The organism is Azohydromonas sediminis (assembly GCF_003574675.1).
In the GTDB taxonomy this organism is placed as follows: Bacteria; Pseudomonadota; Gammaproteobacteria; order Burkholderiales; family Burkholderiaceae_C; genus Calidifontimicrobium; species Calidifontimicrobium sediminis.
Genome location: NZ_QOAZ01000010.1, coordinates 1 through 55,117 on the forward strand (window position 1 = coordinate 1; position 55,117 = coordinate 55,117).

General features: G+C 73.7%; 55 protein-coding genes (1 of these 55 cut by a window edge). 22 read left to right on the top strand and 33 right to left on the bottom strand.

All coding sequences use genetic code 11. From position 1 onward, the window contains the following. Nucleotides 1-377: transposase (locus tag DRV96_RS07455; RefSeq protein ID WP_473199545.1), on the bottom strand; the 377-nt coding region annotated here is incomplete at its 3' end. A gap of 111 nt (nt 378-488) precedes the next feature. Here DRV96_RS07455 and DRV96_RS18705 point away from each other — a divergent pair. The 4 genes from DRV96_RS18705 to DRV96_RS07470 all read left to right on the top strand — a co-directional run bounded on the left by DRV96_RS18705 (nt 489) and on the right by DRV96_RS07470 (nt 7,025). Next, on the top strand, nt 489-620 hold the full coding sequence (locus DRV96_RS18705; protein WP_259371657.1) for a hypothetical protein: 132 nt from the start codon (nt 489-491) through the stop codon (nt 618-620). Between the two features lie 200 nt (nt 621-820). Beyond that, nucleotides 821-1,915 carry a redox-regulated ATPase YchF gene (gene ychF / locus DRV96_RS07460; RefSeq protein WP_119289475.1) on the top strand — a complete coding sequence of 365 codons (1,095 nt, stop codon included), beginning with the start codon at nt 821-823 and terminating at the stop codon, nt 1,913-1,915. Nucleotides 1,916-2,003: 88 nt separating this feature from the next. Continuing rightward, nucleotides 2,004-3,761 (top strand): PHA/PHB synthase family protein, encoded by a 1,758-nt coding sequence (locus DRV96_RS07465; RefSeq protein WP_119289477.1) that lies wholly within the window; start codon nt 2,004-2,006, stop codon nt 3,759-3,761. Nucleotides 3,762-3,809: 48 nt separating this feature from the next. Then, nucleotides 3,810-7,025 (top strand): CHASE domain-containing protein, encoded by a 3,216-nt coding sequence (locus DRV96_RS07470; RefSeq protein ID WP_235823316.1) that lies wholly within the window; start codon nt 3,810-3,812, stop codon nt 7,023-7,025. A gap of 45 nt (nt 7,026-7,070) precedes the next feature. On the opposite strand, the gene DRV96_RS07475 is transcribed toward DRV96_RS07470, so the two are convergent. From DRV96_RS07475 to DRV96_RS07540, 14 genes are all read right to left on the bottom strand, one after another. After that, on the bottom strand, nt 7,071-8,783 hold the full coding sequence (locus DRV96_RS07475) for a cation acetate symporter (RefSeq protein WP_119289482.1): 1,713 nt from the start codon (nt 8,781-8,783) through the stop codon (nt 7,071-7,073). Next, a complete protein-coding gene (locus tag DRV96_RS07480; RefSeq protein ID WP_119289485.1) occupies nt 8,780-9,088 on the bottom strand; it encodes a DUF485 domain-containing protein in 309 nt (102 codons plus the stop codon). Before DRV96_RS07480 ends, DRV96_RS07475 begins: the two co-directional genes overlap by 4 nt. A 178-nt stretch (nt 9,089-9,266) precedes the next feature. Continuing rightward, on the bottom strand, nt 9,267-9,911 hold the full coding sequence (locus DRV96_RS07485; RefSeq protein WP_119289487.1) for a 2-hydroxychromene-2-carboxylate isomerase: 645 nt from the start codon (nt 9,909-9,911) through the stop codon (nt 9,267-9,269). Further along, nucleotides 9,908-10,141 carry a DUF1289 domain-containing protein gene (locus tag DRV96_RS07490; protein ID WP_119289489.1) on the bottom strand — a complete coding sequence of 78 codons (234 nt, stop codon included), beginning with the start codon at nt 10,139-10,141 and terminating at the stop codon, nt 9,908-9,910. The genes DRV96_RS07485 and DRV96_RS07490 overlap by 4 nt, the downstream gene beginning before the upstream one ends. Further along, nucleotides 10,138-10,647 (bottom strand): YbaK/EbsC family protein, encoded by a 510-nt coding sequence (locus tag DRV96_RS07495; protein WP_119289491.1) that lies wholly within the window; start codon nt 10,645-10,647, stop codon nt 10,138-10,140. Before DRV96_RS07495 ends, DRV96_RS07490 begins: the two co-directional genes overlap by 4 nt. Then, complete coding sequence (locus DRV96_RS07500; protein ID WP_119289493.1) at nt 10,644-11,564, bottom strand: hydroxymethylglutaryl-CoA lyase; 921 nt, start codon at nt 11,562-11,564, stop codon at nt 10,644-10,646. Before DRV96_RS07500 ends, DRV96_RS07495 begins: the two co-directional genes overlap by 4 nt. Nucleotides 11,565-11,609: 45 nt before the next feature. Further along, nucleotides 11,610-13,649: an acetyl/propionyl/methylcrotonyl-CoA carboxylase subunit alpha gene (locus DRV96_RS07505; RefSeq protein WP_119289495.1), complete on the bottom strand. Its 2,040-nt coding sequence runs from the start codon at nt 13,647-13,649 to the stop codon at nt 11,610-11,612. Between the two features lies 1 nt (nt 13,650). Beyond that, entirely contained in the window at nt 13,651-14,271 is a 621-nt protein-coding gene (locus DRV96_RS07510) for a DUF4126 domain-containing protein (RefSeq protein WP_119289498.1), read from the bottom strand. A gap of 19 nt (nt 14,272-14,290) precedes the next feature. Further along, a complete protein-coding gene (locus DRV96_RS07515; protein WP_119289501.1) occupies nt 14,291-15,076 on the bottom strand; it encodes an enoyl-CoA hydratase/isomerase family protein in 786 nt (261 codons plus the stop codon). Next, the gene (locus tag DRV96_RS07520) at nt 15,073-15,588 is read right to left on the bottom strand and encodes a DinB family protein (RefSeq protein ID WP_119289503.1); all 516 of its coding nucleotides are present in this window, start codon (nt 15,586-15,588) and stop codon (nt 15,073-15,075) included. The genes DRV96_RS07515 and DRV96_RS07520 overlap by 4 nt, the downstream gene beginning before the upstream one ends. Nucleotides 15,589-15,595: 7 nt before the next feature. Continuing rightward, entirely contained in the window at nt 15,596-17,203 is a 1,608-nt protein-coding gene (locus tag DRV96_RS07525; RefSeq protein ID WP_119289505.1) for a carboxyl transferase domain-containing protein, read from the bottom strand. A 58-nt stretch (nt 17,204-17,261) separates the two neighbouring features. Then, the gene (locus DRV96_RS07530; protein WP_119289507.1) at nt 17,262-18,131 is read right to left on the bottom strand and encodes a Rossmann-like domain-containing protein; all 870 of its coding nucleotides are present in this window, start codon (nt 18,129-18,131) and stop codon (nt 17,262-17,264) included. A gap of 31 nt (nt 18,132-18,162) precedes the next feature. After that, a complete protein-coding gene (locus DRV96_RS07535) occupies nt 18,163-18,576 on the bottom strand; it encodes a rhodanese-like domain-containing protein (protein WP_119289509.1) in 414 nt (137 codons plus the stop codon). A gap of 29 nt (nt 18,577-18,605) precedes the next feature. Continuing rightward, nucleotides 18,606-19,226: a 2-hydroxychromene-2-carboxylate isomerase gene (locus DRV96_RS07540; protein WP_119289668.1), complete on the bottom strand. Its 621-nt coding sequence runs from the start codon at nt 19,224-19,226 to the stop codon at nt 18,606-18,608. A gap of 62 nt (nt 19,227-19,288) precedes the next feature. Between DRV96_RS07540 and DRV96_RS07545 the strand changes: the two genes are divergently transcribed. Further along, a complete protein-coding gene (locus DRV96_RS07545; protein WP_235823317.1) occupies nt 19,289-19,996 on the top strand; it encodes an energy-coupling factor ABC transporter permease in 708 nt (235 codons plus the stop codon). 40 nt (nt 19,997-20,036) lie between these two features. Here the strand turns inward: DRV96_RS07545 and DRV96_RS07550 are convergent, their stop codons facing one another. Beyond that, nucleotides 20,037-20,999, bottom strand: a complete 963-nt coding sequence (locus DRV96_RS07550) for a Bug family tripartite tricarboxylate transporter substrate binding protein (RefSeq protein ID WP_119289514.1) — start codon at nt 20,997-20,999, stop codon at nt 20,037-20,039. A gap of 62 nt (nt 21,000-21,061) precedes the next feature. Between DRV96_RS07550 and DRV96_RS07555 the strand changes: the two genes are divergently transcribed. Both DRV96_RS07555 and DRV96_RS07560 read left to right on the top strand, forming a co-directional pair. After that, the gene (locus DRV96_RS07555; protein WP_235823318.1) at nt 21,062-22,693 is read left to right on the top strand and encodes an FAD-dependent monooxygenase; all 1,632 of its coding nucleotides are present in this window, start codon (nt 21,062-21,064) and stop codon (nt 22,691-22,693) included. Then, a complete protein-coding gene (locus DRV96_RS07560) occupies nt 22,690-23,451 on the top strand; it encodes a class II aldolase/adducin family protein (protein ID WP_119289518.1) in 762 nt (253 codons plus the stop codon). Before DRV96_RS07555 ends, DRV96_RS07560 begins: the two co-directional genes overlap by 4 nt. A gap of 12 nt (nt 23,452-23,463) precedes the next feature. Here DRV96_RS07560 and DRV96_RS07565 read toward each other — a convergent pair whose 3' ends face one another. The 8 genes from DRV96_RS07565 to DRV96_RS07600 form a co-directional block, all read right to left on the bottom strand. Further along, on the bottom strand, nt 23,464-24,741 hold the full coding sequence (locus DRV96_RS07565) for a cation:proton antiporter (protein WP_119289521.1): 1,278 nt from the start codon (nt 24,739-24,741) through the stop codon (nt 23,464-23,466). A 62-nt stretch (nt 24,742-24,803) separates the two neighbouring features. Further along, nucleotides 24,804-25,568, bottom strand: coding sequence for a fumarylacetoacetate hydrolase family protein (locus DRV96_RS07570; RefSeq protein ID WP_119289523.1), 765 nt, complete (start codon nt 25,566-25,568; stop codon nt 24,804-24,806). A 22-nt stretch (nt 25,569-25,590) separates the two neighbouring features. Continuing rightward, on the bottom strand, nt 25,591-27,060 hold the full coding sequence (locus DRV96_RS07575) for a TrkH family potassium uptake protein (protein ID WP_119289525.1): 1,470 nt from the start codon (nt 27,058-27,060) through the stop codon (nt 25,591-25,593). Further along, nucleotides 27,060-28,460, bottom strand: coding sequence for a Trk system potassium transporter TrkA (gene trkA, locus DRV96_RS07580; protein ID WP_119289527.1), 1,401 nt, complete (start codon nt 28,458-28,460; stop codon nt 27,060-27,062). The genes DRV96_RS07575 and trkA overlap by 1 nt, the downstream gene beginning before the upstream one ends. Further along, the gene (locus DRV96_RS07585) at nt 28,457-29,959 is read right to left on the bottom strand and encodes a GTPase domain-containing protein (RefSeq protein ID WP_119289529.1); all 1,503 of its coding nucleotides are present in this window, start codon (nt 29,957-29,959) and stop codon (nt 28,457-28,459) included. Before DRV96_RS07585 ends, trkA begins: the two co-directional genes overlap by 4 nt. Next, nucleotides 29,956-31,455 (bottom strand): DUF2868 domain-containing protein, encoded by a 1,500-nt coding sequence (locus DRV96_RS07590; RefSeq protein WP_119289531.1) that lies wholly within the window; start codon nt 31,453-31,455, stop codon nt 29,956-29,958. The genes DRV96_RS07585 and DRV96_RS07590 overlap by 4 nt, the downstream gene beginning before the upstream one ends. 30 nt (nt 31,456-31,485) lie before the next feature. After that, complete coding sequence (locus tag DRV96_RS07595; RefSeq protein ID WP_119289533.1) at nt 31,486-31,908, bottom strand: DUF1810 domain-containing protein; 423 nt, start codon at nt 31,906-31,908, stop codon at nt 31,486-31,488. Further along, nucleotides 31,901-32,389, bottom strand: coding sequence for a tellurite resistance TerB family protein (locus DRV96_RS07600; RefSeq protein WP_119289535.1), 489 nt, complete (start codon nt 32,387-32,389; stop codon nt 31,901-31,903). The genes DRV96_RS07595 and DRV96_RS07600 overlap by 8 nt, the downstream gene beginning before the upstream one ends. 122 nt (nt 32,390-32,511) lie before the next feature. Here DRV96_RS07600 and DRV96_RS07605 point away from each other — a divergent pair, with 122 nt between their 5' ends. The 5 genes from DRV96_RS07605 to DRV96_RS07625 all read left to right on the top strand — a co-directional run bounded on the left by DRV96_RS07605 (nt 32,512) and on the right by DRV96_RS07625 (nt 37,794). Continuing rightward, on the top strand, nt 32,512-33,630 hold the full coding sequence (locus tag DRV96_RS07605) for an FAD-dependent monooxygenase (RefSeq protein ID WP_119289537.1): 1,119 nt from the start codon (nt 32,512-32,514) through the stop codon (nt 33,628-33,630). Between the two features lie 11 nt (nt 33,631-33,641). Beyond that, complete coding sequence (locus tag DRV96_RS07610) at nt 33,642-34,367, top strand: DsbC family protein (protein WP_119289539.1); 726 nt, start codon at nt 33,642-33,644, stop codon at nt 34,365-34,367. A gap of 66 nt (nt 34,368-34,433) precedes the next feature. Next, complete coding sequence (locus tag DRV96_RS07615; protein ID WP_119289541.1) at nt 34,434-34,892, top strand: DUF3429 domain-containing protein; 459 nt, start codon at nt 34,434-34,436, stop codon at nt 34,890-34,892. After that, complete coding sequence (locus DRV96_RS07620; RefSeq protein ID WP_235823319.1) at nt 34,889-36,640, top strand: M61 family metallopeptidase; 1,752 nt, start codon at nt 34,889-34,891, stop codon at nt 36,638-36,640. Before DRV96_RS07615 ends, DRV96_RS07620 begins: the two co-directional genes overlap by 4 nt. Continuing rightward, nucleotides 36,625-37,794 (top strand): DUF3108 domain-containing protein, encoded by a 1,170-nt coding sequence (locus DRV96_RS07625; protein WP_162910979.1) that lies wholly within the window; start codon nt 36,625-36,627, stop codon nt 37,792-37,794. Before DRV96_RS07620 ends, DRV96_RS07625 begins: the two co-directional genes overlap by 16 nt. 21 nt (nt 37,795-37,815) lie before the next feature. Here DRV96_RS07625 and DRV96_RS07630 read toward each other — a convergent pair whose 3' ends face one another. After that, nucleotides 37,816-38,313: a hypothetical protein gene (locus DRV96_RS07630; RefSeq protein ID WP_119289546.1), complete on the bottom strand. Its 498-nt coding sequence runs from the start codon at nt 38,311-38,313 to the stop codon at nt 37,816-37,818. Between the two features lie 108 nt (nt 38,314-38,421). On the opposite strand from DRV96_RS07630, the gene DRV96_RS07635 reads away from it, so the two are divergent. After that, the gene (locus DRV96_RS07635) at nt 38,422-39,210 is read left to right on the top strand and encodes an enoyl-CoA hydratase (protein ID WP_119289548.1); all 789 of its coding nucleotides are present in this window, start codon (nt 38,422-38,424) and stop codon (nt 39,208-39,210) included. Here the strand turns inward: DRV96_RS07635 and DRV96_RS07640 are convergent. The 3 genes from DRV96_RS07640 to lysS all read right to left on the bottom strand — a co-directional run bounded on the left by DRV96_RS07640 (nt 39,201) and on the right by lysS (nt 41,784). Then, entirely contained in the window at nt 39,201-39,473 is a 273-nt protein-coding gene (locus DRV96_RS07640; RefSeq protein WP_119289550.1) for a hypothetical protein, read from the bottom strand. The genes DRV96_RS07635 and DRV96_RS07640 overlap by 10 nt on opposite strands. A gap of 196 nt (nt 39,474-39,669) precedes the next feature. Further along, on the bottom strand, nt 39,670-40,218 hold the full coding sequence (locus DRV96_RS07645; protein WP_119289552.1) for a PNPOx family protein: 549 nt from the start codon (nt 40,216-40,218) through the stop codon (nt 39,670-39,672). Between the two features lie 27 nt (nt 40,219-40,245). Beyond that, nucleotides 40,246-41,784, bottom strand: coding sequence for a lysine--tRNA ligase (gene lysS, locus DRV96_RS07650; RefSeq protein WP_119289554.1), 1,539 nt, complete (start codon nt 41,782-41,784; stop codon nt 40,246-40,248). A gap of 103 nt (nt 41,785-41,887) precedes the next feature. On the opposite strand from lysS, the gene DRV96_RS07655 reads away from it, so the two are divergent. Genes DRV96_RS07655 through DRV96_RS07695 form a run of 9 tightly spaced genes read left to right on the top strand, consistent with a single transcriptional unit; the run spans nt 41,888 to nt 51,659 of the window. After that, nucleotides 41,888-43,174 (top strand): MATE family efflux transporter, encoded by a 1,287-nt coding sequence (locus DRV96_RS07655; RefSeq protein WP_119289556.1) that lies wholly within the window; start codon nt 41,888-41,890, stop codon nt 43,172-43,174. Beyond that, nucleotides 43,171-43,752, top strand: coding sequence for an acyltransferase (locus tag DRV96_RS07660; RefSeq protein ID WP_235823320.1), 582 nt, complete (start codon nt 43,171-43,173; stop codon nt 43,750-43,752). Before DRV96_RS07655 ends, DRV96_RS07660 begins: the two co-directional genes overlap by 4 nt. Continuing rightward, complete coding sequence (locus DRV96_RS07665) at nt 43,749-44,831, top strand: glycosyltransferase (protein ID WP_235823321.1); 1,083 nt, start codon at nt 43,749-43,751, stop codon at nt 44,829-44,831. The genes DRV96_RS07660 and DRV96_RS07665 overlap by 4 nt, the downstream gene beginning before the upstream one ends. Further along, nucleotides 44,828-45,850, top strand: coding sequence for a glycosyltransferase family 2 protein (locus DRV96_RS07670; RefSeq protein WP_119289558.1), 1,023 nt, complete (start codon nt 44,828-44,830; stop codon nt 45,848-45,850). The genes DRV96_RS07665 and DRV96_RS07670 overlap by 4 nt, the downstream gene beginning before the upstream one ends. Beyond that, nucleotides 45,847-46,554: a class I SAM-dependent methyltransferase gene (locus tag DRV96_RS07675; RefSeq protein WP_119289560.1), complete on the top strand. Its 708-nt coding sequence runs from the start codon at nt 45,847-45,849 to the stop codon at nt 46,552-46,554. Before DRV96_RS07670 ends, DRV96_RS07675 begins: the two co-directional genes overlap by 4 nt. A 54-nt stretch (nt 46,555-46,608) precedes the next feature. Next, a complete protein-coding gene (locus tag DRV96_RS07680) occupies nt 46,609-47,958 on the top strand; it encodes a UDP-glucose dehydrogenase family protein (RefSeq protein WP_119289562.1) in 1,350 nt (449 codons plus the stop codon). 13 nt (nt 47,959-47,971) lie between these two features. Continuing rightward, nucleotides 47,972-49,138: a DegT/DnrJ/EryC1/StrS family aminotransferase gene (locus DRV96_RS07685; RefSeq protein ID WP_235823322.1), complete on the top strand. Its 1,167-nt coding sequence runs from the start codon at nt 47,972-47,974 to the stop codon at nt 49,136-49,138. A 21-nt stretch (nt 49,139-49,159) separates the two neighbouring features. Next, nucleotides 49,160-49,759, top strand: coding sequence for a sugar transferase (locus DRV96_RS07690; RefSeq protein ID WP_119289565.1), 600 nt, complete (start codon nt 49,160-49,162; stop codon nt 49,757-49,759). A gap of 10 nt (nt 49,760-49,769) precedes the next feature. Beyond that, nucleotides 49,770-51,659, top strand: a complete 1,890-nt coding sequence (locus tag DRV96_RS07695; protein WP_119289567.1) for a polysaccharide biosynthesis protein — start codon at nt 49,770-49,772, stop codon at nt 51,657-51,659. A gap of 19 nt (nt 51,660-51,678) precedes the next feature. Here DRV96_RS07695 and DRV96_RS07700 read toward each other — a convergent pair whose 3' ends face one another. The 5 genes in view from DRV96_RS07700 to DRV96_RS07720 are tightly spaced (at most 19 nt apart) and all read right to left on the bottom strand, a layout consistent with a single transcriptional unit that may run on beyond the window. Then, on the bottom strand, nt 51,679-51,888 hold the full coding sequence (locus tag DRV96_RS07700; RefSeq protein ID WP_119289569.1) for a hypothetical protein: 210 nt from the start codon (nt 51,886-51,888) through the stop codon (nt 51,679-51,681). Next, nucleotides 51,885-53,015, bottom strand: coding sequence for an acyl-CoA dehydrogenase family protein (locus DRV96_RS07705; RefSeq protein WP_119289571.1), 1,131 nt, complete (start codon nt 53,013-53,015; stop codon nt 51,885-51,887). The genes DRV96_RS07700 and DRV96_RS07705 overlap by 4 nt, the downstream gene beginning before the upstream one ends. A 16-nt stretch (nt 53,016-53,031) precedes the next feature. Next, the gene (locus tag DRV96_RS07710) at nt 53,032-53,697 is read right to left on the bottom strand and encodes an SDR family oxidoreductase (protein ID WP_119289573.1); all 666 of its coding nucleotides are present in this window, start codon (nt 53,695-53,697) and stop codon (nt 53,032-53,034) included. Between the two features lie 19 nt (nt 53,698-53,716). Then, nucleotides 53,717-54,178 carry a MaoC family dehydratase gene (locus DRV96_RS07715; RefSeq protein ID WP_119289575.1) on the bottom strand — a complete coding sequence of 154 codons (462 nt, stop codon included), beginning with the start codon at nt 54,176-54,178 and terminating at the stop codon, nt 53,717-53,719. Nucleotides 54,179-54,195: 17 nt separating this feature from the next. Further along, a protein-coding gene (locus DRV96_RS07720; protein ID WP_119289577.1) for an acetyl-CoA C-acyltransferase crosses the window boundary here: on the bottom strand, nt 54,196-55,117 show its 3' portion. The gene runs 257 nt beyond the window's last position; 922 of the gene's 1,179 nt are visible here — the last part of the coding sequence; its start codon lies off the right edge, out of view; it ends in the stop codon at nt 54,196-54,198.

The window sequence follows — 55,117 nt, forward strand, 5'->3', positions numbered from 1 at the left end:
AGCCGCGCCAGCTCGCGCCCGCTGCCCACGCCTTCGAGCGTGGCGTACAGCCACAGCGCAAACAGGATGCGCGGGTCGATCGCCGCGCGTCCGGCATTGCTGCCGCGCGCCTTGATCGCATCGGTCAGCCGGCTCAGGTCCTGCCGCTCGACGTAGCCCCATACCAGCCGCGCTCGGTGGTCCTCGCCCAGCAGCGACTCCAGGTCCGATGCCCGCAGTTCGATCTGCTTGCGGTTGGGCTGCAGCAGCCGCGGCGGCTGCGCGCGCAGCGCAACGGCTCGCGCTTGCGCGGCGGCCTGCGCTGCTTGCTCATCGACGGGCGCCAAGTCCTCGAACAAAACCCCGGCCACGCTGTCTTGGTGCGTCGGATCGCTCATGCCCAACAGCAAGCCAGAGACATGCCAGCACGAGGGCAGCGGACGAAAAACTCTCACGCTCTCAGCCTGCTCGATCGCCTGGGCCCGGGGCGCAGCGCGGCCGTCGGCGTGATGACGCCGCTGCTCGCGCTGGCGGTGTCGGTCGCGTTCGAGGGCTACCGCCCCGATGCGCTGACCTTCGCCGGCGCGGCGCTCGCCGTGGCCGGCAACGTGCTGATGCTGCGCGGCAGGACCGGCGGCTGACCTGGCCGCTTTGGCACCGGCGTCAGGCCGCGGGCCGCCGCGCGGGGGGCAGCAGGCGGCGCACGACGACACCGCCGCCGAGGACCTTCGTCAGCGGCGTCAGCGTCGCGCGCTCGCTCATCGGCATCTCGCGTCGGCGCAGTGTGGGGCCGCCACCTACAATTCCGGCCCCTGCGAACGTCCGCGAAAGCCCCCGCCCCATGAGCCTCAAATGCGGCATCGTCGGCTTGCCCAACGTCGGCAAGTCGACCCTGTTCAACGCGCTGACGAAAGCCGGCATCGCGGCCGAGAACTACCCCTTCTGCACGATCGAGCCCAACGTCGGCGTCGTCGAGGTGCCCGACCCGCGCCTCGCGCAGCTCGCCGCGATCGTCAAGCCCGAGCGCGTCGTGCCGGCGATCGTCGAGTTCGTCGACATCGCGGGGCTCGTGGCCGGTGCGAGCAAGGGCGAGGGCCTGGGCAACCAGTTCCTCAGCCACATCCGCGAGACCGATGCGATCGTCAACGTCGTGCGCTGCTTCGACGACCCGAACGTGGTCCACGTCGCCGGGCGCGTCGATCCGGTCGCCGACATCGAGGTCATCCAGACCGAGCTGTGCCTCGCGGACCTGGCCACCGTCGAGAAGGCGCTGGCGCGCTACACCAAGGTCGCCAGGGCCGGCGGCGACAAGGAGGCGCAGCGCCTGGTCGACGTGCTGAAGAAGTGCGAGGTGGCGCTCAACGAGGCCAAGCCGGTGCGCTCGATCGACTTCAGCAAGGAAGAGCTCGCGGTGCTCAAGCCGCTGTGCCTGATCACCGCGAAGCCGGCGATGTTCGTCGGCAACGTCGCCGAGGACGGCTTCGAGCACAACCCGTACCTCGACCGCCTGCGCGAATTCGCCGCGAAGCAGAACGCGCCGGTGGTGGCGATCTGCGCGAAGACCGAGGCCGAGCTCGCCGATATGAGCGACGAGGACCGCGCGATGTTCCTCGCCGAGATGGGGCAGGACGAGCCGGGGCTGAACCGGCTGATCCGCGCCGCGTACAAGCTGCTCGGTCTGCAGACCTACTTCACCGCCGGCGTCAAGGAAGTGCGCGCGTGGACGATTCCCGTCGGCGCGACCGCGCCGCAGGCCGCCGGTGTGATCCACAGCGACTTCGAGCGCGGCTTCATCCGCGCACAGACGATCGCCTTCGACGACTTCATCGCCTACGGCGGCGAGCAAGGCGCCAAGGACGCCGGCAAGATGCGCTCGGAGGGCAAGGACTACGTCGTCAAGGACGGCGACGTGATGAACTTCCTGTTCAACGTCTGACGTGGCGCAACGCGAGGTGGCACCGCGCCGCGCCGCGGTGCCCCAACGGGGCGAGAATGCACGAACCCCGGCCACCGGGACGCCGCCGATGACCGAGTCCGCCCCGTCCACCGCACAGGGCGGCGAGTCGCCCACCGAGCGCCTCGACCGCCTGCTGCACGCCGCCGCCGCGCCCTGGCTCGGCAACCTGTCGCCGATCTCGCTGTCGCTCGCGTGGGCCGACTGGGCGTGGCACCTCGGCGTGTCGCCCGGCCGGCAGATGGCGCTCGCCGCGCGTGCGGCGCAGCTGGGCATCGACACGTGGCGCTTCGCGGCCGGCCTCGACGGCGAGCACCCGGTGGGCGCGGCCGACGACGACCCGCGCTTTCGCGACCCGGCCTGGACGCAGTGGCCGTTCTCGGTGTGGCGCGAGGGCTTCCGCAACGCCGAGACGTTCTGGCGCGAGGCCTCGCGCCTGCCCGGCATGACGGCGCACCACGCCGACCTGACGGCCTTCTTCGCCCGCCAGTGGCTCGGCATGCTGACGCCGGCCAACTTCCTGCCGACGAATCCCGTCGTGCTGCGCGACGCGATCGCCTCCGGCGGCGCGCACCTGGCCAAGGGGGCGCGCCACTGGCTCGAGGACGTCACCGGCGTGCGCTGGCCGGGCACCGACGAGCCGGCGCACTTCGAGGTCGGCCGCGACGTCGCCGTCACGCCCGGCCAGGTCGTCTGGCGCAACCGGCTGATCGAGCTGATCCGCTACGACGCTGCGACGCCGCGCGTGCACCCCGAGCCGCTGCTCGTGATCCCGTCGTGGATCATGAAGTACTACATCCTCGACCTGTCGCCGCACAACTCGATGGTGCGCTGGCTCGTCGGCCAGGGCCACACGGTGTACATGCTGTCGTGGCGCAACCCCGAGGCGGCCGACCGCGACCTGTCGATGGACGACTACCTGCGCCTGGGCGTGTTCGACGCGCTGCGCGCCGTCGGTCGCATCGAGGGCACTGCGACGCCGGTGCACGCGATGGGCTACTGCCTCGGCGGCACGCTGCTCGCGATCGCGGTGGCCGCGCTCGCGCGGCGCGAGCGCCCGGTGGGCACCGACGACCTGCCGCCGCTGGCGACGATGACGCTGCTGGCCGCGCAGACCGACTTCGCCGAGCCCGGCGAGCTCGGCCTGTTCATCGACGAGAGCCAGATCCGCCTGCTCGACGACATCATGAAAGAGCAGGGCTACCTCAGCGGCGAGCAGATGGCCGGCTCGTTCCAGTTCCTGCACTCGCGCGAGCTGGTGTGGACGCGGCGCATGCGCGAGTACCTGATGGGCGAGCGCGAGCAGCCCAGCGACCTGATGGCGTGGAACGCCGACCACACGCGCATGCCGGCGCGCATGCACCACGAATACCTCGTCTCGCTGTACCTGCGCAACGAGCTGGCGACCAACCGCTACCGCGTCGACGGCCGCCCGGTGTCGCTCAACGACGTGACGCTGCCGGTCTTCGCCGTCGGCACGCAGCGCGACCACGTCTCGCCGTGGCGCTCGGTGTACCAGCTGCACCGCCTGACCGACGCCGAGGTCACGTTCGTGCTGACCACCGGCGGCCACAACGCCGGCATCGTCAGCGAGCCCGGCCATCCGGGACGTCGGTACCAGATCGCCACGCGCCCGGCGCACGGCGCGTGGACCGACCCGCAGGCGTGGGAGGCCGCGGCACCGGTCGTCGACGGCTCGTGGTGGCCGGCGTGGCAGCGCTGGCTCGCGGCGCACTCGTCGCCGCCGCGCCGGCCGCGGCCGGTGCCGGCGGCGATGGTGCTCGGCCCGGCGCCAGGCACCTACGTCTTCGTGCGGCACCGCCACTGACGCCGGACTCGCCGCACCACGCGCTTCGGTGCTAGCCTGCAACCCGACGTGAGTGCGACGCCGACGCCCCCCGCCGCCGACACGGCGACCCGTGCCCCGTCGCCGGTGGCCGTGGTGCTCGTCGTGGTGGCCACCGCGCTGGGCTACGCCGCCGTCGGGCTGGTCGCGCTGCAGCTCGCGATCCCACCGACCTACGCCGCACCGCTGTACCCCTCGGCCGGCATCGCACTGGCCGCCGCACTGACCTTCGGCCGCGCCGCGGTGCCCGGCGTGTGGCTCGGCTCGTTCACCGTCAACGTCTACGCCGCGTCGCTGCGCGGCGCGCTGACGCCCGAGGCGCTCGTGCTGCCGGCACTGCTGGGCATCGGCGCCGCGCTGCAGGCCGAGGTCGGCCGTGCGCTCGTCGCGCGCTGGTGCGGCCAGCCAGCGACGCTGTCGGAGCCGCGCGACGTCGCGCGCTTCTACCTGCTCGCGGTGCCGCTGTCGTGCCTGACGAGTGCGACGCTGGCCACGGCGTCCTTCATCGCGCTCGCCGTCGTGCCACCGGCCGGCGCGCCGTTCCTGTGGTGGACCTGGTGGGCCGGCGACACGCTCGGCGTGCTGATCGGCGCGCCGATCGCGCTGACCCTCGTCGGCCGGCCGCGCGACGACTGGTCCGCCCGCCGGCTGACGCTCGGTGTGCCGCTGCTGGCGATCACGGCGCTGTTGGCCGCAGCGATCCTGCAGGTCGCGCGCTGGGACGAACAGCGCGTGGCCGGGCGCTTCGACCGCGACGCGCGCGCCGCCGCGGCGGCGCTCGCCGAGCGGCTGCAGCAGCCGCTGTATGCGCTCGAAGCGATGCGCAGCCTGTACGTCGGCAGCGAGAAGGTCGACGACGCGGAATTGCGCGCCGCGATCGGGCGCTGGATCGCGCTCGAGCCGGCGCTGCGTGCGGCCGGCCACAGCGAGTGGGTCGCCCGCGACGCGGTGCCCGCGCTCGAGGCGCGGCGGCGCGCCGACGGCGTGGCCGACTTCCGCGTCTTCGACCGTGCCGACGGGATCGCGACCAATGGCGACGAGTGGCTGATGGTCATCACGCAGATCGAGCCCGCCGACACGAACCGCGCCGCGCTGGGGCTGAACCAGATGTCGATCCCCGCGGTGCGCACGGCCATCGAACAGGCACGGCGCAGCGGCGCGCCGGTGGCCAGCGCGGGCTTTCGCCTGACGCAGGAGACGAGCGAGCGCACCGGCGTCGTGATCTACCAGGTGCTGTACGACGGCGAGCCTTCCACCGTCGACGAGCGCCTGCCGCGCACGCGCGGGCTGGTGTTCGTCACCGTCGAACCCGACCGGCTGGTGGCCACCGTGCGCGACGCGCAGCCGGCGTACCTGCGGCTGTGCCTCGTCGACAGCGACCCGCTCACGTCGCGCCCGCTGCTCGCCGGTGCGCCCGAGTGCCGGCAGCCGCCCGGCGACGACGCACGCGCGCTCGTCGTGCCGCTGGCCTTCGCCGGGCGGCAGTGGGACATCCGCGTCAGCGCCGCGGCCGGCGCGGTGCCCGACGAACAGCGCGGCAGCGCGTTCCTGTTCTCGCTCGCGGCGCTGGCCGCGGCGGCGCTGCTCGGCGCGCTGCTGCTGGCCGTCACCGGCCGCACGCGGCGCATCGAGGTCGCGGTCGCGCAGCGCACGGCCGACCTGCAGCGCGAGGTCGCCGAACGCCGGCGCGCCGAGGCGGCGCTGCGCGACCGCGAGCAGCGCCTGCGCGCGATCTTCGAGACGGCACCGGCGGGCATCGTCTACACCGAACTCGACGGCCGCATCGTCGTGCCGAACCCGGCGTTCTGCGCGTTCGTCGGCCGCCCGCCCGAGGCGCTCGTCGGCCACGCGCTGGCCGAGTTCACGCACCCCGACGAGGTCGCCGAGGCGCGCGCGCACCTCGACGCGCTGCGCCGCGGCGAGGTCGAGCGCTACCGCCTCGCCCGGCGCTACCTGCGCCCCGACGGCAGCGTCGTGCACGCGCAGATCACGGTGGCGCTGCTGCGCGACGAGGCGGGGCGCCCGCACCGCACGGTGGGCATCATCGAGGACGTCGGCGAACAGCTCAAGCGCGCGCAGGCCGAGCGCGAGCGCGACGCGGCCGCCGCGTCGAGCCGCGCGAAGAGCGAGTTCGTCTCGCGCATGAGCCACGAGCTGCGCACGCCGCTCAACGCGATGCTCGGCTTCGCGCAGCTGTTGGACCTCGACCGCCAGCCGCCGCTGGCGCCGCACCAGGCCGCGTGGACGGCGCAGATCCAGCGCGCCGGCTGGCACCTGCTGCGCATGATCAACGACACGCTGGACCTGTCGCGCATCGAGTCGGGCACGCTGCGGCTGCAGCCCGAGACGCTCGACCTGCGCGAACTGCTGCCGGCGTGCACCGCACTCGTCGAGCAGGCCGCGCGCGAGCGCGGCGTGCGCGTCGCGGCCGACATCGACGCGGCCGCCGCCAGCGTGCGCGGCGACCTCACGCGCGTCAAGCAGGTCCTGACCAACCTGCTGAGCAACGCGGTCAAGTACAACGTCGACGGCGGCACGGTGCTGGTGCGCACGCGCGCCGCCGACGACGGGCGCGTCGAGATCGACGTCGTCGACACCGGCCTCGGGATGACGCCTGAGCAGCTCGCGCACCTGTTCGAGCCGTTCAACCGCCTCGGGCGCGAGGCCTCGGGCGCCGAGGGCACCGGCATCGGCCTGGTGATCAGCCTGCGCCTGGCCGAACTGATGGGCGGCAGCCTGCGCGCAACGAGCACGCCCGGCGCCGGCTCGTGCTTCACGCTCGCGCTGCCGCGCGGCGAGGCAGCGGGCGCTGCCGTCGCGGCGCCCGAAGCCGACGAGCCGGCGGCCGTGCGCTACCGCCGGCGGCACGTGCTCTACGTCGAGGACAACGCGACCAACGCCGAGGTGATGCGCGGCGTGCTCGCCAAGCGCCCGCAGGTGCGGCTCGACGTGAGCCCCTGCGGTCTCGACGCGCTGGACGCGATCCGCGCGCGCCGCCCCGACCTCGTGCTGCTCGACATGCACCTGCCCGACATCGACGGCCTCGAGCTGCTGCGTCGCCTGAAGGGCGACCCCGACACCGAGGACATCCCCGTCGTCGCCGTCTCGGCCGACGCGACGCGCGAGCGCGTCGCGCAGGCGCTGCACGAGGGCGCCGCGCAGTACCTGACCAAGCCGCTGAACGTCGCCGAGCTGCTCGCCGTCGTCGACGACCTGCTCGAGCGCCAGGACACGCGGTTCGGCTGAGCGCCGCGCGTCCGTGGGCGGCCGCGGCGCCCGCCGTGCGCGGGCTCAGTGCCCGCTCGCGATCGCGGCGCCGATGCCCGTCTCGGAACACACCTGCTGCGCGAGGAAACCGGCCTTGTCCTGCCGGCCGCGCGCGCTGCCGTCGAGCAGCGAGAAGATCCAGATGCCGACGAAGCCGATCGTCATCGAGAACAGCGCCGGCGACGCGTACGGGAACAGCGCCGAGCCCTTCGAGTTGCCGAGCGTGGCTTCCCACACCGCGGGCGAGACCACCGTCAGCGCGACCGACGAGATCAGGCCGAGGAAGCCGCCGATGACCGCGCCGCGCGTCGTGCAGCCCTTCCACAGCACGCTCATCAGCAGCACCGGGAAGTTGGCCGACGCCGCGATCGCGAACGCCAGGCTGACCATGAACGCGATGTTCTGCTTCTCGAACGCGATGCCGAGCACGACGGCGACGAGGCCGAGCGCGACGGTGGTGATCTTCGAGACGCGCAGCTCGTCGCTGCTGCGCGCCTTGCCCTTCTTGATCACGGTGCCGTAGAGGTCGTGCGAGACGGCCGAGGCGCCCGACAGCGTCAGCCCGGCGACGACGGCGAGGATCGTCGCGAACGCCACCGCCGAGATGAAGCCGAGGAACACGTTGCCGCCCACCGCGTTGGCCAGGTGCACCGCGGCCATGTTGTTGCCGCCGAGCAGCGCACCCTTGGCGTCGAGGAAGCCCGGGTTGGTCAGCACGAACACGATCGCGCCGAAGCCGATGATGAAGGTCAGGATGTAGAAGTAGCCGATCCACGTCGTCGCCCACGCGACCGACTTGCGCGCTTCCTTCGCGTTGGGCACGGTGAAGAAGCGCATCAGGATGTGCGGCAGCCCGGCGGTGCCGAACATCAGCGCCATGCCGAAGCTGATCGCGCTGATCGGGTCCTTCACGAAGCCGCCCGGCCCCATGATCGAGAAGCCCTGGCGGGCCGCCTCGTCGGGCGTCTTGCCGGCGTCGACGGCCAGCTGCGTCTTGATCTCGACCGCCTTCGCGAACATCGCCTCGGGGCTGAAGCCGAAGCTCAGCAGCACCATGAACGCCATGAAGGTGGCGCCGGCCAGCAGCAGGCAGGCCTTGATGATCTGCACCCAGGTCGTGGCCGTCATGCCGCCGAACAGCACGTAGACCATCATCAGCGCGCCGACGATGACGACGGCGATCCAGTACTCGAGCCCGAACAGCAGCTTGATCAGCTGCCCGGCGCCGACCATCTGCGCGATCAGGTAGAACGCGACGACGACCAGCGTGCCCGACGCCGCGAACAGCCGCACCGGCGTCTGCGCGAAGCGGAACGCCGCGACGTCGGCGAACGTGAACCGCCCCAGGTTGCGCAGCCGCTCGGCGAGCAGAAAGGTCACGACCGGCCAGCCGACGAGGAAGCCGATCGAGAAGATCAGCCCGTCGAAGCCCGAGGCCATCACCGCGGCCGAGATGCCGAGGAACGACGCCGCGCTCATGTAGTCGCCGGCGATCGCCAGGCCGTTCTGGAAGCCGGTGATGCCGCCGCCGGCGGTGTAGAAGTCGGCCGCGCTGCGCGTCTTCGCCGCGGCCCACTTCGTGATCCACAGCGTGCCGATCACGAACAGCCCGAACATCGAGATCGCGGTCCAGTTCGTCGCCTGCTTCTGCGCCTGACCGAGGTCGGCGCCGGCCGCGCAGGCGGCGACCGACAGGCCGCCGAGCGCGGCGGCCAACAGCAGATGGCGGGCCCTCATCGCAGCGCCGCCTTGCCGACTTCGTCGGCCAGCGCGTCGAACTCGCGGTTCGCACGCTTGACGTACACCGCCGTGAGCACGACGGTGAACACGATGACGCCCACGCCGAGCGGCATGCCGACCGTCATCACACCGCTGCCGATGCGCTGCGCGAGCAGCTCCTTGTCAAACGCGACGAGCAGGATGAAGCCGTAGTAGACGACCAGCATCGCGATCGTCAGTGTCCAGCCGAAGCGCGAGCGCGCCGCCTTGAGTTCGAGGTAGCGCGGGTGTGCCGCGATCTTCTTTACGAGTGCATCGTCCATGCGGTCTCCTCCCTGCGGACGTCGGCGGCGCCACGTGCGCCGTCACTCGCATCATTCGCCTGCGCTCTGACCCACCCCTGACGCGAGTCCAACGGGAGCTGACGCCGAAGGCGGCTGCGCCTTGTGCTGGATCAAGACGCGCGTCGCGGCGGCGGCCTGCCGCCGCGTGCCGCACAGGTCAGTCGCGCCGCACGACGCCGGGACGCACTGCCGCGTCCTGCACCCAGCCGGGGCCGTCGAACCACGGGTCGCCGCGCATCGCGGCGGCGACCATCGGCAGCGCGTCGAAGCCCCAGAACAGGCGGGCGCCGACGGCGATCGTCGGCACGCCGAACACGCCGGCCGCGACCGCGGCGTCGGTCGACGCGCGCAGCTCGGCCTTGACGTCGTCGCCCTGCGGATCGCGCACCGGCGCGAGTTCGGCGGCGAGCGCGTGCAGCCGCTCGGCGTCGTCGGCGGCGGCGCCGCCGCGCCAGACGTGGCGCATCACGGCCTCGACGACGCGGCGGTTCGGCGTGCCGCCGCTCGCGCAGCACGCGAGCGACAGGCGCAGCAGCGGCAGCGGGTTGAACGGGTGCGCCGCCGGCAGCTGCAGCGCGATGCCGTGCGTGTGTGCGAGCCACGCGACATGGCGGTAGGTCCACGCGCGCTTGGGCTCGATCTCGGCCGGGCCCTTGTGGCGGTGGTGCTTGAGCAGCGCGGCGAACAGCACCGGGCGGTACGTCACGTGGTAGCTCAGGCCTTCGAGCGCCTGCGGCAGCTGCTCGAACGCGAGGTACGCGAACGGCGAGACGGGGTCGAACCAGAACTCGACGTGCGTCATGCCGCGCCCTCGCCGTGCGGCGGCAGCGCGCGGCGCTTCAGCTCTTCGTGGCGCCGCGGCAGCCGCGCCCACACCGCGCGCTTCGCGTCGTCGTCGAGCGTGCCCCAGGCCGCGATCTCGTCGATCGTGCGCGCGCAGCCGCGGCACCAGCCGGTCGCCTCGTCCATCTGGCACACCGAGACGCAGGGACTCGGCACCGCCGGCGCCGCGGTGTGCGATGCGCGCGTCACGGCGCCATCCCCACCGGCGCCTGCACGACGTCGGCGACCGGCGCGCCGGTCAGCGCCTCGAGCTGCGCCGGCGTCAGCGCGAACACGCCGTTCGGGTGGCCGGCCGCGGCCCAGATCAGGTCGAAGCGCCGCAGGTCGCGGTCGATCAGCGTGATCGGCGGCGTCGCGTGCGCCAGCGGCGCGACGCCGCCGATCGAAAAACCCGTGGCCGCCTTGACGAAGTCGGCGTCGGCCCGCCCGATGGCACCGACGAGCGCGGCGACCTTCTTCTCGTCGACGCGGCGGTCGCCCGACGCGACGACGAGCACCGCGGCACCGTCGGCCTGGCGGCGGAAGATCACGCTCTTGGCGATCTGGCCGACCTGCACGCCGAGCGCATCGGCCGCCTCCTGCGACGTGCGCGCGCTCGCGTCGAGCCAGCGCGGCGCGTGCGGGTGACCGCGCTCGGCCAGCACCTGCGCGACGCGACGAAAGCCCTCGGGGCGCGATGCGAGCGCGTCCGTCATGCGGCCACCTTCTCGCGCTTGGCGAGCACGGCACGCGCGACGCGCGAGACCGGCGCACGGCCGAGCACGCTGCTGATGAACGCGCCGGCGTCGACGAGCGCGTCGAGGTCGATGCCGGTGGCGATGCCCAGCCCGTGCAGCATGAAGACGACGTCCTCGGTCGCGACGTTGCCGGTGGCGCCCTTCGCGTACGGGCAGCCGCCCAGACCGGCGACGCTCGCGTCGAAGGTGTGCACGCCCATCTCGAGGCACGCGTAGACGTTGGCCAGCGCCTGGCCGTAGGTGTCGTGGAAGTGGCCGCTGACCTCGACGAGCGGGTAGTGCTTCAGCGCGCGCTCCATCGCGGCCTGCACCTTGCGCGGCGTGCCCACGCCGATCGTGTCGGCGACGCCGACGTGGTCGACGCCGATCGCCTTCATGCGCACGACGACGTCCTCGACGGCGTCGGCGCTCACGTCGCCCTGGTACGGGCAGCCGAGCGCGCACGAGATCGCGCCGCGCACCTTCAGCCCCGCGTCGTGCGCGGCAGCCACCACCGGCGCGAAGCGCTCGATGCTCTCGGCGATCGAGCAGTTGATGTTCCTCTGGCTGAACGCCTCGCTCGCAGCGCCGAACACGACGACTTCGTCGGGGCGCTGCGGCGCGGCCAGCGCCGCCTCGAGCCCCTTCAGGTTGGGCACCAGCACGCTCAAGCGCACGCCGGGCGCACGGCGGATGGCCGCCATCACCTGCGCGTTGTCGGCCATCTGCGGCACCCACTTCGGGCTGACGTAGCTCGTGACCTCGATCTCGCGCAGGCCCGCGGCCTGCAGCCGGTGCACGAGCTCGACCTTGTACGCGGTGGCCACCGGCTGCTTCTCGTTTTGCAGGCCGTCGCGCGGGCCGACCTCGACCAGGGTCACGTGGCTGGGCATCATCGCTGGGGCTCCTCGAACGCGGCCGCCGATGGTAGCGGGGCGCGCTCAGCTCTCCTTCAGGCGCAGCAGCTCGCCCCCTTCGGCGACCTGGTCGCCGACGGCGTACAGCAGCTCGGTGACGGTGCCGTCGTGCGGTGCGGCGATCGTGTGCTCCATCTTCATCGCCTCGATCACGGCCAGCGGCTGGCCGGCCTTGACGGCGTCGCCCGGCGCGGCGAGGAACGCGACGACCTTGCCCGGCATCGGCGCCGTCAGCCGCCCGCCCTCGAACGCGGCATCGCCGGCGTGCGCGAGCGGGTCGATCTCGCGCAGCAGCGCGCTGCCGGCGTCGGCGAACACCGCCACCGTCTCGCCGACCGCGTAGACCGCCAGCCGCATCCGGTGGCCCCCGAGCGTGACGTCGTGCTGCGCGCCGCCGAGCGCCGCGCACGCGAACGGCCACGCGCGTTCGCCCAGGTGCAGCGCGAGCGCCCCGTCGTGCGCGCGCGCGAGCACGGCCGTGTGGCGGCGGCCGTCGACGTCGAGCTCGAAGCGCCGCTGCGCGCCGCCGTGCAGCCGCCAGCCATCGCGCTGCGCCCACGGGTCGGGCCACGCGTCGGCCGCAGCGAGCGCGGCCTCGGCAGCCAGCGCGTGCGCCGCGACGCCGGCGGCGGCGACCTCCAGCGGCAGCGGCGGCGCATCGAACAGCGCGGCGCGCTCGCGCTCGATCAGCGCGGTGTCGAGGTCGGCGGTCGCGAACGCCTTGCTCGCGACGACGCGCCGCAGGAACGCGACATTGGTCGCCGGGCCGACGACGTGCGTCGCCGCCAGCGCCGCGTCGAGTCGCGCGAGCGCCTGCGCGCGGTTCTCGCCCCAGACGATGAGCTTGGCGATCATCGAGTCGTAGTGCGGCGTGATCGCGTCGCCCTCGCGCACGCCGCTGTCGACGCGCACCGGGGCCGGCGCGTGCGGCGACGCGGCAGGGTCGTCGCGGCGGAACGCGACGTGCGCGGGCCAGCGCAGCACGTGCAGCGTGCCGGTGGCGGGCATGAAGCCGGCGTCGGGGTTCTCGGCACAGATGCGCGCCTCGATCGCGTGGCCGCGGATGCGCAGCTGCTCCTGCGTGACGGGCAACGGCTCGCCGGCCGCGACGCGCAGCTGCCACTCGACGAGGTCGTGCCCGGTGATCGCCTCGGTCACCGGGTGTTCGACCTGCAGCCGCGTGTTCATCTCCATGAAGTAGAAGCGGATGTCGCCGTCGTCGACCTCCTCGGCGATGAACTCGACGGTGCCGGCGCCGACGTAGCCCACCGCCTTCGCCGCCGCGACCGCCGCGGCACCCATCTCGGCGCGCCGCGCCTCGCTCATGCCGGGCGCCGGGGCCTCCTCGAGCACCTTCTGGTGGCGCCGCTGCACCGAGCAGTCGCGCTCGAACAGGTGCACGCAGCGGCCGTGCGTGTCGGCGAAGACCTGGATCTCGATGTGCCGCGGTCGCGTGACGTAGCGCTCGACGAGCACGTGGTCGTCGCCGAAGCTGGCTTTGGCCTCGCGCTGGCACGACGCGAGCGCGGCAGCGAAGTCCGCCGGCGCATCGACGCGGCGCATGCCCTTGCCGCCGCCGCCGGCGCTGGCCTTGATCAGCACGGGGTAGCCGATGCGCTGCGCCTCGGCGGCGAGCCGCGCGGGGTCGTTGTCGCGTCCGTGGTAGCCGGGCACGAGCGGTACGCCGGCGCGCTCCATCAGCGCCTTGGCCGCGGCCTTGCTGCCCATCGCGGCGATCGCCGAAGGCGGCGGCCCGATGAACACGACACCGGCGTCGGCGCAGGCCTGCGCGAAGCCCTCGTTCTCGCTGAGGAACCCGTAGCCGGGGTGGATCGCCTGCGCGCCGGTCGCGCGCGCGGCGTCGAGGATGCGCTGCCACTGCAGGTAGCTGTCGCGCGCGGCGGCGCCGCCGATGTGCACCGCCTCGTCGCACGCGTGGACGTGCTTCGCGTCCGCGTCGGCGTCGGAGTAGACGGCGACGGTGCGCACCCCGAGGCGCCGCGCGGTGGCGGCGACGCGGCAGGCGATCTCGCCGCGGTTGGCGATCAGGATCTTCTTGAACATCTCATGCTCCGACGGGCGACAGCCGCCCGCGCCCTCGGCGCCACAGCGCGCCGACGAACTTGAACGTGACCGCGATCAGCACCGCGGCGACCACCACCGCCAGCGCCAGCGCGACGAAGAACGCCACCGGGTGCTCCCACGCGAGCCACAGCAGCAGCGGCACGAAGGCGTCGCCGGCCAGCGACAGCGCGAGGTTCGAGAGCGGCTCGGGCGACGTGTTGACCGCCGCGCGGGTGCCCGCCTTGGCCGCGTGCGCGGTGGCGGCGAGCGTGCCGCCGACCAGCGCCGCGATGACGGTCCACGTCGCACCGTCGATGCCCTGCCCGGCGAACACCGCGCCGGCGAGCGCGGCCCCGGCCGGGATGCGCACCACCGTCTGCACCGCGTCCCACGCCGAGTCGACGAGCGGGATCTTGTCGGCGAGGAACTCGACCACCACCAGCGCCCCGCTCACCCACAGCAGCAGCGGCTGCTGCAGCAGCTGCAGACCGCCCGGCAGCTCGACCCAGCCGAGGTGCCCCGCGAGCCCGGTCAGGAACACGACGAGGTACAGCCGCAGGCCGCTCGCCCAGCCGAGTGCGGCGGCGAGCGCGACGAGCTGCGTGACGTCGACGTCGTTCACGGCGTGCCCGAGGGTCGCCTCACGCGCGCCACGACGGCTCGCGCTTGTGCAGGAAGGCCTGCACGCCTTCGCGCCCCTCGGCGCTGGCGCGGATGTCGGCGATGCGCCGCGCGGTGTCGGCGCGCAGCGCGTCGTCGATCGGCCGGCCGGCGAGGTCGTGCACGAGCCGCTTGCACGCGCGCACCGCCGCCGGGCCGTTGGCCACGAGCGCTGCGACCACTTCGCCGACCTTCGCGTCGAGCGCGTCGGCGGCGACGACCTCGTGCACGAAGCCGAGCGCCTTCGCGGTCGCGGCGTCGAAGCGCTCGGCCGTCGTGACATAGCGCTGCGACGCGCGCTCGCCGAGCGCGCGGATCACGTAAGGGCCGATCGTCGCCGGCAGCAGCCCCAGGCGCGCCTCGCTGAGGCAGAAGTGCACGCCGTCGGCGGCCACCAGCACGTCGCACACCGCCGCGAGCCCGACGCCGCCGGCGTAGCAGTCGCCGTGGATGCGCCCGACCACCGGCACCGGGCAGGTGTAGACGGTCCACAGCATGTCGGCGAGCGCCTGCGCGTCGGCGCGGTTGCGTTCCCAGTCGTAGTCGGCCATCGCGCGCATCCACGCGAGGTCGGCGCCGGCGCAGAACGCCTTGCCGTGGCCGCCGAGCACGACGGCGCGCAGCTCGGCGTCGTGCGCGAACGCGGCGAACGCGACGGTCAGCTCGGCGATCACGCCGTCGTTGAACGCGTTGCGCACCTCGGGGCGGTTCAGATACACCTCGGCGACGTGCGGCGAGGGGCGGCGGATGTCGAGCGTCGTCGTCATGCGGGTCGCGCCTCCTCGCGCAGCATCAGGATCAGGTCGAGCTCGGGCGCCGGATGGCCCAGCGCCGTGATCGCCGCCGTGACCTGCCCGCGGTGGTGCGTGCCGTGGTTGAACACGTGCGCCAGCGTCGGCGCGAACGGCGTCGACTGTGCAACGCCCTGCGTCGTCGTGTAGTCCAGCGTGCCGTGCAGCCGCTCGTCGGGCACGCCCGCCAGCCACGGCGCCCATGCGTCGGCACCTTCGGCGAGACGCGCGCGCAGCCGCGCGCGCTCGGTCTCGAGCTCGGCGTTCAGCGCGACGCGCGCCGAGCGGCCGTGCGCGAAGCGCCCGAACCAGACCTCGCACTGCCCGACGAGCAGGTGGTTCAGCGTGCCGTGCACGCTGCGGAAGAACAGGCCGACGTCGCGCCGGTACGCGTCGTCGCTCAGGCGGTCGACGTGGTCGAGCAGGCGACGCGTGGCCCAGGCCTCGTAGCGCGCCATCGTCAGCAGGTGATCGCGCAGCGCGTCCATCGCGGCTTCACATGCGGAACACGCCGAACTTCGTCTCGGGGATCGGCGCGTTCAGGCTCGCCGACAGGCCCAGCGCCAGCACGCGGCGCGTGTCGGCCGGGTCGATCACGCCGTCGTCCCACAGCCGCGCGCTCGCGTAGTACGGGTGGCCCTGGCGCTCGTACTGCGCGCGGATCGGCGCCTTGAACGCCTCCTCCTCGTCGGCGCTCCAGGTGCCGCCCTTGGCCTCGATGCCGTCGCGCCGCACGGTGGCGAGCACGCTGGCGGCCTGCTCGCCGCCCATCACGCTGATGCGCGCGTTCGGCCACATCCACAGGAACCGCGGCGAGTACGCGCGCCCGCACATGCCGTAGTTGCCGGCGCCGAAGCTGCCGCCGATGATCACGGTGAACTTGGGCACCTGCGCGCACGCGACCGCGGTCACCATCTTCGCGCCGGCGCGCGCGATGCCCTCGTTCTCGTACTTCTGCCCGACCATGAAGCCGGTGATGTTCTGCAGGAACACCAGCGGCACCTTGCGCTGGCAGCACAGCTCGACGAAGTGCGCGCCCTTGTTCGCGCTCTCCGAGAACAGGATGCCGTTGTTGGCGACGATGCCCACCGGCATGCCCTCGATGTGCGCGAAACCGGTGACGAGCGTCGAGCCGTAGCGCGCCTTGAACTCGTCGAACTCGCTGCCGTCGACGATGCGCGCGATGACTTCGCGCACGTCGAAGGGCTTGCGCGCGTCGGTCGGGATCACGCCGTGCAGTTCCTCGGGCGCGTACTTTGGCGGGCGCGGCGGCTGGCAGGCCAGCGGGTTCGCCTTGCGCCAGTTCAGGTTCGCGACCGCCGCGCGCGCGAGCGCGAGCGCGTGCGTGTCGTTCTCGGCGAGGTGGTCGGCCACGCCCGACAGCCGCGTGTGCACGTCGCCGCCGCCGAGGTCCTCGGCGCTGACCACCTCGCCGGTGGCCGCCTTCACCAGCGGCGGGCCGCCGAGGAAGATCGTGCCCTGGTTCTTCACGATGATCGTCTCGTCGCTCATCGCCGGCACGTAGGCGCCGCCCGCGGTGCACGAGCCCATCACGACGGCGATCTGCGGGATGCCGGCGGCGCTCAGGTTCGCCTGGTTGTAGAAGATGCGGCCGAAGTGGTCGCGGTCGGGGAAGACCTCGTCCTGGTTCGGCAGGTTGGCGCCGCCCGAGTCGACGAGGTAGACGCACGGCAGCCGGTTCTGCTGCGCGATCTCCTGCGCGCGCAGGTGCTTCTTGACCGTCATGGGGTAGTAGGTGCCGCCCTTGACGGTGGCGTCGTTGCAGACGACGACGCACTCGACGCCGGCGATGCGGCCGATGCCGGCGATCAGCCCGGCGCCCGGCGCCTCGTTGCCGTACATGTCGAGCGCGGCCAGCGGCGCGATCTCGAGGAACGGCGTGTCGGGGTCGAGCAGCCGCTCGACGCGCTCGCGCGGCAGCAGCTTGCCGCGCGCGACGTGCTTGGCGCGCGCGGCCTCGCCTCCGCCCTGCGCGATCTGCGCCAGCTTCGCGTTGAGGTCGTCGACCAGTGCGCGCATCGCCGCAGCGCTGGCCTTGAACTCGTCGGAGCGCGGCGCCAGCCGCGACGTCAGCGTGGGCATGCCTCTCTCCTGTCCGGGACCGCCCTGCCGCGCGCGACGGCCGCCGGTCGATTGACGTTTACGTCAACGTCAATTGTACGGACCCTCGACTGGCCGCCCCGGCGGCACGCGCGCGCAGCGCGTCGAACCCCGGGTAGGCGCCGCGCGCGAGCGCGAACTTGCGCGCGTGCCGGCCCCACGGCTGGCCCGCCGCGAGCGCACGCTCGAACCCCGCGGCGTCGACGATCCACGCGCCACCCATCAGCGTGACGCCGCGCGCGAACAGCGCGTCGGGCAGCACGCCGGCGCCGGGGCCGATCATCACCACCGCGCGCGCGCCGGCGCAGTGCGCGAGCACCGCGTCGAGCGTGTCGTTGAGCAGCACCGTGCTCGTCATCAGCACCTTGTCGCAGGTGCGCAGCGCGGCCGGGTCGAGCGTGACGCGGAAGCCGCCATGCTCGCCGGCCAGCGCGGCCTTCAGCTCGACCACCGTCAGCCGCGCGCCGCGCGCCGTGACCTGCTTCACCAGCGGCGGGAACAGCCCGACCATGCCGACGTGCTCACCGGGCTGCGGGTCGAGCCCGCCGATCGAGTCGGTCGCATCGGGCGGCGCGTAGCCGGCGCGGTCGAAGAACGCCCGCGTCAGCGCGTGCGCCGCCGCGAAACCCAGCGTGCGGCGCGCGCCGCGTGCATCGGCCCAGTCGCGCGCCAGCGCGAGCGCATCGGTGCCGACGAGGCCGCCGCCGTCGGCGCGCAGCGCAGCGAGCGTGTCGTCGAGCAGCACGTACGTCAGCCCGAGCGCACCGCCGTCGAGTTCGAGCGCGGCGAACTCGCCGTCCTTGCTGCCGTTCCACGGCGACGGCGGCAGGTGCAGCGCGCGCACGCGCGGCGGCGGCGCACCGGCGAACGCCTGCTCGAGCGCGGCGACGATCTCGCGGGCGACGGTCATGGCCACGCCGGCTCGTCGCGCGCCGTGGCGCTCAGGAGGCCTTCTTCGCCGCGTCGCGCGGCGGCTTGGCCGCCACCGGCGCGCCGGCCTTCTTCCAGGCGTCGAAGCCGCCCTCGATGTGGCCGACGTTGTCGAAGCCCATGTCCTGCAGCGTCTTCGTCGCCAGCGCCGAGCGCCAGCCGGCGGCGCAGAACAGCACCAGCTTCTTGCCCGACGAGAACACCGGCTTGTGGTACGGGCTGTCGGGGCAGGCCCAGAACTCGAGCATGCCGCGCGGCGCGTGGAACGCGCCGGGGATGACGCCGTCGCGCTCGAGCTCGCGCACGTCGCGCAGGTCGACGAACTGCACATCGTCCATGCCGTGCAGCGCCTGCGCTTCTTCGATGCTGTAGGTGGTGATGGCGTCCATCGCCTCCTGCACCATCGACTTGACGGTCTTCTTCATCGCCGCGATCTTGCCACGCCCGCGGGCCCTCAGAACGGACCGCTCGCCAGCCAGCGCTCGATCTGCGGCTTGCGGTCGTTGCCCCAGAACGGCTCGCCGTCGACGACGAACCACGGCGCGCCGAAGATGCCCGCGGCGATGGCCTCGTCGTTGACCTGCTTCAGGCGCGCCTTCCAGTGCGCGTCGCCCCAGGCCGCCTCGGCGGCCTGCGCGTCGAGGCCGCTGTCGGCGGCCAGCCGCTTGAGCGCCGCCGCGTCGTTGAGCGCGACGCCGCGCGCGAAGTACGCGCGCAGCCCGGCGTGCGCCCACGCCACCGCGGCGTCGTGGCCCTGCGTGTCGTGCAGCCACCAGAACACCCGTGCGGCGTTTTGCGTAGGGATCGGGAACGGCTCGGGCATCGTGTAGGGCACGCCCTCGAAGCGCGCCGAGCGCGCGAAGTCGCGCATCGAGTACTCGCGCTTTAGCGGGTACGACACCGGGCTCTTCAGTTCGGCGGCCTGGAACGTGGCCCCCAGCAGCATCGCGTGCCAGCGCACGGTGCGCCCGTGGCGCGCGGCCAGCGCGTCGACCCACTCCGACGCGATGTACGAGTACGGCGACGAGAAGTCGAACCAGAAGTCGATCGGTGCGCGGCCATTGGCAGTGTTCATGCGTGCAAGGTAGCGCAGCCGCGCGCGGCGCACGCTGCGGGCATTCCCGCAGCGTGGCCGCGTTGACACAAGTCAAGCGTGCCGGCGCCGGCCGCGGCAGCATCGGCGCACGACGGGGCGGTACGGCGATGGCGTGGGAAACGGCGGTGGTGGTGGCGGCGCTCGCGCTCGCGCTGGCGCTGCGCCCCTGGCAGATGCTGCGCCACGCCCCGCTGCGCCACCCGTGGCTGGCCGCGCTCGTGCTGCTGCCGTGGCTGTGGAGCACCGACGCGCGGCTGCCCGGCGGCTTGCCGCTGCAGCTGTCGCTGGCCGCGCTGATGGTGCTGATGTTCGGCTGGCCGCTGGCGGTCGTGACCGCCGTCGCCGTCGCGGCGATCGCTGCGTGGCTCGTCGACCCGGCGCTGGCCGGTGGGGTGGACGCGTGGTGGCGGCTCACCGCGCACGTGGCCGCCTGGAGCGGCGTGCTGCCGGCGAGCTTCGGGCTCGCGTTCGGGCTGGCGACGCGGCGCTGGCTGCCGCGGCACCTGATGGTCTACATCCTCGCGCGCGGCTTCTTCGCGACGCTGCTGGCGATGACCGCCACCGGCGCGCTGTGGGTGGCCACGCAGCCGGCGCCGCCAGGCAGCGACCCGCAGCTGCTGCTGGTGGGCCGCTGGCTGATCGCCTGGGGCGATGCCGTGACCACCGGCATGCTGACGTCGATCTTCGTCGCGTTCCGGCCCGAGTGGCTGGTCACCTACTCGGACCGGCGCTACCTGCCGCGGCGCTGAACCGGACCGCGGCAGTGCCATCGACCGACGCGGCGCCGTTTCAATCCACCTTTGCGCCGCTCGCCTTCACGACGCGCTCGTACTTCTCGCGCTCGCGCGCGATGAAGGCGGCGAACTGCTCGGGCGTGCTCGGCGCCGGCTCGGCCATCAGTGCGGCGAAGCGGGTCTTGACCTCGGCGCTGTTCAGCGCGGCGACGAACGCGGCGTTGAGCTGATGCACCTTCTCGCGCGGCGTGCCGGCCGGCGCCACCAGCCCCCACCAGGTGTCGACCTCGAAGCCCGGCAGCGTCTCGGCCACCGTCGGCACCTCGGGCATCACGGCGGCGCGCTGCGCGGTGGTCACCGCCAGCGCCTTGAGCTTGCCGGCGCGGATGTTCGCCGCGGCGGTCGCGAGGTTGTCGACGTTGAAGTCGACCTGCCCCGACAGCAGCGCCAGCTGCGCCGGCGCGCCGCCGCTGTACGGGATGTGCACGACGAAGATGCCGGCACGCTGCTTGAGCATCTCGCCGGCCAGGTGCCCGGCGCTGCCGTTGCCGCCCGAGCCGTAGTTGAGCTTGCCCGGGTGGGCTTTCGCGTAGGCGATCAGGTCGGCCAGCGTCGCGATCTTCAGCCGCTGCGCGGTCTCGGCGTTCATCACGACGACGTTGGGTACGCGCAGCATCTGCGTGATGGGCGCAAAGTCGCGGGCCGGGTCGTACGGCAGCTTCGCGAACAGCCACGGGTTGATCGCGTGCGACGCCGTCGTCGCCACGCCCAGCGTCAGGCCGTCGGGCGCGGCACGCGCGACCGCCTCCATGCCGATGTTGCCGCCGCCACCGGGGCGGTTCTCGACGACCACCGGGCCGAGGCTGGCGCGCACCTGCTCGGCGAGCACGCGCACCGTCACGTCGATCGGTCCGCCGGCGGCGAACGGCACGACGATGCGCGTGGTGGCGGTCTGCGCGAGGGCGGCGGCGCCGAGCGGGGCAGCGGCTGCGGCAAGGAGCAGGCTTCGACGTTGCATGGCGGTGCGCGATGGGTCGTGACGCGGCCCATTGTGACGCGCCGCCGGCTACGATCGCCCGCGTGACCCCGCTGCCCCAGCCCTCGCCCACCGGCTACGCGCTGCCCGAGTACGCGTACGTGCGCCCGCCCGAGCTCGTGCACGGGCCGCAGCCGCGCTACCCGCTCGTCATCGTCGGCGGCGGGCTCGCCGGGCTGACGCTGGCCGCGGACCTCGCGGTGCGCGGCGTTCGCTGCGTGCTGCTCGACGAGGACCACACGGTGGGCGTGCGCGGCGCGTCGAGCCGCGGCATCGTCTACGTGCAGCGCACGCTCGAGGTGATGGCGCGGCTGGGCGTCTACGAGCGCATCGCGGCCAAGGGCGTCACGTGGTCCCGCGGCGAGGTGCTGGCCGGCGACGAGGCGCTCTATGCGTTCGACTACCAGCCGCAAAGCGTCAGCGCGCAGCCGCCCTTCGTCAACCTGCAGCAGTTCTACCTTGAGGCCTTCCTCGTCGAGCGCATCGGCGAGCTCGGCCTGACCGACCTGCGCTGGGACAACCAGGTCACCGGCGTCGAGGCCCACGCCGACCACGTGAGGCTGCACGTGAGCACGCCCGACGGGCCGTACACGCTCGAGGCCGACTGGGTCGTCGACGCCGAGGGCGTGCACAGCCTGATCCGCCGGCAGCTGGGCCTGAAGGAGCACACCGAGCGCGGCGACGACCGCTGGTGCATCACCGACGTGCGCTTCGGCCACGGCACGACCAACGTGCGCCGCACCTGGGTCGAGGCACCGTTCAACGAGCAGCGCGCCGTGTGGCAGCACCTGATGGCCGACGACGTCTGGCGGCTGGACTTCCAGATGGCGCCCGACAGCGACCCCGAGTTCGTCTCGCGCCCCGACGTCGCGCGCGAGCGCGTGCAGCGCATGCTCGGCCCCGACGTGCCGTTCGAGCTGGTGTGGGTGGGGCCCTACTCGTACCGCACGATGCTGATGGAGCGCTTCCGCCACGGCCGGCTGCTGTTCGTCGGCGACGCCGCGCACGCGAAGAGCCCGTTCGGCGCGCGCGGCGGCAACTCGGGCATCCACGACGCCGACAACCTCGGCTGGAAGCTCGCGCTGCTGCTGGCCGGCCGCGCCGACGAACGCATCCTCGACACCTACGACGTCGAGCGCCACCGCGCCGCCGAGGAGAACATCCGCATCACGAGCCGCTCGGGGCGATTCCTGCGCCCGAGGAGCGAGATGGAGCGCCTGCTGCGCCGCTGCGTGCTCGACCTGGCGCACGAGCACCGCTTCGCGCGGCCGATGCTCAACACCGGGCGGCTGTGCGCACCGCACCACTACGGCGGGCTGCCGACGGTGGGCACCGGCCCGCACGACGGCCAGAGCGTGCCCAACGTGCGGCTCGAACGCGACGGGCGCCCGACGACGCTCGTCGACCTGCTGCGCGAGGCCAACGCGCACTGCGTGGCCTTCGTGTTCGGCGACGCGGTGCCCGACGCCGGCGGCTGGCCGCTGGTCGTGCACCGCGTCGGGCGCGACGTCGTCGACATGCACGGGCACCTCGCGGCGCAGACCAGCGCGCAGCCGGGCGGCGTCGCGCTGATCCGCCCCGACGGGCACCTCGCGGCGGCGCTGCCCGGTGCCGACGCGGCCGCGCTGCACGCGGCACTGGCGCGCACGCTCGGCCAGACCACAATCGCGGCATGAGCACGATCCCGATCCCCGGATGCAGCGACTCCGAATGGAAGGCGCGCCAGCAGCTCGCCGCCTGCTACCGCGTCTTCGACCTGCTCGGCTGGACCGAGCTGATCTTCAACCACATCTCGCTGCGCGTGCCGGGCGAGCCGCGGCACTTCCTGATCAACCCGTTCGGGCTGCACTACCGCGAGGTGCGCGCGTCGAACCTGGTCAAGGTCGACGTCGACGGCAGCGTGCTGTCGAAGACCGAGTGGCCGGTGAACCCGGCCGGCGTGATGCCGCACGCGACGATCCACCGCGCGATCGACGCGGCGCACTGCGTGATGCACACGCACACCACCGCCGGCATGGCAGTGGCCTCGTCGCAGGCGGGCCTGCAGATCACGAACTTCTACGCCGCGCAGCTCGGCGGGCGCATCGCGTACCACGACTTCGAGGGCATCACGGTGCACGCCGACGAGGGCCCTCGCCTGCTCGCGAGCCTGGGCGACCCGCCGAAGCCGGCGCTGATCCTGCGCAACCACGGCCTGCTCGCGTGGGGCGAGACGCTGCCGAAGGCGTTCTACACGCTGTGGCTGATGCAGCGCGCGTGCGAGGTGCAGATCGCGGGCGCGGCACTCGGCCCCGCGATCGCGATCCCCGACGACGTGCAGCGCCGCTGCGCGATCGACGCGCACGCGCACTACGGCCGCGAGGCGATGGGGCAGGACGTGTTCGACGCGCTCGTGCGGCTCGTCGACCGCGACGACCGCCTGTGGCGCCTGTGACGGCGGCCGCGCTCAGCGCGCGCCGTCCTCGTCCCGCGCGGCCTCGGCGTCCGGCGCAGGCCCGGGTGGCACCGGCTTGTCGAGCACGACGCCGTACAGCCGCGTGACCGGCGACCAGCGCAGCGCGATGACGAGCAGCGCCGTCAGCGCGATGCTGATCAGCACCGCGAGGTAGGCCACGTCGCGGATCGTCTCGCCGCCGGGCACGCCCTGTTCGAGCGGCAGCGTTGCGAGCACCGCGGCGGCCAAGCCCTTGGGCGCCATCACCGACGCCACCGCGGCGTCGCGCAGGCCGAACTCGGGCGCGCGGAACACGGCGCGTACGAGCAGCGTGCGCAGCACGAACACCGCGACGATCATCGCCGCGACGACGAGCGCGACGTCGACGTCGGCGAAGCGGATCGAGATGCCGAGGTAGACGAAGAAGTAGGTCTTCAGCAGGAACACGGCCTCGCGGAAGAAGTTCACGTCCTCGGCGCTCAGCGCCTCGATGCGCGTGCCGCGCCCGGCGATGCGCTCGAGGCCGAAGCGGTGCACGTTGCCCAGCGTGACGCCCAGGCTCAGCGCGGCGATCGCGCCCGAGAAGCCGACGTACTCCGTGAGGCCGTAGACGATGAACACGTAGGCCAGCGTCGACGAGATCGTGTTCGGGAAGCCGCGCACGCGGCCGAGCACGAACAGCCAGCCGATGCCGCCAGCGATGCCGATCACGACGGCGAACACGAGCGCGGCGAGCACGCCGCCGGCGACCCGCCCGGCGTCGAGCTGGCCCTCGGCGGCCCACTGCAGCAGCGCGAACACGCCGACGATGCACAGCACGTCGGTCAGCGCCGACTCGAGCACCAGCACGGTGGCCGGCTTGACCGCCAGCCGCAGCGTCGCGACCATCGGGATCACGACCGCCGACGCGGTGCCGCCCAGCGTCACGCCGAGCATCAGTGCCGGCAGCGGCTCGAGCCCGAAGGCCGCGATGCCGGTGGCCGTGACGACGGCGGTCGTCAGCACGAACGAGCCGATCGTCAGCGCGCCGGTCGTGCCCAGCGAGCGCTGCAGCGTGTCGACGTCGAGCGCGGTGCCGCTCTCGAACAGGATCACGACGAGCGCGATCGTCGCGATGATCGGGCCGACCTTGCCGAAGTCGGCCGGCGTGACGAGGCCGGTCATCGGGCCGAGCACGATGCCGGCCAGCACCAGCACGAGCACGTCGGGCACCTGCGTGCGCCGGAACACCAGCGCGAGGAAGTGGGCGACGAACACCGTCAGCCCGATGAACATCACGGTGGTCGACATCGTCGGCTCGCGGGGCGTCGAGGGGGGTGCCCGGACACGGCAAGGCGCCGGCCGGCGGCACCTCAGCCGTACACGTTGGCCAGCGTGCCGATGCCGTCGACGACGACCTCGACCTGCGTGCCCGGCCGCATCGGCAGCACGCCGAGCGACGTGCCGCACAGGATCACGTCGCCCGGCTCGAGCGTCATGTCGTGCGAGATGCGCGACACCAGCTCGAGCGGCGCGAAGAACATGTCGGCCAGCGGGTAGTGCTGCCGCTCGCGGCCGCCGACCAGCGTGCGCAGCACGGCGCCGGCGGGGTCGAAGTCGGTGGCGATCACGGGGCCGAGCGGGCAGAAGCCGTCGAAGCTCTTCGCACGCGTCCACTGCGCGAACGACGCGTCGCGGTGCAGCAGCTCGAGCGCGGTGACGTCGTTGGCGCAGGTGTAGCCGAACACGTGCGCGGCGGCGTCGGCCGGCGCGACGGCGCGCGCGCTGCGGCCGATCACGACGGCGAGCTCGCCCTCGTAGGCCACGCGGCCGTCGTACGACGCCGGCACCGGGATCGGCCGCCCGTGCGCCGTGACGCTGCCGGGCGACTTGAGGAAGTACAGCGGCTCGGCCGGAGGGGCCCAGCCGTTCTTCTCGGCCGCGGCACGGAAGTTGTTCCACAGCCCGACGACCTTGCCCGGCTGCACCGGCGGCAGCCACTCGACGTCGGCCAGCGGGATGCGCTCGCCGGTCGGGTGCGGCGCGTCGAACATCGAGCCTTCGTGCACGTGCACGGCACCGGCTTCGAGTGCCCCGAAGCCGGCGCGGCCGGCGTGCACGAAACGCATCCACTTCATCGCTCCTCTCCCCGCCGTGCCGCTACTTGCGCCAGAACTGGCGCGTGAACAGGACCATGAACGACAGCAGCTCGACGCGGCCGACCAGCATCGCCAGCGTCAGCACCCACTTCTGGAAGTCGGTCAGATGGCCGTAGTTGCCCGCCGGACCGGTCGAGCCCAGCCCCGGGCCCATGCAGTGCACCGACGCCACCGCGGCGCCGATCGCCTCGTCGAGCGGCATCTCGCTGAGCAGCAGCAGCATGATGAAGCCGATCAATGTGACGCCGTAGACGAGCATGTAGCCGAGCACCGCGAAGATCACGTCGTTGCCGACCGGTGCACCGCCGATGGTCACCGGGCGCACCGCGCGCGGGTGGATCAGCCGCGTGAGCTCGCGCCGCGTCTGCTTGACGAGCAGCAGCACGCGGATCATCTTGATGCCGCAGCCGGTCGAGCCAGCGCTGGTGGCCATGCCCGACAGCAGCAGCATCAGGATCGGCGGGAACACCGGCCACTGCAGGTAGTCGGTCGTCGCGTAGCCGGTCGTCGAGGCGACGGAGACGACGTTGAACGCCGCGTAGCGCAGCGCGGTGAGCGCGTCGTCGTAGGTGTGGCGCCACACCAGCACCGCGGTGACGAGCAGCACGCTGCCGATCATCACCGCCAGCGTGGCCTGCGTCTCGGGGTCGCGCAGCGGCACCCACACCGAGCGCTTGCGCACCGCGAGGAAGTACACCGCGAAGTTGCAGCTGCACACGAGCATGAACACGACCGCGATCGCCTCGAGCAGCGGCGAGTCGAAATACGCGAAGCTCGCGTCGTGCGACGACAGGCCGCCGAGACTGACGGTGGAGAACATGTGCTTCCACGCGTCCAGCGGCTCCATGCCGCCGGCCCAGTACGCGGCCACGCACGCCAGCGACAGCACCGCGTAGACGGTCCACAGGCCCTTGGCGGTCTCGGTGATGCGCGGCGTCAGCTTGGTGTCTTTCAGCGGGCCGGCGGCCTCGGCGCGGAACAGCTGACTGCCGCCGACGCCGAGCATCGGCAGGATCGCCACCGCGAGGATCAGGATGCCGAGCCCGCCGAGCCACTGCAGGAACGTGCGCCAGACGTTGATCGACGCGGGCAGGTCGTCGAGCCCGGAGAGCACCGTCGCGCCGGTGGTCGTCAGGCCGGAGACGGCTTCGAAGTAGGCGTCGGTCCAGCCGATCGGGCGCCCGACGCTGTCGAAGTAGGCCTGCAGCGGGATTGCGGCGAACACCGGCAGCAGGCTCCACGCGAGCACGACGAGCAGCACGCCGTCGCGCGCCTGCAGCTCGCGGCGGAAGCCCCGCGCCAGCGCCCACAGCGCCCCACCGACCGCGATCGTCAGCACCATCTCGGCGCCGAACGCGCGGTGCGCGCCGTCGCCGACGGCGAGCGACACGCCCAGCGGCACGGCGAAGCTCAGCCCGAACACCGCCAAGATGATCCCGAGCAGCCCCAGGACCGGCAGCAACGTCTCGATCAGAAGAATGTCGCCCCCACCTGGAACAGCTTCTCGACCTCGCGCACCATGCGCTTGCGCGGCATGAACACGATGACGTGGTCGTTGGCCTGGATCACCGTGTCGTGGTGCGGCATGATGACCTCGGGCTCGGTGCCTTCGTCGTCACCGCCGCGCACGATCGCGCCGATCTCGGCGCCGCGCGGCAGCGCGAGTTCCTCGATGCGCCGGCCGACGACGCGCGAGGTGCGGCGGTCGCCGCGCGCGATCGCCTCGAGCGCCTCGCTCGCGCCGCGGCGCAGGCTGTGCACCGCCTCGACGTCGCCACGGCGCACGAACGCGAGCAGTTCGCCGATCACCGTCTGCGCCGGCGAGATCGCGATGTCGATCGCGGTGCCCTGCACGAGGTCGGCGTAGGCGCGCCGGTTGATCAGCGCCAGCACGCGCCGCGCGCCCAGGCGCTTGGCGAGCAGGCACGACATGATGTTGTCCTCGTCGTCGCTCGTGATCGCGATGAACAGGTCCATCTCGCGCACGTTCTCGCTCTCCATCACGTCCTCGTCGGTCGAGTCGGCGTTGAGCACGAGCACGCCCGGGGGCAGCTGGGTCGCGAGGTAGTCGCAGCGGCGGCGGTCGGTCTCGATGATCTTGACCTCGTGCTTGGCGTGGATCTCGCGCGCCAGGCGCAGCCCGACCTTGCCGCCGCCGGCGATCATCACGCGGCGCACCGGGCGGTCCATCTGGCGCAGCGCGCCGAGCACGCGGCGGATGTCCTTCGTCGCGGCGAGCACGAACACCTCGTCGTCGGGCTCGATGCGCGCGCTGCCCACCGCCGGCACGCGCTCGTTGCCGCGGTAGATCGCGACGATGCGCATCGGCGTGTCGGGCACGAGCTGCGGGATCTCGGCCAGCGCATGGCGCACCAGCGGCCCGCCGGCCACCGCGCGCACCGCGATCAGGCTGACGACGCCGTGCGCGAACTCGAGCACCTGCAGCGCCTCGGGGTACTCGATGAGCTTGCGGATGTAGGCCGTGACCGACTGCTCGGGGCAGATCACCTGGTCGACGGCGAAGCCCGACTCCTTGCTCAGCAGCGGCATGTCGCCGACGAACTCGGGCGAGCGCAGCCTCGCGATCGTCGTCGGCACGTTGAACAGGTCGTGCGCGACCTTGCAGACGACGAGGTTGGTCTCGTCCATCGGCGCGCACGCGATCAGCATGTCGCAGTCCTCGATGCCCGCCTCGCGCAGCACCGACGGCTGGATGCCGTTGCCGGGTACGCCGCGCAGGTCCAGCCGGTCCTGCAGCGCGTGCAGCCGCTGCGGATCGGTGTCGACGACGGTGATGTCGTTGTTCTCCGACACCAGGCTCTCGGCCACGCTCTCGCCGACGCGGCCGGCGCCGATGATGATGATGTTCACGCCGAGGTCTCTTGCTGCAGTGCGACAGGATACAGCCGCCGCAAGACATCGCGGGCCGCGGCGGCCAGCAGCGGCTGCAGCGCCGCCGCCAGTGCCTCGACCTGCGACGGCTCGATGCGGTCACCCTCGGGGCGCTGCGCCCACAGGGCCGCCAGCGCCTCGCGCTGCGGCGCCAGCGCCTCGCGCACCGCGGCGGGCCAGTGCGGCGGCGTCTCGCCTTCGCGCCACTGGCCACGCCCGCGGCCGAAGTGCGCGACCGCGAGGTAGCGCAGCAGCGACGCGTCGACGAGGCCGTCGAGCACCTCGGCGCGCCAGCCGAGCCACGAGCGTTCGGTGCCGCGCACGAGGTTGGCCAGCCGCGCGGCGCCGGCGGCGCCCAGCGCGCCGAGCAGCGAGCCGGCCAGCAGCCCGCCGCCCAGCGTCAGCCCGCCGCTCGCGAGATCGGCCTTCAGGCCCGCGAGCGCGCCGGTGACGACGCCGCCGAGAACCGCGGCCTGGCCCTCGTCGACGCGCAGCCGCACGTCGTAGTGCGTGGCCAGGCGCTGCAAGATCTCGCCTTCGGCGTCGCCCTCGAGGCCATGCAGCGCGATCAGGCGCGCGGTGCCGTCGCGCACCTCGCGGTCCAGCGCCTCGGCGAGCTGCTGCTGCGCGACCGCGACTGGGCCGGCCTCGCCGCCGGTGCGCAGCCGGCTGCCGAGCTCGCGCACCTGCGTGCGCAGCTGCGCGACCAGCCCCGTGCCTTCGCCGACCGCCACGCGCGCCAGCGCGATGCGCGCCAGCCCCGCGGCCAGCACCTGCATGCTGGCGTCGAACGTGGCCTCGCGGCGCGCCTGCCACGCCGCGCGCAGCCGCGCCATCGCCGGGCGCTGCGGCGGCGGCAGCGCCGCCTCGACGGCGGCCAGCAGCACGCCCTCCTGCACCCAGCAGCGCGCGAACGCGTCGAGCGGCAGCACGCGCGTGACGAGCGGCTGCGCGGCGAGGTGGCGCCGCCAGCGCTCGACCTCGGCCGCCTCGTGCGCGGCGTCGCGCGGCGCGCCGAGCTGGTTGAGCAGCACGACCACCGGCTTGCCGATCCAGCCGAGCAGCTCCAGCTCGGCGTCGACGTAGCCGGCCGCCTCGGGCGACTCGGCCGCGTTGACGAGGTACAGCACGACGTCGGTCGTGTCGCGCACGTGGCGCAGCGCCTGCTGGCTGGCCCAGAACGCGCGGTCGCTGAAGCGGTCCCACACCTCGGCGAGGAACCAGCCGAGCGGGCTGTCGGCCTGGCGCAGCCGGCGCGCCAGGCGCACGCTGTCGCCGAAGCCGGGCGTGTCGGCGAGTTGCAGGACGTCGCCGGCGTCGGTGGTCAGCAGCGGGTGCACCTCGGCGAACTCGGTCACGTGCGGCGCGTCGCGCACTTCGCCGATGTCGCGGCCGAGCAGCGTGCGCGCCAGCGTCGTCTTGCCGACGTTGGTGTGCGCGATCAGGCTCAGCGTGATCGTGCCGGCAGCGTCGCTCATGGCAGGGCGGCAAGCGCAGCGTCGCGCTGCACGGGACGCTCGAGCGCGGCTTGCAGCAGCTGCTCGGCCGTGGCCACGTCGGGCTGCTCGAGGTCGACGAACACGGCCGCGGTGCCGAACGAGCGCGCCAGCGCGGCCCACGCCGCGCGCCGCTGCGCGAGGCGCTCGTCGAGCCCGGCGAAGCGCGCGCGAAACGGCCCTTCGTCGACGACGAGCACGATCGGCACGCCGGCCGGCAGCACGGCGGCCAGCGCGCGCAGCAGCCGGCCGTGCTGCTCGGCTTCGGGCGTCGCGCCCATCTCGCACAGCGCGATCGCGGCGTCGGCGGCTGGCGGCGCGGCGACGTGGTCCTCGTCGCCGTGCGCCACCGGCGCGCGCACGTCGAGCTGCACCGCGTCGCCCCACAGCCGCGCGCAGACCTCGCGCAGCGCAAGCGTGGCCGTCGCCGACGGTGCACGCGCGTGCGGCCACACGACGACGCGCGCCGGGCCGTCGCGCCGCGGGCGCAGCATCCGGCGGAAGTAGGGCTCGTCGAGCGGCAGCGGGAAGCGGCGCGACCACCGCGCCGCGCGCGCGAGCGCCAAGGCGGCCAGCAGCGCGCGCGGCACGACGACGGCCAGCGCGAGCGTCCACGCGTAGAGGTGGATCCACGGCGCGGCCGGGCCGCCGCCGGCACCGTCGGGGCCGACGCGCAGCGCGGCGATGCCGGCGACATCGGGCAGCGCGATGCCCGACAGCGCCGACGCCGGCGCGAGCAGCGTCGCCAGCACCGCGTGCACCGCGGCCGGGTCGAGGAAGGTGCTCTGCCAGCCGGCGCGGTAGTCGAGCACCAGCCCGCGCAGGTACAGCCCGGCGATCAGGCCCGCGGCCAGCGCCGCGGCGCCGGCGTGCAGCAGCGCGGCGGCGCGCGCGGCCGCCAGCGGCGCGCTGGCCTGCACCCAGTCGGCGGCATAGGCCGGCCACAGCCGCGCGAGCCCGAGCTCGGCCAGCCCGCGCGGTGCGGCGGCGTCGGCGCTGCGCTGCACGGCGCGGCGCACGAGCGCGGCGATCGGCCCCGGCGCCGGCGCACGCCGGCGCACGAGGCCCACAAGCGCGCGCCACGCGAACGCGACGAACACCGCGAGGTTCCACGCCAGCAGCCCCCACACCGGCGGCGCGAGCAGGTTGACGTGCTGGCTGCCGCCGACGCGGTCGACGACGACACCGGCCAGCAGCCCCACCGCAACGGCCGCGGCCACCGCCGCGGGGCGCCACAGCGGGCGCTGCAGCCAGCGCCACACCGCCGCGCTCGCGGGCCGGTCGCGCGGCAGCAGCCGCTGCAACGCCGCGTGCGCGCGCGCGGCGACGAAGGCCGCGTCGCTGGCCTGCGCGCCGACCGTCTCGGCGGCCACGCGCGTCGCCCACGCGCGGTCGGCCGCGGTCCAGCCGTCGAGCTCCGGCTCGGCGCGCTCGATCGCGCGCACGAGCACCACTTCGCGGGCAGCGACCTCGTCCATGGGCCGCGATGGTAGGGCCTGGCGTGGACGCTACAGCCGCTGCAGCGTGCGCTCGTCCTCGGCGCCGTCGAAGAAGCGCTCGAGCGCGACGCGGAATAGCGGCTCGTCGGGCACGGCGTGCGCGAACAGCGTCATCGACGAGCGGAACTTGACGTCGTCGGGTGCCCCGAGGATCTCGTGCGCCGTCTTGCCCGGCACGGCGAGCATCAGTGCGGTGGCGCGGCGCAGCCGCGCGCCGAGCAGCGGGTGCGCGGCGTAGGCGCGCGCCTCGGCCAGCGAGCCGATGCCGTAACGCTGCGCCATCGCGCTCGTGCCGAGCCCGCGCAGCTGCGGGAACACGAACCACATCCAGTGGCTCGCCTTGCGGCCGGCGGCGAGCTCGGCCTCGACGCGCTGCCACACCGGCGCCTGCGCGTCGACGAAGCGCTGCAGGTCGAACGGGTCGTCAGCCATTGCCGCCCTCGGCGCCACCGGCGGCCATCGCGTCGCGCGCGCGCATCTTCGCGTGGACGTACGCGCCGTGCGGCACGTGCAGCAAGTCGGCGATGCGCCACATCACGTGCTGCTCGTGCGCACTCAGGCGCCCGTCGGCGTAGGCCACGCGCCACATCAGCTCGATGATGCGCACCTTGCGCGCCATGTCGAAGCCCTCGTTGATGCGCGACGTGAAGCGGAAGTAGTCGCTCGCATCGCGCACCGCCTGCTCGGCCAGCTCGAGCAGGCGCTCGACCTCGTCGTCGGCGAGCGCGAATTTCTCCTTCAGCGCGGCGACGACGGCGCGCCGCTCGGCGGCGCCGAACCGCGCGTCGGCGCGCAGCACCTCGACGAGCAGCACCGCCGTGGCCAGCTGCAGCGGGTGCTCGTCGTCGGCCGGCGCTGTGCCGCCCTGCGGCGGCAGCAGCGCGTCGAACAAGTCCTTCAGGGTGCGCAGCATCGGCGGACTCCGCAGGCGATCCAGGTCGCGTCATTGTCCCCTTCCCCCGGCATCTGCCCCCGGCAGCCGGACGGCGCGTCGGGGGCCGCCGGGGGGACGAAAGCGCTGCCTACAATGCCGCGATGCTCCGTTGCGACGTCGCGATCCACGGCGCCGGCGTCGTCGGGCGCGCGCTGGCGCTCGAGCTGGCGTCGCGCGGCTTCGACGTCGCACTGCTGACCGCGGCACCGGCCGCCGGCGGTCCCGACTTGCGCACCTACGCGCTCAACGCCGCGTCGGTCGCGCTGCTGCAGCGCGTGCGCGTGTGGGCGCAGCTGCCGCCCGACGCCGCGACCCCCGTGCTCGAGATGCGCATCCACGGCGACGCGGCCGGTGGTGCGCTCGAGTTCTCGGCATGGCAGCAGCACGTCGAGCAGCTCGCGCACATCGTCGACGCGGCGGCGCTCGAGGCGACGCTGGCCGACGCGGTGCGCTTCGCGCCGCGGGTGCACGTGCTCGACGCCGACGCCGCGGTCGACGCGCCGCTGCACGCGTGGTGCGACGGCAAGCACTCGCGCGCACGCGAGCGGCTCGGCGCCGGCTTCGTCGCGCACCGCTACGGGCAGACCGCGGTCGCGGCGCGGCTGGTGGCCTCGCAGCCGCACGGCGGCGTCGCGCGGCAATGGTTCCGCGCGCCCGACGTGCTCGCGCTGTTGCCCTTCGACGGCGTCGCGCGCGGATACGGCTACGGCCTCGTGTGGTCGCTGCCCGACGAGCGCGCGCGCGAGCTGCTCGCCGCCGACGCGGCGACGTTCGAGGACGCGCTGTCCAACGCCACCGGCGGCGCCGCCGGCGAACTGACGCTGGCCGCCGGCGGCGCGCGCGCCGGCTGGCCGCTGATGCTCGGGCGCGCGCAGCGCGTGGCCGGCCCCGGCTGGGTGCTGGTCGGCGATGCGGCGCACGTCGTGCACCCGCTGGCCGGGCAGGGGCTGAACCTCGGGCTCGGCGACGTCGCGTGCCTGGCGCGCGTGCTCGCGCAGCGCGAGCCGTGGCGCTCGCCCGGCGACGAGCGCGTGCTGGCGCGCTACGCGCGCGAGCGCGCCGCGCCGACCGCCGAGATGGCGCTCGTGACCGACGGATTGCTGCACTTGTTCGCATCCGACCTGCCCGGCGTGAGGGAACTGCGCAACCGCGGGCTGGGTCTGGTGGATCATCTGACCCCGCTCAAGCGCTGGCTCGCCGCCCGCGCGCTGGCCACCTGAAGGAAGCCCCGATGAAGCCGTCCCTGCCGCGCCTCGGCGCCGTGCTGCTGCTCGCCGCGATCGCGGCCACCGCCTCGGCGCAGGAGGCGGTGATCCGCAAGAACCTCGCCGAGCGGCTGCCGCAGCTGCCCAGGATCGACGAGGTCACGAAGACGCCGGTGCCCGGGCTGTGGGAGGTGCGCATCGGCAACGACGTGCTCTACACCGACGAGCGCGGCGACTTCGTCGTGCAGGGCGCGATCTTCGACACGCGCACGCGCACCAACCTGACCGAGGAGCGCATCAACAAGCTCACCGCGATCGACTTCGCGACGCTGCCGCTGAAGGACGCGATGGTCGTCAAGCAGGGCAGCGGCGCGCGCAAGCTCGTCGTGTTCGCGGACCCGAACTGCGGCTTCTGCAAGCGCTTCGAGCGTGACCTCGTCAACGTCAAGGACGTCACGATCTACACGTTCCTGTACCCGATCCTCGGCGCCGACTCGACCGAGAAGTCGCGCGCGATCTGGTGCGCGAAGGACCCGATGAAGGCCTGGCGCGACTGGATGATCGACGGCGTCGCGCCGCCGAAGGTCAGTGGCAAGTGCGACGACGCGGTGCTGCAGCGCAACCTCGCGCTCGGCCAGAAGCACCGTATCCAGGGCACGCCGGCCATCGTCTACGAGGACGGCACGCGCTCGCCCGGCGCGCTGCCCGCCGCCGAGGTCGAGAAGCAGCTCGCCGCGCGCAGCAAGTCCTGACGCCGCCGCGGCGGCTGCGTGCGCCGCGCCGGCACGCCGGCGCCGCTGCGGCCACAATGCGCCGCCATGGCGGCCACCCCTTCGTGCTCCCCGACCGTGACGCCCGCGGCGTCGCGCTGGCTCGGCTATGCCGGGCTGCTGCCCTTCGTCGCCGGCGCTGCGGCGGCATGGGCCGGCGGCGAGATCGGCGCGGCCGGCGCCGCGTCGCTGGCGGCGTACGCGGCCGTGATCGTCTCGTTCCTCGGTGGCATCCACTGGGGCCTAGGCTTCGTGCGCGACGAGCCGGCGCGCTTCGCGTGGGGTGTCGTGCCCTCGCTGGTCGCATGGCCGGCGCTGCTGCTGCCGAGCACGGCGGCGCTGGCGCTGCTGGCGGCGATGCTCGTCGTCTGCTACGCCGTCGACCGCCGCGTCTACCCGCGCCTGGGGTTGCAGCGCTGGCTGCCGCTGCGCCTGCACCTGAGCGCGGTGGCCGCGGCGTGCTGTGCCGCCGCGGCGGCAGCCGCCGGTGGCTGGAGGGGCGCGTGACGATCGCCTACCACGTCGAGATCGCCGACGCGCACGCGCACCTGTGGCGCGTGACGCTGACGGTGCCGCGCCCGGCGCCACTGCAGCGGCTGAGCCTGCCGGTGTGGATCCCGGGCAGCTACCTCGTGCGCGAGTTCGCGCGCCACCTGTCGGCCCTCGAGGCCCGCCAGGGCACGCGCGCGGTGGCGCTGACGCAGCTCGACAAGGCGACCTGGCAAGCCGCCTGCGACGGGCGCGGCGCGCTCGTCGTGACCTACCTCGTCTACGCGTTCGACACGTCGGTGCGCGCGGCCTACCTCGATGCCGAGCGCGGCTTCTTCAACGGCACCAGCGCGTGCCTGCGCGTCGAGGGGCGCGAGGACGAGCCGCACACACTGACGCTGGGCGCGCTGCCGCGCGGCTGGCAGGTGGCCACCGCGATGCCGGTGCAGCCGGGCAAGGCCCGCGCCTGGACCGCCGCGGACTACCACGAGCTCGTCGACCACCCGTTCACGCTCGGGCGCTTCTGGCACGGGCGCTTCGACGCGGCAGGCGTGCCGCACGAGTTCGTCGTCACCGGCGCGTGGCCCGGGTTCGACGGCGAGCGGCTGCTCGCCGACGTGAAGAAAATCTGCGAGGCCCAGATCGCGCTGTGGCACGGCCGGCGCCGGCGCGACGTGCCGTTCGCGCGCTACGTCTTCATGCTGCACGCGACCGAGGACGGCTACGGCGGGCTCGAGCACCGCGCGAGCACGGCGCTGATCGCGTCGCGGCGCGACCTGCCGCGCAAGGACGCCCCGTCCGGCAACGGCCCCGCCGACGGCTACGTCAACCTGCTCGGGCTGATCAGCCACGAGTACTTCCACACCTGGAACGTCAAGCGGCTGCGCCCGGCCGAGTTCGCGCGCCTGGACTACGCGCGCGAGAACTACACCTCGCTGCTGTGGTTCTTCGAGGGCTTCACGTCGTACTACGACGACCTCGTGCTGGTGCGCGCCGGGCTGATCGACGAGGCGCGCTACCTGAAGCTGCTCGCCAAGACGGTCAACGGCGTGCTCGGCACGCCGGGGCGCACGGTGCAAAGCGTCGCGCAGGCCAGCTTCGACGCCTGGGTCAAGTACTACCGCTGCGACGAGAACACGCCCAACGCGACGGTCAGCTACTACACGAAGGGCGCGCTCGTCGCGCTCGCGCTCGACCTGGCGCTGCGCGCCGGCGGCCACGGCAGCCTCGACGACCTGATGCGCCGGCTGTGGCAGCGCAGCGGCGGCGGCGCGATTGGCGAAGCCGACATCGTCGACGCGGTGCGCGCGCAGGCCGGCGACGCGATCGCCGACGACCTGCACCACTGGGTGCACGGCACCGACGACCTGCCGCTGGCGGCGCTGCTCGCGCGCTTCGGCGTGACGCTGGCGCCCGAGGCGTCGGCGCCCGCGCTGGCCGCCGCGCTGGGGCTGCGCGTCAGCGAAGGGCCGGTCAGCGGCGTGCAGGTCAAGACGGTGCTGCGCGGCAGCGCCGCCGAGCGCGCCGGCGTGGCCGCCGGCGACGAACTGATCGCCGTCGACGGCTGGCGCGTGCGCCGCCTCGACGACGCGCAGGCGTGGGTCGCGCCGGGGGCGCGCTTCGAACTGCTGCTGGTGCGCGACCAGCGCGTGCGCCGCGTCGACGTGCAGTGGCCGGCGCAGCCGCCGCGCCCGGTGCAGATCACGCTCGACGCGCAGGCGCCGGCCGCCGCGGTGGCGCTGCGCCGCGCATGGCTGCGCCCCTGACCGCCACCGCGCCCCGGCGCTCGCGTTGGCGCCGCGCCGCCGCGGCGCTGCTGCTGGCCGCCGTCGCGGCGGTGCACCTGGAGGTGTCGCAGCGGCTGGCGGCCGGGCTCGACGCCGCCCGCAGCGCCGGCGCGCTGCCGCCGCCGATCGAGGTCAGCTTCGTGCGCGAGCTGCAGCCGGCCGCCCCGCCGCCCCCGCCCGCCGTATCGCGCCCGCGGCGCCAGCCCCGCGCGGCCGCCGCGCCGCCGCCCGCTGCGGCCGCCTCGGCGGTGGCCGACGCGGCGACGCAAGCCGCCTCCGAGGCACAGCGCGAGCTGGACCCGCAGCCGGCGGTCGCGGACGCGGCACAGGCTGAGCAGGCGCGGGCCGACCCGGTGCAGGCTGACCCGGTACACGCGGAGGACATGGCGCAGACGGCGCAACCCGACATGCCGCCCACCGCCGAAGCCGCCGCGAGCGACGCCGCGGCGAGCGCGTTCGAGTGGCCGCCGTCGACGCGCCTGCAGTACACGCTCAGCGGCTGGTACCGCGGCGAGGTCTACGGCCAGGCCGAGGTGCAGTGGCGGCGCGACGGCGAGCGCTACCAGGTCCTGCTCGAGGTCTCGGTCGGGCCGTCGTTCGCGCCACTGCTGTCGCGGCGCATGATCAGCGACGGCGAGCTGACCGCCGACGGCCTGCGCCCGCGCCGCTACGACGAGGTCACGCAAGTCGGCCTCGGCGCGCCGCGCCAGCGGACGCTGCGGCTCGACACCGACCCGGTGCAGCTGGCCGACGGGCGCACGGCGCCGGCGATGCCCGGCATGCAGGACACCGCCAGCCAGTTCGTGCAGCTGACGTGGCTGTTCACGCTGCAGCCCGAGCGGCTGCGCGCGGGGCAGGTCGTCGAGTTCCCGCTGGCGCTGCCGCGCCGGCTCGAGCGCTGGCGCTACGAGGTGGTCGGCGACGACCGCGTCGACACGCCGGTGGGCGGCGTTGCCGCGGTGCACGTGCGGCCGTCGCGCGAGACGCCGTCGCGCTCGGGGCGCGACCTGCACGCCGAGGTCTGGATCGCGCCGACGCTGCAGTACCTGCCGGTGCGCATCCACATCCGCCAGGACGCCGAGACCTACGTCGACCTGCTGCTGTCGGGGCTGCCGCAGCAGGCGGCGCGCTGACCGCCGCGCCGACCGGCGGGGTCAGGTCGTCTCGCTGCTGAGGAAGCGGTCGGCGAACGCGGTGGCCTGGAAGGCACCGCGCATGTCGCGGATCACGCGATGCGCCTGCTCGACGATCGCACGCAGTTCGTCGGGGTTGCGCGCGCGCTCGACCTTGAGCGCCAGGCCCTCGGCCATCGGACCGAGCAGGTCGTTGAGGCTGCGCACGATCTCGCGCTTGAGCTGGTCACCGAACGCGGGCAGCGGCGCCTGGGGCTTCGGCGCCGGGACGCTGGCCGCGGCCGGCGCGGCGGCCGCTGCGGCCACCGGCACCGCGGTGACGCCGACCGGCTCGACGAAGCCGTCGTCGATCAGCGCGCGCAGCGCCTCCTCGCCCTGCGGCAACATGCGCTTGAGCTCGTCGTCGCTGCGCTTGCCGTCGACGAGGATCAGCGCCTGCCGCAGGCGCGGCGGCAGGCGGTGCGTGCGCGTGGCGATCTCGGCCTGGCCTTTGGCGGTCTTGCGGTAGACGGTGGGCATCGAGCGGTACCTCGGTCAGTGACGATGGCCGCGGCGCGCGCGGCGGCCGGCGGCGCGGGGCACGTATAGTGGATGCGTGCCGCCGGGCACGAACCCCTGGGAATCCCGATGAGCTACGAACACATTCTGACCACCCTGCACGGCGACGGTGCGCTGAAAACGGCGGTCATCACCCTGCATCGTCCGAAACAGCTCAATGCGCTGAACGACGCGCTGATGGACGAACTCGGCGCCGCGCTGCTCGCGTTCGACGCCGACGACGGCGTCGGCTGCATCGTGCTGACCGGCAGCGAGAAGGCCTTCGCCGCCGGCGCCGACATCTCGGCGTGGGCCAAGCTCGACTTCATCGACATGTACCGCGGCAACGTGATCACCCGAAACTGGGAGACGATCATGCGCGTGCGCAAGCCGGTCATCGCCGCGGTGGCCGGTTACGCGCTCGGCGGCGGCTGCGAGCTGGCGATGATGTGCGACTTCATCATCGCCGCCGACAGCGCCAAGTTCGGCCAGCCCGAGATCAAGCTCGGCATCATCCCCGGCGCGGGCGGCACGCAGCGGCTGCCGCGCGCGATCGGCAAGGCCAAGACGATGGACCTGGTGCTCACCGGCCGCTTCATGGATGCGGCCGAGGCCGAGCGCAGCGGGCTCGTCGCGCGCGTCGTGCCCGCCGACAGGCTGATGGACGAGGCGCTGGCCGCCGCAGCGACGATCTGTGGCTTCGGCCTGCCGGCGGTGATGATGGCCAAGGAGTGCGTCAACCGCGCCTTTGAAAGTCCGCTGGCCGAAGGCCTGGCCTACGAGCGACGCGCGTTCCACGCGCTGTTCGCGACGCAGGACCAGAAGGAAGGCATGGGCGCCTTCCTCGCCAAGCGCGCGCCCAAGTTCCGTCACGGCTGAGCGGCCCGCGGCGGGGTCCGGTCGTCGACCGCGGCCCACAGCTCGGCGACGTGCGCCGCCCAGTGGCGGTAGTGCGCGTCGGCCGGCGCGTAGTACGGCACGCCGCGCTCGACGCAGGCGCGCACGCGCCGAACGAGCGGGTCGGTGCCGGGCACGTCGTGCACGCGCTGCTCGAGTTCGTGCAGCACGGCGTGGCGCGCGAAGGCCTGCGCCGGCGAGGTCAGTCGCTCGAACACGGGATGCTGCATCGGATCGACGGCCATCGCGCAATTCCTGTCGCTGTCGTCACGCCCGCCGGGGCAGCGGGAACGAACCGGCGCCGGACCCCGGCGGCAGCCGCGGGGAACCGGTGCGTGGCCGCGATCTTCGTCAAGCCGTCAGCCTGCTGTAGGGTTGGCCGGGAAAAGACACGGGCCGCAGCGCCAAGAAGTCACGCCCGGCGGGCATGCGGTGGCGCACTCAGGGCTGCACCCAGCGCGCGCCGCGGTCGTCGAAGACGGCGCGGCGGTGACCGTCGGCGTGCAGTTCGAGCCAGTCGATCGCCAGCACCTGCGCCTCGACGAGCGCGAACGCCTCGCGCGCGACGCCGGGACCGTCGCGGACGCCAAGCGCAGTGCCCGGCGGCAGCGGCGACAGGTAGTCCTGCGCCGCCGGCGTGAGCTTCAGCCGCGCCCAGCGCGACGACGCGGCCAGCCCGCCGTGGTCGACGCTGAAGCGGCAGCGCAGCCGCACCTGCCAGCCGAACTCGGCCGACCACGCCATCAGCGTGCCCAGCGGGTGTGCGACGATCTGGGCCACCTTCGGCGAGCGCACGTCGGTGTAGAAGACCAGGCAGCGCGCGGCGGCGTCGACCTCGCGCAGGATCACGCTGCGCACGTGGCCGGCCTCGCCGTCGGTGGTGGCCAGCGCCATCGTGCGCCACGGGTGGCCGCGCTGCGCCGCGGCGCGCTCGAGCTGCTGCCAGCAGCTGCGCTCGATCGCGGGCAGGTTCTCGAGGCGCTCGCCCATCGCGTCCCCGCGCCGGTGGTCGCCGCGCTACGCGGCGTCGGGCGCCTCGCGCCGCAGCGCCGGGAAGAGGATCACGTCGCGGATGCTCGGGCTGTCGGTCAGCAGCATCACGAGGCGGTCGATGCCGATGCCGCAGCCGCCGGCCGGCGGCATGCCGTACTCGAGCGCGCGGATGAAGTCGGCGTCGTAGTACATCGCCTCCTCGTCGCCGGCTGCCTTCGCCGCGGCCTGCGCGGCGAAGCGCGCCGCCTGGTCCTCGGCGTCGTTGAGCTCCGAGAAGCCGTTGGCCATCTCGCGCCCGGTGATGAACAGCTCGAAGCGCTCGGTGATCGTCGGGTCGTGGTCGGCCGCGCGCGCCAGCGGCGAGACCTCGACCGGGTAGTCGACGATGAAGGTCGGCTGCCACAGCTGGTGCTCGACCGCGGCCTCGAAGAGGCCGAACTGCAGCTCGGCGAGCGACCAGTGCGCCGGCGGCTCCTCGCCGAGCGCCTTCAGCTTTGCGTGCAGCACGCCGGCGTCGGCCGCCTCGGCCGCCGTCAGCCCCGCGTACTCGACGAGTGCGTCGCGCACCGTCAGGCGGCGGAACGGCGCGTCGAGGTCCACCGGCTTGCCCGCGTAGTCGACGACGGCGCTGCCGGTGGCCTGGCGCGCGGCGTGGCGCAGCAGCTGTTCGGTGAAGTCCATCAGGTCGCGGTGGTTCCAGTACGCCGCGTAGAACTCCATCATCGTGAACTCGGGGTTGTGGCGGACGCTGATCCCCTCGTTGCGGAAGTTGCGGTTGATCTCGAACACGCGCTCGAAGCCGCCCACGAGCAGGCGCTTCAAGTACAGCTCGGGCGCGATGCGCAGGTACATCGGCTGGTCGAGCGCGTTGTGGTGCGTGACGAACGGGCGCGCGTTGGCCCCGCCCGGGATCGGGTGCAGCATCGGCGTCTCGACCTCGAGGAAGCCGTGCTCGACCATGAAGTTGCGGATCGACGCCACCGCCTTGCTGCGCGCGATGAAGCGCGCGCGCGCGTGCTCGTCGGTGATCAGGTCGACGTAGCGCTGGCGCACCTTCTGCTCGGGGTCCGTCATGCCGTGGAACTTGTCCGGCAGCGGCCGCAGGCTCTTGACGAGCAGGCGCAGCCGCTCGACCTTGACGCTGAGCTCGCCGGTGCGCGTGCGAAACAGCACTCCCTCGGCACCGACGATGTCGCCGAGATCCCAGTGCTTGAAGTCCTCGTAGGCGAGTTCGCCGATGCCATCGCGGCTGACGAACAGCTGCAGCCGCCCGCCGGTCGGGCCCATTGAGCCGTCCTGCAGCGTCGCGAAGCTGGCCTTGCCCATCACGCGCTTGAGCATCATGCGGCCGGCCACGCGCACGCGCACGCCCTGCGGCTCGAGCTCGTCGTTGGGCACCTGCGCGTAGCGGCGCTGCAGGTCGGCGGCGTCGTGACTGGGCTTGAAGTCGTTCGGGAACGCGGGCCCGTGGCGGCGCAGCGCGGCCAGTTTCTCGCGCCGCTGTTCGATGAGCTTGTTCTCGTCGGGGGTCAGCTCGGGCAGCGCGGGGCGGTCGTCGTTCATGGCAGGTCCGGGGTGGACCGCGAATTCTAGGCGGGCGCCCCGGCACGGTCGTGGACAATCGCGCCCCGTCGCCACCCCAGCCGCCCGCAACGCCCGCCGCCCGATGTCGCTTGCCGGTCTCGTCCCGGGCGCCGCCGTGCACCTGGCGTCGCGCGTCGCGACGGTGGCGCTCGGGCTGGCCGTCGTCGTCGCCGTCGCGCGACAGGGCCCCGAGGTGCAGGGCGCATTCACGCTGTTCGTCGCCGTCGAATCGGCGCTGCTGGCGCTGTGTTCGGGCTTCGGTCTCGCGCTGGCGCGTGGCGTCTCGCACCGCGGTGACGACCCGGCGCCGCTGCTGCGCGCGTGGCTGCGCGTCGCGCTGGCCGTCGGCGTGGTCACCGCGGTGGCGCTGTTTGCGGCATCGCACATCGCGACGCAACCGCCGTACGGGCAGCTCGGCTGGCTCGCGCTGGCCGCTCCGGTACTGCTCGTCGTGCCGACGGCGAGCGGCCTGTGGCTCGGCCGCGGCCAGATGGTGCGGCTCAGCGCCCCGCAGGTCGCGCTGCCACTGGCCGTGCTCGCTGCGCTCGGATTGGCCGCAGTGAGTCGGGGGGACGGGCACGGTGCGCTCACGCTGGCCGAGGTGCTCTCGGCGTGGGTCGCGTCGCGCGTGCTCGTCGGCCTGGGCAGCCTCGCGGCGTCGCTGCGCGAGGCCCCGCCGTCGCCTGGGATGACCCCGCGGCCGGCGCTCGCGCTGCTGCGCGACGAGTGGCGCTTCGTCGCGGCGGTGGGCGCCGCCAACGTCGTCGCGGTGCTGAACTACCGCGTGCCGCTGTTCGTCGTCGAGCACGTGCGCGGGCTCGACGCGACCGGCGTCTACGCCGTCGCGGTGCAGCTCGCCGAGCTGCTGTGGCTGCTGTCGGCGGCGCTGAGCACCGCGGCGTACCGGCGCATCGGTGCGCCCGACCGCGCGCAGGCCGCGCGCGTCGCGCTGCAGGCCACCGGCTGGGGCGTGGCCACCACGCTGGTGGCCGCGCCGCTGTTGTGGGTCGCGGCGTGGGCATGGCTGCCGCTGCTCGTCGGCGCCGCCTACGCCGACGCGTTGCGCCCGCTGGCGCTGCTGCTGCCCGGTGTCGCGCTGTACGCGACGGCGTCGGCGATGTCGGCGTTCTTCACGAACCACCTCGGCCAGCCGCAGTGGGCCGCGCGCATCGCGGCGCTGTCGCTCGCGCTCAACACGCTGGGCTGCCTGTGGGCCGTGCCGCGCTGGGGCCTCGACGGCGCGGCGGCGAGCACGAGCCTGAGCTACGCGCTCGCGATCGCGGTGGCCTGGGTGCAGTTTGCACGCGCGGCCGGCGTGCCGTGGCACGCGCCGTGGGTGGCGCGCGCGGACCGACAATCGCCGCCGTGAGTCTCAAGCACGCCTTCGCCGCCGCGTGGCGCCGCCTCGTCGCGCCGCGCATGGTCTACGGCTGGCGCGACGCCGACGGCCGCTGGCGCGCGCACACGCGCGTGAGCACGCACAGCGACATCGGCTGCCGCGAGCGGCTCGCGATCGGCGACCACGTCTACATCGGCCACTTCAACGTGATCGACGCGTCGGGTGGCCTCGAGATCGGCGAGGGCTGCCAAGTCACGAACCACGTGTCGATCCTGACGCACTCGACGCACCACGCGCTGCGCATCGGCGGGCGCGCGTTCTACGGGCACCCGCAGCCGCCGGGCTACCGGCAGGCGGCCACCGTGCTCGGACCGTACTGCTTCGTCGGACCGCACAGCGTGATCGGCCCCGGCGCGCGGCTCGGCAAGGGCGTGCTCGTCAAGGCCTACAGCCACGTCACCGGCGAGGTGCCCGACTTCGCGATCGTCGAGGGGCAGCCGGCGCGCGTCGTCGGCGACACGCGCACCGTCGACCGCGCGCTGCTCGACGCGCACCCGCAGATGCGCGCGCACTACGAGGCGTGGGCCGGGCCGCTGGCGGCACCGTGAGCGCGCCGCGTCTGCTCTTCGTCGGCGACGCCGACAGCGTGCACCTGCAGCGCTGGGTGCGCGAGATGCACGCGCGCGGCGCCGAGTGCCACGTGATCACGCGCCGCCCGGCGCCGCTGGCCGGCGCGACGCTGCACGCGGTGCGCCCGGGCGACGACGCGGCCGGGTGGTTCGCCGCGCTGCCCGAGGTGCGCCGCGTCGCGCGCGCGATCGCGCCCGACCTCGTCCACGGCCACTACGTGACGTCCAACGGCCTGTGGGCCGCCGCCTGCGGCGTGCGCCCGTGCGTGATCACCGCCTGGGGCAGCGACCTGCTGGTCACGCCGCGTGAGAGCCGCGCCAAGCGCTGGCTGACCGGCTGGATCCTGAGGCGCGCCGACCTGCTGACCGGCGACAGCGCCGACCTGCTCGACGCGATGCGCGCCTTCGGCGTCACGGCGCCGTGCCACGAGATCCTGTGGGGCGCCGACACCGAGCGCTTCGTGCCGCCGGCGCGGCCACGCGATCCCGACGTGTTCACGATCGTCAGCCTGCGCCAGTGGCTGCCGAACTACCACATCGACGTGATCCTGCAGGCCGTCGCGCGGCTGCGCGCGCGTGCGCCCGGCGCGGCGCTGCGCCTGCGGCTGCTCGGCGGCGGCGCGCTCGAGCCGCTGCTGCGCGACCAGGCCGCCGCGCTCGGGCTGCTCGAGCCCGGCGCCGAGGTGGCGCGCTTCGTCGGCCGCGTCGACGACGCCGGGCTGGTCGCGGCGCTGCAGGCGGCCGACGTGTCGGTCAGCGTGCCGGCCAGCGACGCGACGTCGGTCGCGCTGCTCGAGTCCCTGGCCTGCGGCTGCGCCGTCGTCGTCTCGGACCTGCCGGCCAACCGCGCGTGGGTCGACGATGCCGGCGGGCTGCGCGTCCCGGCGGGCGACTCGGTGGCGCTGGCCGACGCGTTGCATGCGCTGCTCGCGGACCGCGCGCGCTGCGCCGCGATGGGCACGCACAACCGCGCCGTCGCGCTGGCGCGCGCGTCGCGCCGCGCGCAGATGGACCGCATGTGGTCGCTGTACCTGCGGCTGCTGGGGCGTGCGGCATGAGCACGGCGCGCCTGGTCAGCGTCGTCGTGCCGTGCCGCAACGAGGCAGCGCACGTCGACACCTTCGTCGCGTCGGTGCTCGCGCAGCGGCTGCCCGACGGCGTCGCGCTCGAGCTGATCGTCGCCGACGGCGCGAGCGACGACGGCACGCGCGAGCGGCTCGCCGCGCTCGCGGCCACCGACCCGCGGCTGAAGCTGATCGACAACCCGCTGCGCATCGTCGCCGCCGGGCTGAACCGCGCGCTGGCCGCCGCGCGCGGCGACGTCGTCGTGCGCATGGACGTCCACACCAGCTACGCCGACGACTACGTCGCGCAGTGCCTCGCGACGCTGGCGCGCACCGGCGCCGACAACGTCGGCGGCCCGTGGCGCGCCGAGGGCTCGGGGCCGTGGGGGCGGGCGATCGCCGCGGCGTTCCAGTCGCGCTGGGCCGCCGGCGGCGCGCGCTCGCGCTCGCTGAGCCACGACGGTCCCGTCGACACCGTCTACCTCGGCTGCTGGCCGCGCGCGACGTTCGAGCGCTTCGGCGGCTTCGACGAGACGCTGGTGCGCAACCAGGACGACGAGCACAACCTGCGCATCGTGCGCGGCGGCGGGCGCGTGTGGCAGAGCCCGGCGATCCGCAGCACCTACCGCCCGCGCGAGTCGCTGGCCGCGTTCGCGCGCCAGTGGCTGCAGTACGGCTACTGGAAGCCGTTCGTGATGCGCAAGCACGGCCAGCCGGCGTCGGCGCGGCACCTGCTGCCCGGTGCGTTCGTCGCGGCGCTCGCGCTCTCGGCGGCGGCCGCGCTGCTCGGCCTCGGCGCGCTGCCGTTCGCCGCACTGGCGCTGTCCTACGCGCTGGCGGTGCTCGCGCTGGCCGTCGATGCGGCGGCGCGCTCGTCGTGGACGCTGCTGCCGCGGCTGCCGGTCGTGATCGCGACGCAGCATCTGGCCTACGGCGCCGGGACGCTGCTCGGCGCCTGGGACGCCTGGCGCCACGGGCGCGGTCGCGAGCGCTTCGCCCGCCTGACGCGATGACCGACCCCGCCCCGCCCGACGAGACCGGCGCCGTGCGCGAGCGCTACGCGCGCCGCGCCGCCGACGACCCGCGCTACCACCCGCTGCAGCCCGACGTGTGGCAGTCGCGGCTCGAGCGCGAGCGTGTGTTCCTGCGCTGGCTGGCCGCGCTGGGCTGGCGCGACCTCGACACCCGGCGCGCGACCGACGTCGGCTGCGGCAGCGGCGGCCAGCTGCTCGACCTGCTGCGCCTGGGCTTTGCACCGCAGCACCTGACGGGCCTCGAGCTGCTGCCCGAGCGCCACGCCGCCGCGCGCGAACGGCTGCCCGCCACCGTGACACTGTGGCTCGGCGACGCGTGCGAGGCGCCGGTCGCGCCGGCCAGCCAGGACCTGGTGCTGCAGTCGACCGTGTTCTCGTCGCTGCTCGACGACGCGTTCCAGCAGCGCCTGGCCGACGCGATGTGGCGCTGGGTCAGGCCGGGCGGCGGCGTCTGGTGGTACGACTTCACGCGCGACAACCCGCGCAACCCCGACGTGCGCGGCGTGCCGGTGGCGCGCATCCGCGCGCTCTTTCCGCAAGGCACAATCCGCACCTGGCGCGTGACGCTGGCCCCCCCGCTGGCGCGCGCCGTCTGCCGCGGTCACCCCGCGCTGTACCCCGCGTTCAATGCCTTGCCCTGGTTGCGCACCCACGTCCTCGCGTGGATCGGCAAGCCGTGCTGACCCCGCATCGGGGCCGCGCGCCGCGCGTTCTCGCTCACTGAAGGGATCCGAGAGATGAAGGTCACGATCGTCGGCACGGGTTACGTCGGGCTGGTCACCGGCGCCTGCCTGGCCGAGATGGGCAACCACGTGCTGTGCGTCGACGTCGACGAGCGCAAGATCCGCATCCTCAACGAGGGCGGGCTGCCGATCCACGAGCCCGGCCTGCTCGAGGTCGTGCAGCGCAACGTGCAGGCCCGGCGCCTCGAGTTCACGACCGACGTCGACCGCGGCGTGCAGCACGGCACGCTGCAGTTCATCGCCGTGGGCACGCCGCCCGACGAGGACGGCTCGGCCGACCTGCGCTACGTCGTCGAGGCGGCGCGCCAGATCGGCCGCCGCATGACCGACTACAAGGTCGTCGTCGACAAGAGCACGGTGCCGGTGGGCACCGCCGACAAGGTGCGTGCCGCGATCGCCGAGGAGCTCGCGCTGCGCGACGTGCAGGTCGAGTTCGCCGTCGTCAGCAACCCCGAGTTCCTGAAGGAAGGCGCCGCGGTCGAGGACTTCATGCGCCCCGACCGCGTCGTCGTCGGCGCCGACGACGAGCGCGCCGTGCTGCTGATGCGCTCGCTGTACGCGCCGTTCGTGCGCAGCCGCGACCGCCTGCTCGTGATGGACGTGCGCAGCGCCGAGTTCACGAAATACGCCGCCAACGCGATGCTCGCCACGCGCATCAGCTTCATGAACGAGCTCGCGCTGCTCGCCGAGAAGCTCGGCGCCGACATCGAGCGCGTGCGCCAGGGCATCGGCAGCGACCCGCGCATCGGCCACCAGTTCCTCTACGCCGGCGCCGGCTACGGCGGCTCGTGCTTCCCGAAGGACGTCAAGGCGCTGCTAAAGACCGCCGCCGACCACGGCCAGGCGCTGTGGGTGCTCGAAGCCGTCGAGCGCGCCAACGAGCGGCAGAAGCACGTGCTCGTCGACAAGATCGTCGCCCGTTTCGGCCCGAAGCTCGACGGGCGCACGTTCGCGCTGTGGGGGCTGGCGTTCAAGCCCGGCACCGACGACATGCGCGAGGCGCCGAGCCGCGTGCTGGTGGCCGCGCTGCTCGAGCGCGGCGCGCGCGTCGTCGCCTACGACCCGGTCGCGATCGGCGAGGCCAAGCGCGTGTTCGGTGACATCGCCGGCCTGGGCTATGCCGACAGCGCCGCAGCGGCGCTGGCCGGGGCCGACGCGCTGGTCATCATCACCGAGTGGAAAGAGTTCCGCAGCCCCGACTTCGATGCGATGCGTGCAGCGCTCAAGCAGCCGGTCGTGTTCGACGGACGCAACCTGTTCGAGCCCGAGCTGATGGCTGGCTTCGGCATCGAATACCACGCGATCGGCCGCGCGGCGCGCAGCCAGGGCGTCGGCGAGCCGTGACCCCGGCGCGAGCGTGACGGCGTCCGGCCTGCCTTTCCTGCCGTTCGCGCGGCCCGAGATCGGCGACGACGAGATCGCCGCCGTCGTCGAGACGCTGCGCTCGGGCTGGCTGACGACCGGGCCGCAGGCGCAGCGCTTCGAGGCCGAGTTCGCCGCCTGGCTCGGTGATGCGAGCCTGCACTGCGTCGCCGTCAATTCGGCCACCGCCGGCCTGCACCTCGCGCTCGAAGCCGCCGGCCTCGGCCCCGGCGACGAAGTCATCACGACGACGCACACGTTCACCGCGACCGCCGAGGTCGCACGCTACCTCGGCGCCGACGTGAAGCTCGTCGACATCGACGCGGCGACCCTCAACATTGCCCCCGCCGCGGTCGAGGCCGCGATCGGCCCGCGCACGAAGGCGATCGTGCCGGTGCACTTCGGCGGGCTCGCGGCCGAGATGCCCGCGCTGCTGGCGATCGCGCGCCGCCACGGGCTGAAGGTGATCGAAGACGCCGCGCACGCGCTGCCCACGACCTGTGGCGGCGCGCTCGTGGGCACGCTGGCCAGCGACGCCACCGTGTTCAGCTTCTATGCGAACAAGACGATCACGACCGGCGAGGGCGGCATGCTCGTCACGCGCGACGACGCGCTCGCGAAGCGCGCCAGGGTGATGCGCCTGCACGGCATCAGCCGCGACGCGTTCGACCGCTTCACCGCGAAGACGCCGGGCTGGTACTACGAGATCGTCGCGCCGGGCTTCAAGTACAACCTGACTGACGTCGCCGCCGCGATCGGCCGCGTGCAGCTGACGAAGGCGCACGCGTTCCAGCAGCGGCGCGCGTGCATCGCGGCGCGGTACGACGCCGGCTTCGCCGGGCTGCCGGTGGTCACGCCGCCGCACGCGAAGCCCGGCGACACGCACGCCTGGCACCTGTACGTGCTGCGCCTGGCCGACGACGCGCCGATCGGGCGCGACGCGCTGATCGAGCGCCTGTTCGCGGCCGGCATCGGCTGCAGCGTGCACTACATCCCGCTGCACCGCCAGCCGTACTGGCGCGAGCGCTACGGCCTCGCCGACGCGACGTTCCCGGCCAGCCAGCGCGCGTACGAGCGCTCGCTGAGCCTGCCGATCTACCCGGCGATGACCGACGCCGACGTCGATCGCGTGATCGACGCGGTGCGCGACGCGCTGCGCTGACGCCGGCGCGATGACGCGGCGATGGCCAAGCGCGTGTTCGACCTCGTCGTCGCGTCGGTGCTGCTCGTGTTGCTGGCGCCGCTGATGCTCGCGATCGCCGCGTGGGTGCGCCTCGACTCGCCGGGCCCGGCGCTGTTCCGCCAGGAGCGCGTCGGCCGCGGCGGGCGCGTCTTTCGCATCCACAAGTTCCGCACGATGGTCGTCGACGCGCCGCAGCGCGGGCCGGCGCTGACGGTCGGCGACGACGCACGCATCACGCGCGCCGGGCGCTGGCTGCGGCGCCACCGCCTCGACGAGCTGCCGCAGCTGATCGACGTGCTCAAAGGCGACATGAGCCTGGTCGGCCCGCGGCCCGAGGTGCCGCGCTACGTCGCGCACTATCCGCCCGCGCTGCGCGACGAGGTGCTCGCGCTGAAGCCCGGGCTGACCGACCCGGTGTCGCTCGCGCACCTCGACGAGAGCGCGCGGCTCGCGCAGGCGGACGACCCCGAGCGCGAGTACGTCGAGGTCGTGCTGCCGCGCAAGCTCGAACTGTCGCTGGCCTACGCGCGCCGCGCGACGGTGTGGAGCGACGTCGGCGTGCTGTGGCGCACCGCGGCGGCGCTGCTGGGGCGTCGGTGATGGAGTGTCGATGAGCGAGGCTGCACATCGCTTCTGGCTGCGGGTGGACCGCGCGCTCGCGCGCATCCGCCCGTGGCGGCAGCCGCTGTCGCTGGCGATCGACGCGGCGGTCGTCGTCGTCGCGTGGCAGCTCACGTACCTGTTCCGCCTCGGCTTCGAGCGCTGGTGGAGCGCACGTGCCGACTACGACGCGTGGGTCCTGCTCGGCGTCGTCGGCGCCTACCTCGCGGCGTTCGTCGCGGCCGGCGTGCCGCGCGGCCTGTGGCGCTTCACCGGCTTCGGCGAGCTGCGGCGCATCGCGCTGGCGTGCCTCGCCGCTGGCCTCGTCGCCGCCGCCGTCGTGCGCGGGCTCGGGCTGGTGCAGATCCCGCGTGCGGTGCTCGCGCTGCACCCGTTCGTCGTGCTCGTCGGCGTCGCGCTCGTGCGGCTCGCGTACCGCATGCTCTACGAGCACGCGCGCGCGCAGATCAGCGGCGGTGGCGAGCGGCGCGCCGTCGTGATCGGCGCCGGCGACGCGGCGCGGCTGCTGCTGGCCGGCATCCACCGGCAGGGCTGGACCGTGCTCGGCCTGCTCGACGACGACCCGGCCAAGCAGGGGGCGCGCATCGCCGGCGTGCCGGTGCGCGGCACGGTGGCCGACCTCGCGCGCGCCGACGTGCTCGCCGGCGCGACGCACCTGATCTTCGCGATCCCGACCGCGCGCGGCGCGCGCCGGCGCGAGATCTTCGCGCTCGCCGCGGCCACCGGCCTGCCGCTGCTGACGGTGCCGTCGGCGGCCGAGCTGCGCGAAGGCGGCGGCAGCGTCGAGCGCCTGCGCGACGTGCGGCCCGAGGACCTGCTCGGCCGCGAGCCGGTGCAGCTCGACGAGGCCGGCATCCGCGAGACGCTGGCCGGCAAGGCGGTGCTCGTGACCGGCGCCGGCGGCAGCATCGGCAGCGAGCTGTGCCGGCAGATCGCGCGCTTCGCGCCGGCATGGCTGGTGCTGTTCGAGCTTTGCGAATACAACCTGTACGCGATCGAGCAGGAACTCGCGCAGCGCTTCCCGCGGCTGACCATCGTGCCGCTGATCGGCGACGTCAAGGACCTGGCGGCGCTGCGCGCCGCGTGCGCGCGCTGGCGCCCGCACGTCGTGTTCCACGCCGCGGCGTACAAGCACGTGCCGCTGATGGAAGACGACGCCAACGCGTGGGGCTGCGTGCGCAACAACGTGCTCGGCACCTACCATGCGGCACTCGCGGTCGCCGAAGCCGGCGCCGAACGCTTCGTGCTCGTCAGCACCGACAAGGCCGTGCACCCGACCAGCGTGATGGGCGCGAGCAAGCGCGCCGCCGAGCGCGTCGTCGCGACGCTGGCGGCCACCCACTCGGGCACGCGCTTCATGGCCGTGCGCTTCGGCAACGTGCTCGGCTCGAGCGGCAGCGTCGTGCCCAAGTTCAAGCAGCAGATCGAGGCCGGCGGCCCGGTGACGGTCACGCACCCCGACGTGATCCGCTACTTCATGACGATTCCCGAGGCGGTGCAGCTCGTGCTGCAGGCTGCCGCGGTCGGCGAGACCGGGCAGGTGCTGGTGCTCGACATGGGCGAGCCGGTGAAGATCGTCGAGCTGGCCCGCCAGCTGATCCGCCTCGCGGGCCGGCGCGACGACGAGATCGCGATCGAGTTCACCGGGCTGCGCCCGGGCGAGAAGCTGTACGAGGAACTGCTCGCCGACGCCGACGAGACGCTGCCGACCGCGGCACCGCGTGTGCTGCGGGTGCGGCTGGCGACGCCGCCGCTCGATCTGTCCGCGCTGGCCGCCGCGCTGTCGCCTGCGGCGGCGGCACCGGGTGCGGCGCGCGCGTGGCTGGCCGACGCCGTGCCCGAGTACCGGCCCGCGCCGGGCGACACCGCCGCGGCGTGAGCCTCGCGTCGGGCTGTGCTCAGCGCGGCGGGGTGCCGTCGCCGGCGCAGCGCGTCGGGTCGGCGACGAAGAGCCAGCCGAGCGCGATCGCCAGCGGCACGGCGAGCCAGCCCCAGACGCTGCCGGTCCACGCAGCCACCACGCCGCCGACCGCCGCGCCCGCGCCGACACAGACGGCCAGCAGCACCAGGCGCGCCCGCAGCGACGTGCCGACCGCGAACGGCCTCATGCCAGCGCGCGGCCGATGAGGATCTTCTGCACGTCCGACGTGCCCTCGTAGATCTGGCACACGCGCACGTCGCGGTAGATGCGCTCGACCGGGAAGTCGCTGACGTAGCCGTAGCCGCCGTGGATCTGGATCGCCGCGCTGCACACGCGCTCGGCCATCTCGCTGGCGAACAGCTTGGCCATCGCCGCCTCCTTCAGGCACGGCCGGCCGGCGTCCTTCAGGCTCGCGGCGTGGTGCACGAGCTGGCGCGCGGCCTCGATCTGCGTGGCCATCTCGGCCAGGCGGAACTGCACCGCCTGGTGCTCGAAGATCGGCTGGCCGAACGCGACGCGGTCACGGCTGTACACGAGCGCCGCGTCGAACGCCGCGCGCGCCATGCCCACGCTCTGCGCCGCGATGCCGATGCGCCCGCCCTCGAGTCCCGACAGCGCGATCTTCAGCCCCATGCCCTCGTCGGCCAGACGGTTCTCCACCGGCACGCGGCAGTTCTCGAACACGATCTGTGCCGTGTCGCTGCTGTGCTGGCCCATCTTGTCCTCGAGCCGCGCGACGCGGTAGCCCGGCGTGTCGGTGGGCACGACGAAGGCGCTGATGCCCTTCTTGCCGGCGGCCTTGTCGGTCACCGCCATCACGATCGCGACGTCGCCGTGCTGGCCGCTGGTGATGAACTGCTTGACGCCGTTCAGCACGTAGTGGTCGCCGTCACGCCGTGCGGTGGTCTTCAGCCCCGCGGCCTCGGAGCCGACGTGCGGCTCCGTGAGGCAGAACGCGCCGAGCATCTCGCCGCGCGCCAGCGGCTTGAGCCAGCGCTGCTTCTGCGCCTCGCTGCCCCAGGCCATCAGGATCGAGCACACGGGGCAGTTGTTGACACTGACGACCGTCGACGTGCCGCCGTCGCCGGCAGCGATCTCTTCGAGGATCACCGCGAGCGCGAGGTAGTCGAGCCCGGCGCCGTCGTACTCGGGCGGTACCGCGACGCCGTAGCAGCCCAGCGCCGCGAGCCCTTTCAGCTCGGCGGCCGGGAAGTGGTGATCCTTGTCCCAGCGCGCGGCCTTCGGCGCGATCTCGGCCTGAACGTAGGCGCGCACCGCGTCCTGCACGGCGAGGTGGTCTTCGGACAGCAGCATCGGTCGGTCTCCGGGCTCACCAGGGGATCGGTGTGCCGTCGTGGTTCAGGAAGCGGCCGGTGTCGGCCGGCGTCAGCGCGGCGATCGTGCGCCGCAGGTCGGCCGCGCTCTGTTCGACCGTCAGGTCGGCGCCGGGCCCGCCCATGTCGGTGCGCACCCAGCCCGGATGCAGCGCGACGCAGACGGCGCGCCCGGCCAGCGCGAGCGCGACGTCCTTCAGCACCGAGTTGAGCGCCGCCTTCGATGCGCGGTACAGCCAGCCCGAAGTGCCGCTGCGCGCGCCGATCGAGCCCATGCGCGACGAGATCACCGCGAGCTTCGCGCCCGGCGCGAGCGCGTCGGCGAGCTGCGGCAGCACCAGCATCGCGCCGAGCACGTTGGTGTGCATCACGGCGTCGAAGTCGGCCACGGTCGGCGGCTCGAGCCCGGCGGTGCGCGGGCCGTAGACGCCGGCGCCGTGGATCGCGACGTCGAAGCCGGCGCCCTCGATGCGCCAGCCGATCGACGACGCGCTGACGGGGTCGGCGACGTCGAGCGCGAAGGCCTCGGCGCCGAGGGCGCGCAGGCGCGCGACGTCGGCCTCGGCGCGTGCGGTGGCCGTCACGTGCGCGCCGGCGGCGAGGTACTGGCGCACCAGTTCGGCGCCGATGCCGCGCGACGCGCCGACGACGAGCACCTTCACGCGCCGCCCTCCACTGCGCTCAGCCCGCGGGCCGCTGCACGAGCACGGTGCCGCGGCCGATCACGCACGGCGCGCTGCCCTTGACGCCGAGCGTGCCGTCGAGGTGGCCGATCGCACCGCCGAGGCGCTCGCTCCACTCGATGGCCGTCACGTGCCAGTGCAGCAACAGATCCTGGTCGGCGAACACCGGGCGCTTGAACGCGAAGTTGAAGTTCAGGCAGATCACCTGCCGCCCGGCCCCGCCCGCGGGCTGCGAGAAGTGGCTCGACACCAGCCCGAGCATCACCGCCGCGGTCTGCTGGCCGCTGGCGATGATCTCGCCGTAGCGCGCCCGCTGCGCGACCTGCTCGTCGAGGTGCAGCGGGTTGTCGTCGCCGGTCAGGCGCGCGAAGTCGGCGATGTCGTCGCGGCTGAAGCGCACGTGGCGCTCCAGCCGCTCGCCGAGCACGATCAGGCTGGGGTCGGGCAGCGCGGGGTTCATCGGGGCCGCTGCGGCGCTCAGCACAGCTCGACGGCCATCGCGGTCGCCTCGCCGCCGCCGATGCACAGCGCCGCGACGCCGCGCTTCTTGCCGTACTTGCGCAGCGCGCCGAGCAGCGTGACGACGATGCGCGCGCCGCTGGCGCCGATCGGGTGGCCGAGCGCACACGCGCCGCCGTGCACGTTGACGATCTCGTGCGGCAGCTTGAACTCGGTCATCGCCGCCATCGTCACTGCGGCGAAGGCCTCGTTGACCTCCCACAGGTCGACGCTCTTGGCGTCCCAGCCCGACTTCTTCAGCACCTTGTCGATCGCGCCCACCGGCGCGGTCGTGAACCACTCGGGCGCCTGCGCGTGCACCGCGTGCGCGACGATGCGCGCCACCGGCGTGAGGCCGCGCTTGGCCGCCGCCGACTCGCGCATCAGCACGAGCGCCGCGGCGCCGTCCGAGATGCTCGACGCATTGGCGGCGGTGATCGTGCCGTCCTTCTTGAACGCCGGCTTCAGGCCCGCGATCTTGTCGATCTTGGCCTTGAACGGCTGCTCGTCGTGCTTGACGACCGTCTCGCCACCCTTGCCCGGCAGCGTCACCGGCGCCATCTCCCAGTCGAAGCTGCCGTCCTCGTTGGCCTTCTTGCTGCGCGTCGTCGACGCAATCGCGAACTGGTCCTGCGCCTCGCGGCTGAACTGGTACTTCGCGACGCACTGCTCGGCGAACACGCCCATCGCCTTGCCGCGCTCGTAGGCGTCCTCGAGCCCGTCGAGCGCCATGTGGTCGAACAGCGTCGTGGCGCCGTACTTCACGCCCTTGCGCGCGAACACCAGGTGCGGCGCGTTGGTCATGCTCTCCATGCCGCCGGCGACCATCACGTCGGCCGAGCCGGCGAGCAGCATGTCGTGCGCGAACATCATCGCGCGCATCCCCGAGCCGCACATCTTG

What these genes read in the sequence shown, in the direction of transcription:
- DRV96_RS07595 (WP_119289533.1), bottom strand. Translation starts at nt 31,908, where the DNA reads ATGGCTGACGACCCGTTCGACCTGCAGCGCTTCGTCGACGCGCAGGCG.
- DRV96_RS07605 (WP_119289537.1), top strand. Translation starts at nt 32,512, where the DNA reads ATGCTCCGTTGCGACGTCGCGATCCACGGCGCCGGCGTCGTCGGGCGC.
- DRV96_RS07585 (WP_119289529.1), bottom strand. Translation starts at nt 29,959, where the DNA reads ATGAGCGACGCTGCCGGCACGATCACGCTGAGCCTGATCGCGCACACC.
- DRV96_RS18705 (WP_259371657.1), top strand. Translation starts at nt 489, where the DNA reads ATGACGCCGCTGCTCGCGCTGGCGGTGTCGGTCGCGTTCGAGGGCTAC.
- DRV96_RS07495 (WP_119289491.1), bottom strand. Translation starts at nt 10,647, where the DNA reads ATGACGGACGCGCTCGCATCGCGCCCCGAGGGCTTTCGTCGCGTCGCG.
- DRV96_RS07695 (WP_119289567.1), top strand. Translation starts at nt 49,770, where the DNA reads ATGAGCGAGGCTGCACATCGCTTCTGGCTGCGGGTGGACCGCGCGCTC.
- DRV96_RS07635 (WP_119289548.1), top strand. Translation starts at nt 38,422, where the DNA reads ATGAGCTACGAACACATTCTGACCACCCTGCACGGCGACGGTGCGCTG.
- DRV96_RS07570 (WP_119289523.1), bottom strand. Translation starts at nt 25,568, where the DNA reads ATGAAGTGGATGCGTTTCGTGCACGCCGGCCGCGCCGGCTTCGGGGCA.
- DRV96_RS07680 (WP_119289562.1), top strand. Translation starts at nt 46,609, where the DNA reads ATGAAGGTCACGATCGTCGGCACGGGTTACGTCGGGCTGGTCACCGGC.
- DRV96_RS07535 (WP_119289509.1), bottom strand. Translation starts at nt 18,576, where the DNA reads ATGAAGAAGACCGTCAAGTCGATGGTGCAGGAGGCGATGGACGCCATC.
- DRV96_RS07540 (WP_119289668.1), bottom strand. Translation starts at nt 19,226, where the DNA reads ATGAACACTGCCAATGGCCGCGCACCGATCGACTTCTGGTTCGACTTC.
- DRV96_RS07690 (WP_119289565.1), top strand. Translation starts at nt 49,160, where the DNA reads ATGGCCAAGCGCGTGTTCGACCTCGTCGTCGCGTCGGTGCTGCTCGTG.
- DRV96_RS07625 (WP_162910979.1), top strand. Translation starts at nt 36,625, where the DNA reads ATGGCTGCGCCCCTGACCGCCACCGCGCCCCGGCGCTCGCGTTGGCGC.
- DRV96_RS07630 (WP_119289546.1), bottom strand. Translation starts at nt 38,313, where the DNA reads ATGCCCACCGTCTACCGCAAGACCGCCAAAGGCCAGGCCGAGATCGCC.
- DRV96_RS07465 (WP_119289477.1), top strand. Translation starts at nt 2,004, where the DNA reads ATGACCGAGTCCGCCCCGTCCACCGCACAGGGCGGCGAGTCGCCCACC.
- DRV96_RS07525 (WP_119289505.1), bottom strand. Translation starts at nt 17,203, where the DNA reads ATGCCCACGCTGACGTCGCGGCTGGCGCCGCGCTCCGACGAGTTCAAG.
- DRV96_RS07485 (WP_119289487.1), bottom strand. Translation starts at nt 9,911, where the DNA reads ATGACGCACGTCGAGTTCTGGTTCGACCCCGTCTCGCCGTTCGCGTAC.
- DRV96_RS07700 (WP_119289569.1), bottom strand. Translation starts at nt 51,888, where the DNA reads ATGAGGCCGTTCGCGGTCGGCACGTCGCTGCGGGCGCGCCTGGTGCTG.
- DRV96_RS07505 (WP_119289495.1), bottom strand. Translation starts at nt 13,649, where the DNA reads ATGTTCAAGAAGATCCTGATCGCCAACCGCGGCGAGATCGCCTGCCGC.
- DRV96_RS07500 (WP_119289493.1), bottom strand. Translation starts at nt 11,564, where the DNA reads ATGATGCCCAGCCACGTGACCCTGGTCGAGGTCGGCCCGCGCGACGGC.
- DRV96_RS07550 (WP_119289514.1), bottom strand. Translation starts at nt 20,999, where the DNA reads ATGCAACGTCGAAGCCTGCTCCTTGCCGCAGCCGCTGCCCCGCTCGGC.
- DRV96_RS07615 (WP_119289541.1), top strand. Translation starts at nt 34,434, where the DNA reads ATGGCGGCCACCCCTTCGTGCTCCCCGACCGTGACGCCCGCGGCGTCG.
- ychF (WP_119289475.1), top strand. Translation starts at nt 821, where the DNA reads ATGAGCCTCAAATGCGGCATCGTCGGCTTGCCCAACGTCGGCAAGTCG.
- DRV96_RS07560 (WP_119289518.1), top strand. Translation starts at nt 22,690, where the DNA reads ATGAGCACGATCCCGATCCCCGGATGCAGCGACTCCGAATGGAAGGCG.
- DRV96_RS07565 (WP_119289521.1), bottom strand. Translation starts at nt 24,741, where the DNA reads ATGTCGACCACCGTGATGTTCATCGGGCTGACGGTGTTCGTCGCCCAC.
- DRV96_RS07515 (WP_119289501.1), bottom strand. Translation starts at nt 15,076, where the DNA reads ATGACGACGACGCTCGACATCCGCCGCCCCTCGCCGCACGTCGCCGAG.
- DRV96_RS07655 (WP_119289556.1), top strand. Translation starts at nt 41,888, where the DNA reads ATGTCGCTTGCCGGTCTCGTCCCGGGCGCCGCCGTGCACCTGGCGTCG.
- DRV96_RS07530 (WP_119289507.1), bottom strand. Translation starts at nt 18,131, where the DNA reads ATGACCGTCGCCCGCGAGATCGTCGCCGCGCTCGAGCAGGCGTTCGCC.
- DRV96_RS07670 (WP_119289558.1), top strand. Translation starts at nt 44,828, where the DNA reads ATGAGCACGGCGCGCCTGGTCAGCGTCGTCGTGCCGTGCCGCAACGAG.
- DRV96_RS07600 (WP_119289535.1), bottom strand. Translation starts at nt 32,389, where the DNA reads ATGCTGCGCACCCTGAAGGACTTGTTCGACGCGCTGCTGCCGCCGCAG.
- DRV96_RS07715 (WP_119289575.1), bottom strand. Translation starts at nt 54,178, where the DNA reads ATGAACCCCGCGCTGCCCGACCCCAGCCTGATCGTGCTCGGCGAGCGG.
- DRV96_RS07610 (WP_119289539.1), top strand. Translation starts at nt 33,642, where the DNA reads ATGAAGCCGTCCCTGCCGCGCCTCGGCGCCGTGCTGCTGCTCGCCGCG.
- DRV96_RS07590 (WP_119289531.1), bottom strand. Translation starts at nt 31,455, where the DNA reads ATGGACGAGGTCGCTGCCCGCGAAGTGGTGCTCGTGCGCGCGATCGAG.
- lysS (WP_119289554.1), bottom strand. Translation starts at nt 41,784, where the DNA reads ATGAACGACGACCGCCCCGCGCTGCCCGAGCTGACCCCCGACGAGAAC.
- DRV96_RS07675 (WP_119289560.1), top strand. Translation starts at nt 45,847, where the DNA reads ATGACCGACCCCGCCCCGCCCGACGAGACCGGCGCCGTGCGCGAGCGC.
- DRV96_RS07475 (WP_119289482.1), bottom strand. Translation starts at nt 8,783, where the DNA reads ATGAGGGCCCGCCATCTGCTGTTGGCCGCCGCGCTCGGCGGCCTGTCG.
- DRV96_RS07480 (WP_119289485.1), bottom strand. Translation starts at nt 9,088, where the DNA reads ATGGACGATGCACTCGTAAAGAAGATCGCGGCACACCCGCGCTACCTC.
- DRV96_RS07705 (WP_119289571.1), bottom strand. Translation starts at nt 53,015, where the DNA reads ATGCTGCTGTCCGAAGACCACCTCGCCGTGCAGGACGCGGTGCGCGCC.
- DRV96_RS07645 (WP_119289552.1), bottom strand. Translation starts at nt 40,218, where the DNA reads ATGGGCGAGCGCCTCGAGAACCTGCCCGCGATCGAGCGCAGCTGCTGG.
- DRV96_RS07640 (WP_119289550.1), bottom strand. Translation starts at nt 39,473, where the DNA reads ATGGCCGTCGATCCGATGCAGCATCCCGTGTTCGAGCGACTGACCTCG.
- DRV96_RS07520 (WP_119289503.1), bottom strand. Translation starts at nt 15,588, where the DNA reads ATGGACGCGCTGCGCGATCACCTGCTGACGATGGCGCGCTACGAGGCC.